The sequence below is a fragment of the Sphaerisporangium corydalis genome (assembly GCF_025506355.1).
In the GTDB taxonomy this organism is placed as follows: Bacteria; Actinomycetota; Actinomycetes; order Streptosporangiales; family Streptosporangiaceae; genus Sphaerisporangium; species Sphaerisporangium corydalis.
Window position 1 is genome coordinate 1 of record NZ_JANZYP010000081.1, and the last position, 41,222, is coordinate 41,222.

Below are 41,222 nucleotides of genomic sequence, written 5' to 3' on the forward strand. Positions count from 1 at the left end.
GGCCCCGGTTGGGTTCGGTGGCGTCGATCTTCATCTCGTTCTCGGGCGTCACCATGTTGAACTCACGGTTCGCGATCGTGGTGTACGCCGAATCACCGAGCTTGCCGGCGGAGATCGCGGTGCCGAAATATCGCCCGCTCTGCGCCGCCGCGGCGCCGAGCGTGCTCTCCGCCGCACTGGCCGGACCCGGCAGCGTCAATGCCGTGATCGTGCCGAGAACGCCGAGAGCGCCGGCGAGCACGACCCGCAGGCCGCGGAGAGGTCGCCGGATTCGTGGCAGGTTTATGGCGTTTGCGCCCATGCCTGAGCCTCCATTGGACATTCGGGAAAGCGGAAAGGGAGAACGCGGAGAACACCCCGCAGCACCGACGCCGCATCCCACCACCGGGGACGCACATTCACACGTCGCGTTTTGACGGCTCCCGCCACACACCACCGAGCGGGCAGGAGAGGACCGTCTCGGGGACTCAGTGTGAGAACGCCCCCGAAATAAGTCAAGACGGGCGCCGAAAGTTTCGGCCGCCAATTGGAGTGCGGAGTGGCCGACGGCTCATTGCCCGCCTGCTCATACGCCGCTGAAGATTGCGACCTTCGCCGGAGGCCGGGGCGGAAGTGCTGAAAGTTTCATCGCCATTCGGTGTCCGATGGAGTACGAGGACGCCGATGAACACCAGATCGGCGCCCCTGGACCTCCGGGCGAACCGAGTCGCGCCGTACGCCCGGCCCTTGACGGCACCTCCCGGCCTCGCATTTGCTCCGGCCACACCACCCCCGAACGCTTGTTATCGCTAACAGCGTCGACCCAGCGGGGTCACCGATACGTGAAAGAGGTCGAGCATGCTCATGTGGAGACGATGGTGCGCCGGGGCGTTCCTGGCGATGGTCGCGGTGGCGATGGGCGCGGTGAGCGGGACGGGGGCCGCGAGCGCGGAGTCCAACGGCGGGGTGCGGGTCATGCCGCTGGGGGACTCCATCACCGAAGGCACGCAGGTGCCGGGCGGGTACCGCATCGGGCTGTGGCAGCGGCTGGCGGCCGGCCGGTACACGAACGACTTCGTCGGATCCCAGTTCAACGGGCCGGGCAACCTCGGTGACCACGACCACGAGGGACATCCCGGCTGGCGCATCGACCAGATCGACGCCAACATCGCGGGCTGGGCGCGGACCTACAACCCGCGTACGGTCCTGCTGCACATCGGCACCAACGACGTGCTGCAGAACTACAACGTGAGCGGCGCGCCCCAGCGGCTGTCCACGCTGGTCGACCACATCACCTCGGCCGTGCCGAGCGCGGACGTGTTCGTCGCGACCATCATCCCGCTGGCGAACTCCGGCCAGGAGAACGCCGCCCGCACGTTCAACGCGACCATCCCCGGCATCGTGCAGAGCAAGGTGAACGCCGGCAAGCACGTCCACCTGGTCGACATGCACGCCAAGCTGACCACCGCCGACCTGATCGACGGCATCCACCCCACGGCCACCGGCTACGACAAGATGGCCGCCGCCTGGTTCGCCGCGCTCCAGGCCGTCTCCGGGAGCATCGGCCAGCCGGGCGGCTCCGACCCCAGCCCGAGCCCGTCCCCCACGGAGGGCACGACCGCGATCCGCGGCGCCGGGTCCGCGCGGTGCCTGGACGTCACCGGCGCGTCGCAGGCCAGTGGTACGTTGGTGCAGATCTGGGACTGCAACGGGCAGGCCAACCAGCAGTGGACGCTGACCTCCGCGGGCGAGTTGCGGGTGTACGGCAGCAAGTGCCTGGACGTCTACCAGCAGAGCACCGCCGACGGCGCCCAGGTGCAGATCTGGGACTGTAACGGCCAGAGCAATCAGAAGTGGCGCTTCGCGAGCGACGGAAGCATCGTCGCGACCGGCGCGAACAAGTGTCTGGACGTGCCGAACCACTCCACCGCCAACGGCGTCAAACTGCAGATCTGGTCGTGTGGCGGCGCCGCCAACCAGCGCTGGACCCGCGTCTGATCATGATGAAACGTTCACGCAAGTACGGGTGTTCGCGGCGGACGGGACACCCGGCCGGCGACGTGCGGAATCCCGGCCCCACGAGGGCACGGGTGCGGACACGGCGCCGGGCGTACATCGAACCGATTCGCGGCCATCGTTGACATGTTTCGTGCGGGTTTCCACACTGAGTCCCCAAGGCGGCTTCCACCGGCCGGGTCGGTCGCGAGCGGCAGGAACCACCGACGCGCACGGGTCGGCCTGCTCACCGTGACCGGCTTCCCTTGCTGAGCGAAGTGCTCTCTCCCGGCCACCGCGGGAGGGAGGAATCCAATGGCGAATAGCAGGAATGGTGTGAAACGCATCGAGTCCCGGGTCGACGGCACCAGGCCGCGGACCCGGGCGCCGAAATGTTAACGCTCACAAAAGTTCGGTGACGATCGGAGTCGTGTGATGTCAAGACGCAGATCCCTTTTCGGAGCGGTCGCGGTCGCGGCACTCCTGGTCCTGGGCACCGGCCGTGCGGCGATGAGCAGCGACCTCGGCGCGCCCACGTCGTCCGCCGCCGCCGCCGCCCTCGCGCCGACCGCCGGATGCGGCAAGTCCCCGACGCTGCGGAGCGGCACGCAGTCGATCCAGACCAGCGGCAAGAACCGCACGTTCATCCTGCGGCTTCCCGACAACTACCAGAACACCACCCCCTACCGGCTGATCTTCGGATTCCACTGGCTGGGGGGCACCGCCACCGAGGTCGACTCGGGCGGGACCAGCGGTTACCCCTGGTCCTTCTACGGGCAGAGGCAGCTGTCGAACAACGGCGCGATCTTCGTCGCGCCCCAGGGTTTCAACAACGGCTGGGCCAACTCCAACGGTGAGGACGTCACCTTCGTCGACGACATGATCCGGCTCATCGAGGCGGATCTCTGTGTCGACACCTCGCGCCTGTTCGCCACCGGCTTCAGCTACGGCGGCGGCATGAGTTTCTCCCTCGCGTGCTCACGGGCGACCGTGTTCCGCGCGGTCGCGGTCTTCTCCGGCGCGCAGCTCAGCGGGTGCAGCGGCGGAACCCAGCCCATCGCGTACATGGGGCTGCACGGCATCGGGGACACCGTTCTGAACATCTCGCAGGGACGGACGCTGCGCGACAGGTTCGTCCGCAACAACGGCTGTACCGCCCAGAACCCGAGCGAACCGGCCTCGGGCAGCCGGACGCATGTCGTCACCGCCTACTCGGGGTGCCGGGCCGGGTACCCGGTGGTCTGGGCCGCGTTCGACAACGGTCACATGCCCGGTCCGGTGGACGGGACCTACGCGGAGAGCGGCGTCACGACCTGGACCAAGGCAGAGGTGTGGAAGTTCTTCTCCCAGTTCGCCGGCACCTCGCCGACCGACCCCACCCCGACGCCGACGCCGACCCCCACCCCGACGCCGGTCCCCGGCGGGTGCTCGGCCACGATGGAGACCGTGAACACCTGGTCCGGCGGATTCCAGTCGACCGTCACCGTCCGCGCCGGCTCCAGCGCCGTCAACGGCTGGACGGTCACGTGGACCTGGCCCGGCGGGCAGACCATCAGCAGCCTGTGGAACGGCGTCCGCTCCGGTTCCGGAGCCGGGGTCAGCGTCCGTAACGAGACCTACAACGGCTCGGTCGCGGCCGGCGCCAGCACCACGTTCGGCTTCACGGCCGGCGGCACGGCGGCCACACCCACCCTTTCCTGCGGCGTCTCATGACGCGATTGTTGACGTGAGACGTCATACGAGTTACGTTTCGCGAGCCGACATCGAGATCATCGTCCCTCGCGGACCGGGCGCGAAGCCGGTACGGGGCCCAGCCGCCCCACCCGATCGGCTACGGCAGGGCCTTCGCTGACCGGACTCCCCCCGCCCTCATCAGGAGGTCCCGTGTTTGAATCGTCGTACTTCGCGGTGCGGAGGCTGGTGACAGCCGGGGTCGCCGCGATGGGATTGGCCGCCGCCGTCGCCCTGGTGGCACCCGCCTCTCCCGCCTCGGCCGCCACCACCACCTTGTACGCCTCCCCGTCCGGCAGCGGCACGAGCTGCTCGGCGGACCAGCCGTGCTCGGTGACGGACGCGCAGACGGCGGTTCGGTCGCGGGTCGGCGGGATGTCCGGTGACATCGTCGTGGAGCTGGCCGACGGGGTGTACCGGTTGTCCTCGCCGCTCCGGCTGACCGCGGCGGACTCCGGCACCAACGGATACCAGGTGATCTGGCGGGCGGCCGCCTCGGCGCATCCCGTGATCAGCGGCGCCAGGGCGGTCACCGGCTGGACGCTCGCCGACTCCGGGAAGAACATCTGGCGGGCCGGCGTCGGTACCGGGATCGACACCCGGCAGCTCTACGTCAACGGCGCCATCGCCACGCGGGCGCGCACCAGCGTGAACCGGTCCGACTTCACCGCGAGCAGCACCGGGATGAGGTTCACCAACAGCGCCCTGAGCTACCTGAACAACCTCGCGGGCCAGAACCGGGTCGAGATGGAGAGCGTCGGCTCCTTCACCGACCGCTACGTGCCGGTGCAGTCCATCAGCGGGAACCTCATCACGATGCAGCAGCCCGCCTGGAACAACAACAACTTCGGGTACGACACCTTCGCCAGCCCGCACCGGGCGGGTCCGCTCTACCTGGAGAACGCCTACGAGTTCCTCGACTCGGCGGGCGAGTGGTACATCAACCCCGGGACCGGCGTCCTGTACTACATCCCGGCCTCCGGGCAGAACATGAGCAACGTGAGCGTGGAGCTGCCGGTACTGCAGTCCCTGGTGGACATCGGGGGCACCTACGACGCGCCCGCGCACCACATCACGTTCAGCGGAGTCACCTTCTCCGGCACGAGCTGGCTCGGGCCGAGCGGCAACCAGGGCTTCGCGGACCAGCAGACCGGCTCCTACATCGCCGGCAACTGGAGCTGGCCCGGGTTCGGCTCCTGCAACGAGGGCTGCCAGCAGTTCGAGGCCGCCCGGCCGAACTGGTTCCAGATGCCCGCCGCGGTCCAGGTCTCGGCCGCGAACACCATCACCTTCACCGACTCCCAGTTCGTCAACCTCGGCCAGACGGCCGTGGGGATCGGCAACGACGCCAACGGCCACGCCAGCGGTGTCGGCCTGGGCGCGAGCAACATCACGGTCACCCGGTCGGAGATCGCCCGCAGCTCGGCCGGCGGCATCGTGATCGGCGGCGTGCGCGCCGACGCGCACCACCCCAGCGACCAGCGGATGGTCAACCGGAACATCACCGTCAGCAACAACCGCATCCACGACCTCGGCGTGGACTACCGGGGCGTGGTCTCGGTCCTGCCCACCTACGTCACCACCGCCACGATCTCCCACAACGAGGTCTACAACATGCCCTACACCGGCATGTCGATCGGGTACGGCTGGGGCGCCAACGAGCCCGGCGGCAACACCTCGTACACCAACCGAGGCCTGTACAACTACCAGCCCCGCTACACCACGGCGACCACCGCGTCCGGCAACCAGCTCATCGGCAACTACGTGCACGACGTCATGCAGCAGATGACCGACGGCGGATGCATCTACACGCTGTCGTGGAACCCCAGCGCGGTGATCAGTGACAACTACTGCCTGCGCACCAACGGCTGGTTCGGGCTCTACTTCGACGAGGGCTCCAAGTACTACACCGCCCGGGGCAACGTCTTCAGCTCCATCGGCACCTGGGCCACCGCCAACTACTGGGGCGGTGAGAACATGGGCAACTTCACCGTGACCGGCAACTGGACGAGCAGCGGCAGCACCAACATCACCAACGGCGACCGAGGCAACGTGGTGAACAACAACGTGACGGTCACCAACGGCGCCTGGCCGTCCGGCGCCCAGGCCGTGATGGCGGCGGCCGGGCCGCAGAGCGGCGGCGGCGGTCAGCAGAACGTGCGGATCGTCGGGGCCGGCTCGGGCCGCTGCGTCGACATCACCGGTTCCAGCACCGCCAACGGCACCCAGGCGCAGATCTGGGACTGCGGGAGCGGTACCAACCAGCGGTTCACCGTCACCTCGGGCAGGCAGTTGCAGGTGTACGGCAACAAGTGCCTGGACGCGAACGCGCAGGGCACCACCAACGGCACCCAGGTGATCATCTGGGACTGCAACGGCCAGGCCAACCAGCAGTGGACCGTCAACTCCAACGGTTCCATCACCGGGGTGCAGTCCGGGCTGTGCCTGGACGTGCCCAGCAACGCCACCGCCAACGGCACCAAACTCAACCTGTGGGCCTGCAACGGCGGCGCCAACCAGCGCTGGAGCCTCAGCTGACCGATCCCCGCACCGCCGCCGTCAGGAGAGCGGGGAGTCGCGGTGACGCGCGGGCGCCGTGGTCCCGCGCAGGGAGATGGGCGGGGTGAGGAGGAGGTCGCGGTGCGGGGTGGCGGGATCGGCGATGCGCTCGATGAGCAGTTCGACGGCCCGCGCGCCGAGCTCGTCGGCGGGCACGTCGGCGACGGTGAGCGGAGGGTGCAGGTTCTCGGCCAGGTGCCGTGTGGCGACTCCGGTGATGGAGATGTCCCGCGGCACCGTCAGGCCCGCCTGCTCGATCCCGCGGTACAGGCCGGGTATGGCGGGCTCGTTGATGGTGACGATGGCGGTCAGCGAGGGGTGCTCCTTCAGGAGGTGCTGGGCGCAGGACACCCCGGACTGGGCGTCGTCGGCGCAGCAGATCTCCACGCCCCGCAGGCCGCGTTCGGCGATCGCGCGCGTGAAGCCGGCCTGCGACCTGTGGCTGGGGCCGTACCCGGTGGCCACCAGTTCGGGGGAGCGGTCGACCAGGGCGACGAGGCGGTGGCCCAGATCGGCCAGGTGGTGGACGCATCTGTAGATCACGATGTCGCTGTCGATGTCGACCCAGGTCATCTCCGCGGAATCGCGGGTGCGGCCGATGGTGACGAACGGCAGATCCGTCCGCTGGAGGCGGGTGACGCGGTCGTCCTCCATCCGGATCTCCATCAGGACGACACCGTCCACCCGCCTGCCACTGATCATCCGCTCGAACGAGCGGTCGTGCTCGCCGCCCGAGGGGGACAGCAGGACGTCCAGGTCGGCGCGGCTGGCGACGTCGACGACGCTGGCCACGAAGCCGAGCTGCACGTCGGTGAGGCGCTGGCTGGCCGGGGGGATCACCAGGGCGATGGTGCGGGTCCTGCCCTCCTTGAGCGCCTTGGCGGTCGCGTTCGGGTGGTAGCCGAGCTCGTGGATGACCGCCTGGATGCGCTGCCGGGTCCCCTCCGACACCGGGCGCTTGCCGCTCAGGGCGTAGGAGACGGTACTGCGGGACACGCCCGACCGTCTGGCGATCTCCCCAATGTTCACCCGGTGCTCCTCACGTGGCCGAACCGACACGCATCATCGTAGGTCGGATCGTCCGCGTGGCAGAGCCGCCCGACTCGTCGAGAACTCGGCTCGCCGGGTGGAGGACCGGGCTCGCCGGTCGCGGGCGGCGGCCGCTTTAACGGCCGCCGCCGCACGGGTCGCTCACCGAGGGTCAGCCGCGCAGGCTCCAGCGCTGGTTGGCGCCGCCGTTGCAGGCCCACAGGTTGAGTTTGGTGCCGTTGGCGGTGGCGTTGCTGGGCACGTCCAGGCACAGCCCGGACTGCACCCCGGTGATGGAACCGTTGGAGTTGACGGTCCACTGCTGGTTGGCCTGGCCGTTGCAGTCCCAGATGATCACCTGGGTGCCGTTGGTGGTGCCCTGCGCGTTCGCGTCCAGGCACTTGTTGCCGTACACCTGCAACTGCCTGCCCGAGGTGACGGTGAACCGCTGGTTGGTACCGCTGCCACAGTCCCAGATCTGGACCTGGGTGCCGTTGGCGGTGCCGCCGTTCGGCACGTCGACGCACCGGCCGGACTGGCCGCCCACGATCTGCTGTCCGCCTCCGCCGCCCGTCGATCCGTACCCGGCGGCGGTGATGCCGGCCTGGACGGCGTTCTCCGTCTCGGCCGTCGGATAGCCGGAGGTCAGCACGCCCTCGAAGAAGGTGCCGCGGCCGGAGACACTGTTGTCGCCGCCGATGCCGAGCAGGATGGCGCCCTCCTTCTTCATCGGGTTGTAGCCGTTGGGGCGCCGTCCGTCGAAGTAGTTCGTCAGGCCGCCCGACTGCGCGTCCCCGCCCCGGATCGCCCAGTGGTTCGGCTCGCCCTTGACCATGGCCGTGACGAAACGGTGGTTGATCGACGCGAGGTCGTTGTACCCCGCGTTCACCCCGGAGAACAGTCCCCACTCCAGGTCGGCCATGATCCAGGGACCGGCCCCGGACCCGTAGCCCCACTGTTTGTCGGCACCGAAGTAGACGGTCTCCATGATGGCGGGGGAGTCGGCCTGGCCGTCGGTCTGCGCGTTGCCGTAGTCGAAGCAGCACCACTGGTTGTAGTGCGTGCCGTCGACGACGGCGTAGATGCCCTCGGGCTGGTCGCCGGTCGCCACACCGTTGGTGTGGTTGTTGCGGTAGCCGGTGCCAGGTTCCACGCGGACCCCGTACGCCTTCTGGCCGCCGATGGTGATCGGGGCCGCGGTCGCGTTGGCGAGGTTGTCCGCACCGTTCGGACCGGGACCGGGCCAGTAGCCGCGCGGCGCCTGGGTGAGATGGTTGCCCCGGCCGGACTGGTCGTAGATGACGGTGATGAGGCAGGCCGTGCCGGAACAGAACGCGTCCTGCGTGGCGGCGTTGACGATCCCGCCGGCGCCCAGCACGCCGACGTCCCGGGTGGTGTTGTCCGAGGAGCGCCTGACCTGGTACAACGGGCCGTTGTAGGCGCCGTACAGCGCCCGGGTGGTGCTGTGCGCCGCCACGCACGGCGTGCCGCCCGCGGCGTAGATGTCACACGACAGTGATGCCGCGGCCTGGGCGGCACCGCCGCCGGCCACGCAGGCGGCGGTGGCGGCCACGGCGCTCGCGCCGACCGCGAGCGCCCTTCTCAGATTCCTCAGATTCGCGAGGGGCATGACTCCTCCTTCTGCCGGACCGTGTCCTTCGAGACCACGAGGTCACCGGTCACCGGTCAGCTCCTGGTCCACTTCTGGCTGGTCGTGCCGGTGCAGGACCAGAGCTGTACCTTGGTCCCGTTCCCGGTCCCGAAGTTGCTCGCCTCCACGCACAGGCCGGACTGCGCACCGGTGACGGTTCCGTCGCCGTTGAGGTTCCACTGCTGGTTGACCTGGCCGTTGCAGTCCCAGATGATCACCTGCGTGCCGTTGGCGGTGCCCTGCCCGCTGGCGTCCAGGCACTTGCCGCCGTACACCTGCAACTGCTTGGAGGAGGTCTGGGTCCACTGCTGGTTGGCACCGGAGCCGCAGTCCCAGAGCTGGAGCTGGGTGCCGTTGGTGGTGGTGGAGTTCGGGACGTCCAGGCACCGGCCGGCGTTCACGTTGCGCAGCACCGACGTCGATCCGTCGCCGGGGCCGGAGGACGGGGGCAGGAGCGTGATGGTGAAGGAGTCGTCGACGGCGGTGTGCGGCAGGTTGACCGTCGTGCCGTTGCCGGACAGGGTCACCACGGAGTTCTGCACGGTGACCGGGCCCCCTGGGACGGCACCGCCGCCACCTGAGGGGATGCGCTCGGTGAGGACTCTCACCTGGTTGTTCTGCACGATGCCGCTGGTGGTGTCCAGGCGTCGCAGGTTGACGGCGATGTTGCCGGTCGTGGTGCCGCCGCCGACCAGGATCTTGGCGTTCCCGCTCGCCTTGGTGGCGAAGGCGTCGTAGTTGGCGCTCGGGGTGACGGAGGCGATCTGGCCGGTCTGCGAGCCGTAGAAGCGGTAGGCCCACCACTCGCCCTTCGGCTGGTAGTTCCCGGCCGAGTCGTGGACGAGCAGGTTGCCGAGGTCGTTGTGCAGGTTGTTCCCGCCGGCCCAGTTGGCGCGCAGGCCGTCGGCGCCGGCCCGCTCCAGGCGGGCGATGTACCAGGATCCGTCGGCGGGGTTCTGCTCGTTGGACGCCCCGTACTCGTTGATCTGGTACGGGCGCGTGTGCGGGATGCCGCGCGAGTTCAGCGTGGTGTTCGCGGTCGCCACGTTCGACACCGGGTCACCGGGCAGGGAGTGCCAGCTGATGATGTCGGGCACCACGTTGCCGGCCTTGACGTAGTCGAGGTACTGGGTCCACCAGCCGCCCGTCGACGGCACGCCGGCCAGGCTCGGTCCCACGATCAGCTGCGCCGGGAAGGCGGCCCTGACGCGCTGGTAGGTGCGCCGCCACAGCTCGAGGTACTGGGACTGCGAGCGGTTCCAGAACGTCGTGATGTTGGGCTCGTTCCACAGGTCCCACTGCACGGGGGCGCCCGTCGCCCGCACGTCGCTGATCAGGCGGGTGAGGAAGTTGTCCCAGTCGGTCCAGTCGCCGTTGTCGCCGGGGAAACGCGAGATCGGGTAGCCGTCGGCGCCCCACAGGTCGTGGACGAGCAGGATGAACTCCCCGCCCAGCGACCGGGTGCGCAGCAACTGGGCGCGGGTGGCGTTCCACCGGCGGTCGTACTTCCCCGACACCCAGCCGCCCGGGCTGTCGAGCTGCGCCCCGCCGGCGCGCATGTACCGGAACTTCACGTCGGTGAAGAAGTGGTCGGGCGGGCCCGAGGCGTTCTCGGTCATCCCGTAGATCCAGCCGGAGGCACGGTAGGCCGGAGTGCCGCCCCCGGCGGAGAAGTCGACGGTGATGGACTGGTCCGCGGCCTGGGCCGGCGCGGCGGCCGTCACGAGGGAGGCGGCGGCCAGCGCGCAGACGGCGACGACGGCGGCGAGCCCGCGACGGCGTCCGCCGGCGGGTGACCCCTCGGCGACGGGGGAGCGGGGAGGGTGGACGGGAGGCGTGGGTGGCGGCGGTGCCGAGCGCCACAGGCGAGCTCGGCGGACGATGGCGCCGACGTTCATCTCGGACTCCTTCACTAGGGTGCCGTGCGCCCATGAGAGCGGCTCTGCTCTCGGGGGCGGGAGGCGTCTCATCCCAGGATGTCCTGCGTCGAATCGATTCGATCGCAGCGTAGGTCTCGGTGAGAAGTGCTGTCAATGGCGGGTCATGGACGTGCCGGGGCGGTGCCCGGCGCCCGTCCGCGCGCATGCCCGAAGGCCGGCCGATCGGTCCGTGACGAACCGGTCGGCCGGCGTTCGGGCCGGTGGGAGCGCTGTCGGTGACGTGGGGGAGTGGACCGGGGTCAGCGGTAGCCGGCGGCCACGATGTCGGCCTGCACCGCGTTCTCGGTGGCGTCGGACGGGTACCCCGAGACCATCGCCCCCTCGTAGAAGGTCCCCGCGCTGAGGTTGGCGCCGCCGTCGGGCTTGCAGCAGTCACCGCCGCTTCCCAGGATGATGGCCCCCTGCTTCTTCATGGGGTTGTATCCCGAGGGGAGCGAGCCATCGTAAAGGGTGTACAGGCTGCCCGACTGGGCGTTGCTCCCCTTCATCGCGAATCGCGACGTGCCGTTGTTCTTGAGCGTCGCGGTGACGAACTTGCTGGTGAACGCCCGCTGGTTGGAGTTCCAGGACTGGCTGCCGCCGGGGAACAGCCCCCACTCCAGGTCCGCCTGGACCCACGGACCGGTCCCCGAGCAGCCGCCGAACCAGCACTGCCTGCTGAAGTTGATCGCGTCCATCGCCCCCGCGGCGTCGGCCTTGCGCGTCGTCTCGCTGTTGCCGTAGTCGAAGCAGCAGCCGCTGTTGACGTGCGTGCCGCTGGTCACCATGTACATGCCCTCAGGCGCGCTGCCGGTGGGCACGCCCGTCAGGTGACCGTCCCTCCAGTAGCTGTTGCCGGGGTTGATGTACAGCGAGTACGCCTTGGTGCCGCCGGCCGTCAGCGACTCCGTCGTCGCGGTCGCGGGCCTGCTCTGGGGTGAGCCGGGGACCACGCTCGACCCCTGGTACCACAGGTCGTTCCCCCGCCCGGACTGGTCGTAGACGACGGTGACCACACAGGAGGCGCCGGAACAGAACGAGTCCTGGGCCGCGGCGTTGGCGTAGCCGCCCGAGGACAGCACGCCGATGTTCCTGGTCGTGTTGTCGGAGGAGCGTCTGACCTGGTACAGGTTGCCGTTGTAGGAGCCGAAGAGCGCCCGCACCATGCTGTGCGCGGCCACACACGGCGTCCCGCCCGAGGCGTAGATATCGCACGGGCGCGAACCCGGGGGCGGGGGCGTGGGCGTCGTGCTCGGGCCCGCGGTGGTGGTCCACCTCTGGTTGGCCTGCCCGTTGCAGGTCCACAGGATGACGGCGGTGCCGTTGGCGGTGCCGGCCTGGTTGACGTCCAGGCACAGGCCCGACTGGGTGCCGGTGACCGAGCCGTCGGAGTTCTGCCGCCACTTCTGGTTGGCCTGGCCGTTGCACGACCAGATGATCACCTGCGTGCCGGGCGCGGTCTGGTTGCCGTACGCGTCCACGCACCGCGTGCCGTTCATCGTCCGCAGCTCTCCTGAGGAGGTGAACTCGAACGCCTGCCCGGCCTGCCCGCCGCAGTCCCAGATGTCCAGCGCGGTGCCGGTCGTGTCGACATTGCCCTTCACGTCCAGACAGCGCCCGGACGCGGCGCTCACCAGCGGCGCCGCCGCGGCCGACGCCGGCAGGGTCCAGGTCAGCGTGGCCGCCAGCACCGTGGCCAGCACGGCGACCACGGACGCGGCGACGACCGCCGGTGGGCGCCGCCGGCGGGCGGCGGGGTCCGGCGGGGGAACGGATGAATGCTGCATCGTTTTACCTCTTCGGGGGGTGAACCGGCGTGACCTGCCCGCCGGGCCGGGGGCGGTGGCCCGCCCCCGGCGAAGACGACCTGTGCGTCAGGTTCGGGTCCAGCGTTGGTTGGCGCCGCCGTTGCAGGACCAGATGGCGAGTTTGGTGCCGTTGGCGGTGGCGTTGCCGGGCACGTCCAGGCACTTGTTCGCGCCGACGGCGGTGATGGTGCCGTCGGAGTTCAGCCGCCACTGCTGGTTGGCCTGCCCGTTGCAGTCCCAGATGATCACGCTGCTGCCGTCGGCGGTGGCCCCGTTGTTCACGTCCAGGCACTTGCCGCCATAGACGCGCAGCTCACCGCTCGTGGTCGGGGTCCATTGCTGGTTGGCCTGGCCGTTGCAGTCCCAGATCTGCGCCTGCGCGCCGTTGGCCTGCGAGGCGCCCGAGACGTCCAGGCACCGGCCCGACCCTGCACCCCTGATCGCACCCGACCCCGAGGGAGTGGACGTTGGGGTCACGGTGGGTGTGGGAGTCGCTGTCGGGCCGGGGCCGGCGGCGTTGAGGGCGTCGAGTACGGAGGTGTAGGCGGCCTTCTTGTTGAAGTTGCCGTCGAAGAGCAGGGGGGTGTCGCCGGACCGCCAGGAGTATTTGTCGGTGATGCCCCAGACGGTGATGCCGGCGCAGCGGGGGACGGCGGTGCAGGCCTGGGTGACGCGGCGGTAGGCGTCGGCCTGGGTGGAGCCCGAGCCGCCCACGTCGAGTTCGGTGATCTGCACGTCGACGCCCAGGGCGGCGAACTGGGCGATGTTGGCCTGGTAGTTGGAGGGCGGGTTGCCGAAGTGGGACTGCAGGCCGACGCAGTCGATGGGCACCCCGCGGGCCTTGAAGTCCTTGACCATGTTGTAGACGCCACGGGTCTTGTTGGCGTTGGCGTCGTCGATGTTGTAGTCGTTGTAGCAGAGCTTGGCGGCGGGATCGGCGGCGCGCGCGGCGCGGAAGGCCTCTTCGATGAAGCCGTTGCCGAGTTTCTGGGTCCAGACCGAGCTGCGCAGGGTGCCGACGGCGCCGCCGTCGTTGAAGGCCTCGTTGACCACGTCCCAGGCGTAGATCTTGCCCTTGTAGTGGCCCATGACGCCGTTGATGTGGTTGTTCATCGCGGTGCGCAGGTCACTGGCGGACAGGCCGGAGACCCAGCCGGGCAGCTGGCCGTGCCAGACCAGCGTGTGCCCGCGGATGCGCATGCCCTTGCTCTGGGCGTGGCTGACGATCTGGTCGGCGGCGCCGAATTGGAAGGAGCCGCGGGAGGGTTCGGTGGCGTCCCACTTCATCTCGTTCTCCGGGGTGACCGCGTTGTATTCGCGGTCCCAGGTCGCCACGTAGGTGGAGTCGTTCATGTGGCCGGCCGCGATCGCCGCACCGAAGTAACGGCCGCTCTGCGCCGCCGCCGCGCCCAGCGTGCTCGCCGCGGCCCCCGCGGTGGACGGCAGCGCCAGCGCCGCGGCCACACCGAGCACGCCCAACGCGCCGGCGACCAAGCCCCGGCGCAGGCCGCCGGGCATCCGCCCGGCGCCGGATGAGGGTATGGCGTTTTCGCCCATGCCCAAGCCTCCACAAGTGAGATCGATGACATTCGAGGGGAAGGGGACGCGCAGGGACGACCGGACCATCGGAGGCGCGGGGCCGTAGCCGCGCCCGGCGGTGCCACTGGCGTCACGGACAGGCGGCGCCTGCCCTCCACCACCGGACCGGACAGGAGAAAGCCGCCTTGTGACTCAGTGTGGAAACCTTCTCGTAACCTGTCAAGACCGTTAGCGAATCGATTCGACCCCGGGGTCGCGTGCCCGTACCCGCTCCTCGGCCGAAGGTGGCGGTTGAGCAGTCACGCGGCCGACGCGCGCCGGTTCCTGCCGGTCCGGCGACGCGATGAAAGTTGCATCGGCACCCGGTCCCGCTCACCGTCACCGTGTACCCGTGTTGTGTGGATCGCGTGAAAGGTTCACCGCCCGGCGTCGGTGTGCAGGGCACGCGCGCACAGGGTCAGCCCCTCCACCAGCGTCTTGCCGGTCGTGTCGTCGACGTCGGCGAGCATGGTCGCCTCGATGGCGTCGAGCGAGCGATCACAGCGCCTCAGCAGGGAGAGGCCCTCGCGGGTGAGGCGCGCGCACAGCACCCGGCCGCCGTCCGGGTGCGGGTCGCGACGGATCAGCTCACGCTGCTCCAGGTCGCGTATGACGAGGTTCATCGCCTGTGGCGTGACGAAGGCGATGCGGGCGAGCTCCGCCGAGGACAGCCCGTCGCGCATGCGCAGCTCGCTGAGCGCCATGTAGGCGGGTGTGGTGACGCCGTGCCGTGAGAGCGCCTCGTCCAGCCGGGCCCGGATGCGGCGTTCCAGCCGGAACACCAGGTAGCTGAGACGTGCCGCGGGTGGCTGGGAGGCCCGGGAGGGCCGGCGGACGGTCACCGCAAGACCATACCGTGCGGCCGCCGCGTGTAAGTTTCGCGACCGATATAAAGCGGCTTGATAACAAGTAGCTTGATAAGCAGCCCAAAGGCGCCGCCCCTCCGCCCGGCCCGCGCGCCGCCTCGGGCGGCACCTTGACCGCCGATCCCGGCCACGCCTACCTTGCGTCCGCCGAGCCCGGCCGCCCGCGGTCTCCGGCGTCGCGGCCCGGGGCCATCGAGCAGGAAGAGACCGCATACCCAGCTGAGGAGAGCGGATGAAACGGTTCACCGTCTTGCTGGCCGGCGCGAGCGCAGCACTGCTGTATCTCGCCGTCGCGCTGGTGTTCCCGCACTACGCCACCGCGGCCACCCTCACCGAGGTGACCGGCTTCGGCGCCAACCCCGGCAACCTGCGCATGTACGTGTACGTGCCGGGCAACGCGCAGCCGGCCCCCGCCATCGTGCTGGCCATGCACCCGTGCGGCGGCTCGGGGCCGGGTTTCCACTCCTCCAGCGAGTTCGCGTCGCTGGCCGACCGGTACGGCTTCATCGTGATCTACCCGTCGGCGTCGAAGAAGGGCAACTGCTTCGACAACTGGTCCGAGGCGTCCAAGGTGCGCGGCGGCCAGACCGACCCGGTGTCGCTCATGTCCATGGTGACCTACGCCGAGCAGGCCTACCACGGCGATCCGAACCGGGTGTTCGCCACCGGCAGTTCCTCAGGCGCCATGATGACCAACGCCATGCTCGCCCTGTACCCGGAGGTGTTCAAGGCGGGCGCGGCGTTCATGGGCGTGCCGTTCACCTGCTTCCCCAACGAGGCCGCCTACCAGCCGGGCGGCAACCCCGCTCCGTGCGTCAACAAGACGGCGCGGCAGTGGGGCGACCTGGCGCGTAGCGCGAACCCCTCCTACCGGGGGCCCTGGCCGCGGATGCAGCTGTGGCACGGCACCAGCGACACGGTCGTCTCCTACGCCGAGCTGGAGGAGGAGATCAAGCAGTGGACCGACGTGAACGGCCTGGGCCAGACGCCGACCGGCACCACCACCCCGCGCACCGGCTGGACCCTCCGCCGTTACGCCGACACGTCCGGCTCGGTGAAGGTCGAGGCCTACAGTATCCAGGGAGCCGGCCACAGCCTGCCGATGAGCGGCATGGCCGCCGTCGCCCTGGACTTCTTCGGCCTCACCGGCGCCTCCCCGTCGCCCACCCCCACTCCCACCCCCACCGTCTCGCCGTCTCCCACTCCGACCGTCTCGCCTTCTCCGTGCGGGGTCGTCTACACCGCTAACAGCTGGAACAACGGCTTCACCGCCGAGATCACGATCACCAACCGCGGCACGACCCCCGTCAACGGCTGGACCGTGACGTGGACCTGGCCGGGGAACCAGAAGGTGGCCAACGCCTGGAACGCCACCGTGACCCAGTCGGGCACGCAGGTGACGGCGCGCGACGCCGGTTACAACGCCACCATCGCCCCCGGAGCCGGCACCGGCTTCGGTTTCCAGGCGTCCTACAGCGGCACCAACACCGCGCCCGGCCAGTTCACCCTGAACGGCGCCGTCTGCGCCCTGGCCTGAAACCGGATCGCCCGCCGTCCGAACGGCTGTGGCACCTCCGCCGGGAGCGGTCGTCCGCTCCCGGCGGAGGTGTGTCCGGTGGTGTTCCTCAGGTGCGGGTCCAGCGTTGGTTGGTGCCGCCGTTGCAGGACCAGATGACGAGCTTGGTGCCGTTGGCGCCGGCATTGTTGGGCACGTCCAGGCACTTGTTCGCGCCTACGGCGGTGATCGTGCCGTCGGAGTTCAGCCGCCACTGCTGGTTGGTCTGCCCGTTACAGTCCCAGATGATCACGTTCGTGTTGTCGGCCGTGCCGTTGTTGTACACGTCCAGGCACTTGCCGCCGTACACCCGCAGCTCACCGCTCGCGGTCGGCGTCCATTGCTGGTTGGTCTGACCGTTGCAGTCCCAGATCTGGGCCTGCGCGCCGTTGGTGGTGGAAGCGCCGGTGACGTCCAGGCACTTGTTCGAGCCCACGCCCCTGATCGCGCTCGTGCCCGTCGGAGTGGGGGTCGGGGTCGGGGTGACGATGCCTCCTCCGGTCACGATGTACATGGCCGCGCCGTGCCCGGGCACCGACGCGCTGATCGTCCCGGTGGAGGAGGAGGTGGTGTGCGCCCACAGGTCGCGCACCGAGTAGGAGGACGCCGACCCCAGGCCCACGGCGGAGGCGCTGGTGGAGACGGTCGAGGTCGAGGTGCCCCGGTTGAGCAGCACGACCGCGACCGAGCCGTTGGACATCGGCTTGCGCCAGACCTCCAGGTTCCCGTTGTCGCTGATCTTGTTACCCTGCCTGCCGCCCCAGTCCTGGTTCACCGCGATGACCTCGGTGTTGGTGAGGATGGTGCGGGTGTCGGCGCTCATCGTGCGGATGTCGTTGCCGGCGATCAGCGGGGCGTTCAGCAGCGACCACAGGCTGAAGTGCGCCCTGCCCTCGGTCCCGGTCAGCGAGCCGACGCCGACCTCCAGCATGTCGGGGTCGTTCCAGCCGCCAGGACCGGAGTACGCCTCGAGCCCGACCTGCTGGTCCAGGATGCCGGTGATGGAGTTCCAGTTCGACGCGATGTCGCCGGTGGTGCGCCAGGAGTTGCCCACCGGCATGCCCCAGGTCCAGACGCTTTCCTGTCCCCAGTTGCACAGGCTGTAGACGATCGGGCGCCCGGTGGCGGCGAGCGCGTCGCGCATGGCGGTGTAGCGTTGCTGCCCGTTCTGGCCCAGATGGTCGCCGCAGTTGTCGTACTTGAGGTAGTCGATTCCCCAGGACGCCCACAGCGCCGCGTCCCGCCGTTCGTTGCCCAGGCTCGCCGGGTAGCCCGCGCAGGTGGTGGTCCCTGCCGAGGAGTAGATGCCGAGCTTGAGCCCCTTGCCGTGCACGTAGTCGGCCAGGGCCTTGATGCCGCTCGGGAACTTCTGCGGGTCGGCCACCAGGTCCCCGCTGGAGCTGCGGCTCTTGGTGGACCAGCAGTCGTCGATGTTGACATAACGGTAACCGGCCGCCGCCATGCCGCTGGAGACCATGGCATCGGCGCTCTGCCGGATGAGCGACTCGTTGACGTTGCAGAAGAAGCTGTTCCAGTCGTTCCACCCCATCTGGGGCGTACGGGCCAGCCCGTTCTCCAGGGCGGAGACCGGCGACGTCACGCCGGCGATCGCGACCAGGGAGCCGGCGGCCAGGACCGACGCCAGCGCCAAGCCAAGAATTCTGCGCATCTGTTTCCTCTACCTACGGGTGTCGTGATCGGGGGGTATCCGGATGAAAATGACTGCCTTTCCGGGATGCACGGCCACTCGGCGCCAGTTGTTAGCGCTAACATCGTCGGACGGTCGGGGGTGCTCCTCTCCACGCGGCGGAGCGAGGTGGTGGTGTGGCGGAGCAAACACGACGCCGGAAGATCCGTCAAGGGCCCGGCCGCTCCGCGTGAGCGACCCGCCGCGCGTCGAAGCCCCTTGATCCGCCCTGACGAGCACGTTCGCATCGTCGCGACGGGGCGGGGTGATGAAACGTTCATCCGGCGGTGACGTGGCGTGGCCGGGACGTCCCCGCCTAGCGCGGGATCGCACCAGCGCACCGGCCCGCTCGGGGGACCCGCCGGTCCGTCGAATCGGTTCGCCAAAGTCTTGACATGTTTCGTAATGGTTTCCACACTGAGTCCCCAAGGCGGCTACCTCCTGCCGGAGTCGGTGGTGAGCGGCAGGAGTCCCCGGCGGCGACGCGTCCGGCGACGGTCCGGTCGTGGATCGCGGGGGTCTCCCTCCCTGTCCTCTCATCGATCCAGCATTGGAGGCGCGAGCATGGGCGAAAACATCACGTCCCCGGCCGCCGCCCGGCGAACATTCGGCCGGACGGCCGTCATCGTGCGGCTGATCACGCTGGCCGTGGTGTGGGCGGCATGGGCCATCTCGGACGGCACCGCCGCCACGGCCACCGCCACCACCGCGACCACCGCCACCGCCGTCGCGGCGGTCACGACCCCTCCGATGGGCTGGGCGTCATGGAACACCTTCGCGGCCCAGATCGACCACAACGTGATCAAGGCCCAGACGGACGCGATGGTGTCCTCGGGGATGAAGGACGCCGGCTACCAGTACGTCAACATCGACGAGGGCTGGTGGCAGGGCACCCGGGACTCCGCCGGCGACATCACGGTGGACACGGCCGAGTGGCCGGGCGGGATGAAGGCGATCGCCGACTACATCCACAGCAAGGGGCTGAAAGCCGGCATCTACACCGACGCCGGCCGTAACGGATGCGGCTACTACTACCCGACCGGCCGTCCGGCCGCCCCGGGAAGCGGCAGCGAGGGCCACTACGACCAGGACTTCCTGCGGTTCTCCCAATGGGGCTTCGACTTCGTCAAGGTCGACTGGTGCGGCGGCAACGCCGAGGGGCTGAACTCCCGTGACACCTACCAGGCGATCAGCGACTCGATCGCCCGCGCGACCGCGCGGACCGGGCGGCCGATGGTCCTGTCGGTCTGCAACTGGGGGAACCAGAGCCCCTGGGACTGGGCGCCGGGCATGTCCACCATGTGGCGTACCAGCGGCGACATCATCTACTGGGGGCAGAGCGCGTCGATGGACCGCGTGCTGGCCAACTTCGACTCCGCCCAGCACCCCGCCGCGCAGACCCCCGGACACTACAACGACCCGGACATGCTCGTCGTCGGCATGACGGGCTTCTCGGCCGCGCAGAACCGCACCCACATGAGCCTGTGGGCCGTCTCCGGCGCGCCGTTGCTCGCCGGCAACAGGCTCACCGGCATGAGCGCCGAGACCACGGCGATCCTCACCAACCGCGAGGTGCTCGCCATCGACCAGGACTCCCTGGGACGGCAGGGCGTGAAGGTCGCCGAGGACCAGGCGGGACGCCAGGTGTACGGCAAGGTCCTGTCGGGCACCGGACGCCGGGCGGTGCTGCTGCTCAACCGGACCACCTCCGCCGCGTCCGTCACCGCCCGCTGGCCGGACCTCGGGCTCACCGGCCCGGCGACCGTACGCGACCCGTGGACGGGCACCGACGCCGGCACCTTCAGCGGCGGGTACACCACGACCGTGCCCGCCCGCGAAGCGGTCCTCCTCACCGTCACCTCCGGCGGGGACACCACCCCGAGCCCGTCGCCCTCGGCAGGCACGACCACGATCCGCGGGGTGGGCTCGGGCCGGTGCCTGGACGTCTCGGGCGCCTCGCAGGCCAACGGCGCGCAGGCGCAGATCTGGGACTGCAACGGCCAGGCCAACCAGCAATGGACCCCGACCGCGAGCGGTGAGCTGCGGGTGTACGGCGGCAAGTGCCTGGACGTGAACAACGCGGGCACCGCCGACAACACCAGCGTGATCATCTGGGACTGCAACGGCCAGACCAACCAGCGGTGGCGGCTGAACTCTGACGGCACCATCACCGCCGTCGGCGCGAACAAGTGCCTGGACGTGCCGAACAACGGCACCGCCAACGGCACCAAGCTCGCCATCTGGTCCTGCAACGGCGGCACCAACCAACGCTGGACCCGCACCTGACGCACGAAGAGACCCCCACGCACCCCGCACCATCGGCACCTGCCGACGCCCTTACCCCTCCCAGGGCACCCCTCGTCGAAAGGAACACTCCCATGAACCGGCGAAGAAGGGCCAGGACGCGCCTGGTCTCGGCTCTCGTGGCCGCACTCGTGACGGCCGCGATGACGCTGATCGGCATGGCGCCCGCGCAGGCGGCCGTCGGGATCACGATCAACGGTGGCTCGGCCGGCCGGACCTTCGACGGGGTCGGGGCCATCAGTGGCGGAGGCGGGAACAGCCGTCTGCTGATCGACTACCCCGAGCCGCAGCGCGGCCAGATCCTGGACTATCTGTTCAAGCCCGGTTACGGCGCGGCCATGCAGATCCTGAAGGTCGAGATCGGCGGCGACACCAACTCCACCGATGGCGCGGAGCCGAGCCACCGGCACACCTCCGGCGACCTGAACTGCGACCGAGGCTATGAGTGGTGGCTCATGGAGCAGGCCAAGGCCCGCAACCCCAACATCAAGCTGGTCGGCCTCTCCTGGGGCGCGCCCGGCTGGCTCGGCAACGGCAACTTCTGGTCCCAGGACACCATCAACTACCTGGTGGACTGGCTCGGCTGCGCCAAGAACAGCCACGGGCTGACCATCGACTACCTCGGCGGCTGGAACGAGAAGGGCCGCGATCTCAACTGGTACGTCAACCTCAACAGCGCGCTGGACTCCCGGGGGTTCGGCAACGTGAAGATCATCGCGTCCGACGACTGGGGCTTCGACGTGGCCGGCGACGCCGCGAACAACACCGCCTTCCGCAACGCCGTGGACGTGTTCGGCGGTCACTACGTCTGCGGCTACCGAGGCGCCCAGTCGAACTGCCCGAGCTCCACCACCGCGATCAACTCCGGCAAGGTGCTGTGGGCCAGCGAGAACGGCTCCGACGACTACAACGACGGCGCCAAGGCGCTGGCCCGGGGCATCAACCGGGACTACATCGACGGGAAGATGACCGCCTACATCAACTGGCCGGTCATCGCCGCGATCACACCGAACCTGCCCTTCTCCACGATGGGCGTGGCGGTGGCGCCCCAGCCGTGGTCCGGGTACTACGCCATCGGCAAGAACGCCTGGGTGATGGCGCAGACCACGCAGTTCACCGCGCCGGGATGGAAGTACCTGGACTCCTCCACCGGCTACATCGGCGGCAACCGCAACAACGGCAGCTACGTCTCGCTGAAGTCGGCGAGCACCTCCGACTACAGCACGATCGTCGAGACCATGGACGCCACCGCCGCCCAGACGCTGAACTTCAGCGTGACCGGAGGTCTGTCCACCGGCCAGGTGCACGTGTGGGCGACCAACCTCAACTCCGGCAACGCCTCCGACCACTTCGTCCACACCGCCGACATCACGCCCTCCGGCGGCGCGTTCTCGCTGACCGTCCAGCCCGGGTACGTGTACTCGATCACCACCACGACCGGCCAGGGCAAGGGCACCGCCACCAGCCCCGCCCGCGGCTCGCTTTCCCTTCCCCACTCCGACACCTTCGACTCCTACGCCACCGGCCGCGAGGCCAAGTACCTGGCGGACATGCAGGGCTCCTTCGAGATCGTCGGCTGCGGCGGCGGGCGCACCGGGCAGTGCGTGCGCCAGATGGCCCCCCGCCAGCCGATCCTGTGGACCGGCGGTTCCCACCCCTACGCCCTTCTGGGCGACCTCGGCTGGTCCAACTACACCGTCTCCACCGACGTGATGCTGGAGCAGAGCGGTTACGCCGAGGTGATCGGCAGGGCCGGCTCCCAGCACGCCTTCGGTCCCGAAGGGCTGAACGCCTACTACCTGCGCGTCAGCGACAACGGCGCCTGGCAGATCCTGCGCAACAACATCGACAACGCGATGACCACGCTGCGCAGCGGGACCGTCGCCTCCCTCGGCACCGGCCGCTGGCACACCCTCACCCTCGGCTTCTCGGGCGGTACCATCACCGCCGGCATCGACGGCGCCCAGGTGGGCTCGGTCACCGACGGCACCTGGGGCGCGGGCCAGATCGGCATCGGCACCGGCACGACCGAGACCGCCCAGTTCGACAACCTCACGATCACCCCGGGCTCGGGCGGCGGCACCGGAAACGGCAACGTGCTGCGCGGGCAGGCGTCCGGCCGTTGCGTCGACGTGCCGAACCAGTCGCAGGCCAACGGCACCCAGGTGGCGCTGTGGGACTGCAACGGCGGCGCCAACCAGCAGTGGACTCTCACCTCCGCCAAGCAGCTCCAGGTGTACGGCGGCAAGTGCCTGAGCGCCGAGAACGGTGGCACGAGCCCCGGCACCCGGGCCGTCATCTCGGACTGCGCCTCCGGAGCGAACCAGCAGTGGAACCTCAACGCCGACGGCTCGGTGACCTCCGCCCAGTCCGGCCTGTGCCTCGACGCCAACAGCGGCGGCACGGCCAACGGCACCACGGTGATCCTGTGGACCTGCAACGGCCAGCCCAACCAGAAGTGGTCCCGTAGCTGAGAAAAGCGACGGCGGACGACGGCCGATCCGGCTGATCATCGATCGGAAAACGTGAAAGGGGCACAATGTGAGACGAACCTTCCGGGCCCTGCTGGCGGCCGTCGCCCTGTCCGTGGCCGCCGCGAGCGTGCTGCTGGTGATGCGGCCGGCCGCGGCGGCGTCGCTGACGCGGGTGACCGGCTTCGGCGACAACCCGACCAACCTCAACATGTACGTCTACGTGCCGGACAACCTCCCCGCCCGGCCGGCCCTGCTGGTCATGGTGCACTACTGCCAGGGCTCGGCCTCGGGGGTGTTCAACGGCGTCGGGCACGACTACGTCACCGCGGCCGACCGGTACGGGTACCTCATCGTGGTCCCGGAGGCCACCCGCAGCGGTCAGTGCTTCGACGTGTCCACCCCGGCGGCGCTCAGGCGCGACGGCGGCGGCGACTCCACCGGCATCATGTCGATGGTCTCCTACGCCCGCCAGCGCTACGGCGTCGACCCGGCCCGCGTCGTGGTCAGCGGTTTCTCCTCCGGCGCGATGATGACCAACGTGCTGGCCGCGCAGTACCCCGACGTGTTCTCGGCCGCCGCGGCGTTCTCCGGTGTCCCGGCGGGGTGCTTCGCCACCACCGACGGATCGCTGTGGAACAGCCAGTGCTCCGGCGGCCGGCTCGTCAAGACCGCCCGGCAGTGGGGCGACCAGGCCCGCGCGATGTACCCCGGCTACACCGGCCGCTACCCGCGCATGCAGCTGTGGCACGGCACCACCGACACCACCCTCGCCTACGCCGACTTCGGCGAGGAGATCAAACAGTGGACCGACCTCACCGGTGTCGGCCAGACCCCCGCCCTCACCGACACCCCCAAATCGGGCGTCACCCGCACCCGCTACGGCGGCACCACGAATCAGCCCCCTGTCGAGGGGCTCAGCTTCGCCGGGTACGGCCACTCCCTGCCGCTGACCGGGATGTTCCCCTACGCGCTCACCTTCCTCGGCCTCGACGGCACCGGCGGGACGACCTCCCCGACGCCGACGCCGACGCCCACCGGAGGGGGTGCGATCAAGGGCGTGGGGTCGGGCCGGTGCCTGGACGTCTCCGGTTCCTCGCAGGCCAACGGCGCGCAGGCGCAGATCTGGGACTGCAACGGCCAGGCCAACCAGCAGTGGACGTCGACCACGAACGGTGAGCTGCGCGTCTATGGCGGCAAGTGCCTGGACGTGAACGCCCGGGGTACCGCCGACGGCAGCGGCGTGATCATCTGGGACTGCAACGGGCAGGCCAACCAGCAGTGGCGGTTCAACTCCGACGGCACCATCAGCGCCGTCGGGGCGAACAAGTGCCTGGACGTGCCGAACAACGGCACCGCCAACGGCACCAAGCTCGCCATCTGGTCCTGCAACGGCGGCGCCAACCAGCGCTGGAGCCGCACCTGACGGACGAAGGCCCGCCGGTACCGCTCACTGGGTCGGCGTGCGCCGCTGCGCGGCGGCCCCGTGGCGGGCCGCCGCCAGCAGTCTTCGGCCGGCGTGTTCGGGGCGCACGTGGGGGCCGTCGGCCGGCGCGGGGTCCGGCCGGCGGGTGTACGCCGCGATCGCGTGCTCGTCGATCGTGACGCCCAGGCCCGGGGAGTGCCCGAGGACGAACGCGCCGTCCTCGACGTGCAGGTCGAGGGACACCCCGAGCGGCGGCCGCAGGTCCTGCAGCTCGCTGACCAGGTGGTTGGGCACCGACGTCGCGGCGTGCAACAGGCCCGCGGGAGTGGTGCCGATCGGGCTGACCGGCAGGTCGTGGGCGTGGGCCAGGGCGGACACCCGCAGGAAGTGGGTGATCCCCCAGACGGCGGCCGTCTGGACGATGTCCAGGGCGCCCGCGGCCATGAGCGGGCGGAACTGTTCGAGCCCCGTGAGGTTCTCCCCGCCGGCGACCGAGGCGCGGACGCCGGCGCCGACCATGGCCAGGCCCTCGGCGTCCCACCGCCGGACGGGTTCCTCGATCCAGGTGAGATCCAGGGTGCGCTCGATCTCGCAGACGTGCCGGACCGCCTGCTTGCGCGTCCAGGCCTCGTTCACGTCGAGCATCAGGCTCGGCCGCGATCCGTGCCCCGCCTCGGTCAGCACGTCCCTGACCAGCGTCAGGCGGTGCCGGTCGCGCTCGACGTCCAGGCCGCCCTTGAGCTTGGCCGCCCGCAGGCCGTGGCGGGCGTACACCTCGTACGCCGAGACGAGTTCGTCGTCGCTCAGGCCGATGTCCAGGCCTGAGGCGTAGGCGGGGACCCGCCGGTCGCGGCCGCCGAGCAGACGCCAGAGCGGCTCGCCGGCGGCCTGCGCCTTGATGTCCCACAATGCGGTGTCGAGCGCGCCGATGGTGCCGAACACCGCGCCCGCGTGACCCGCCTTGAAGGTGTGCCGCAGCATGCGGTCGTAGAGCGCCGTCACCCCGCGCGGGTCCTCGCCGTCGATGGCGGCGAAGATGGCGTCGAGTTCCACGTGCGGCCCGAGCCCGACGCCGGTGATGCCCTCGTCGGTGTCCACCAAGATGATCGGCACCGAGACGGTCCCGTCGGCGTACACGCCGTTGGCGTCACCGACGGGACGGCCCCATTCGTGCACCGTCGTCAGAATGCGATACCCCGAAATCCGCATGTCAGCCCTTCGTGGAGCCGGCGGTGACACCGTCGGCGATCTGACGCTGAAGGAAGAGATAGATCAACAGGACGGGTATCGCGGCGATCAGGACTCCCGAGGCGAAGGTGGGGATGTCGTCGGAGTACTGGCCGCGCAACGAGGTGACCCCGACCATGAGGGTGCGATGCTCGGCCGACGGCATCATCACCAGGGAGATGAGCACGTCGTTCCAGCAGAACAGGGTGTCCAGGATGCCGACCGACAGCAGGGCCGGGACGCCCAGCGGGATCATGATCCGCCGGTAGACCCCGTAGGTCGTGTTCCCGTCGATCCTGGCCGCGTGGACGATCTCCGCGGGGATCGTCCGGTAGTGGCTGGTCATCAGGAAGATGGTGAAGGGGAGGAACTGGGCGACGTAGGCCAGGATCAGCCCCGGATAGGTGTCGATGAGGCCGGTGTCCGCCATGACGCGGGCGAGCGGCACCATGATCACCTGGAAGGGGACGAACAGCGCCGCCAGGCAGCCGAGGAAGACCACCCTGGACCCGCGGAACCGAAGCTGGCTCAGCGCGAAGCCGGCCATCGACCCGATGAGCAGCATCAGGAACACCGAGCACGTCACCACGACGACCGAGTTGGCGAAGTACCGCGCCATGCCGACGCTGTTCCACGCGCCGGAGACGTTCTCCAGGTGCGGGGAATCCGCGGGGGAGAACCGGTCGAGGATGTACTCCCGCCGGGTCTTCATGGCGACGTTGGTGGTGAACACCAGGGGGTAGATCGTCGCCAGGGCGAGGACCGCCATCGGCACGGAGGCCGCCCACCTGCCCAGGCGCCTGCCGGCCATCAGTCCTCACCCCCCGAGCGGCGCAGCACGCTGATCTGCGCGAGGCCCACCACCAGCATGATCAGGAACAGGACCGTGGAGGCGGCCGAGGCGAGCGCCGGGCGGTTCATCTGCCCCTGCTGGGTCCAGATGTAGAACTCCGGCAGGTAGGTCGATCCCTCCGGGCCGCCGGCGGTCATGACGTAGAGCAGGCCGAACATGGACGTCAGCATCCCGATCATGGTGGTCACGAAGACGAACTGGATGGTGCGGGACAGGCCGGGGATGATCACATGCCAGACGGTCTGGGGGAGCGACGCGCCGTCCACCCGTGCCGCGTCCAGGAGCGCGGGGTCCAGGGTGGAGAATCCGGCGAGGAACACCACCAGGGCCATGCCGAAGGTCGCCCAGATCTGCACGCCGACGACGGTGAAGATGGCCACGCCGGGATCGCCGAGCCAGTCGACCGGGCCGAGGCCGATCGTCCCGAGCACGGCGTTGAACGGGCCGTCGAAGGCGAGGATCAGGTTGAAGATGGCGCCGACGATCACCGGTGAGAGCACGGCCGGGAAGAAGTAGACGCTGCGGTAGAACCGGTGTCCCGGCACGCGCAGGTAGATGAAGGTCGCGAGCAGGCCCGGGATGGCCACCGCCACGGGCAGCAGCACGACCAGCAGCCCGACGTTCCCGAGCGCGGTGCGGAACAACGGGTCGTCGAGCAGCTCGAGGTAGTTGTCGAAGCCGACCGCCGTCCCGTTGCGTGCTCCGTCGCCGGTGAAGGAGAAGTTGACGCCCAGCAGCAGCGGCCACAACCGCAGGAACACGATGATCAGTACGGCCGGTGCCAGCAGGACCAGGGGGGCGAGGCGTTCGGCCGCCGTCCCCGCGCGGGAGGCGCGTCGTGAGTGCGTCCCGGTGCCACCGTGGCGTGCTCGCTGCTCGAATCCCGCGCCCTCGGCCCGCCCGGTGTCGGCCGGGCGGACCGAGGGTGACGAACGTCCGACCGGCACGCGATCAGCCCGCCCGGTCGGAAGCGGCCAGCTGCTTCACCGCCTCGTCGACGCTCGCCGATCCACTGAGGATCTTCTGGGACAGCCGTCCCATCAGGTCCAGGGTCTTGGAGGACAACGCGACATGCAGGGCGGGCTTGCCGGACTTGAGCTTCGAGACGATGGTGCCGACGGCCGGGGGGGCCTGCGACACGTCGATCGTCGTGTCGGAGGCGATCGCGCCGGCGTTGGAGTAGAAGGCGTTCAACGCCTCCGTCGAGGTCAGCGACCGCACCAGGTCGGCGGCCGACTTCGGGTCCTTGGCCCACTTCGCGACCGCGTAGCCGATGCCTCCGTCGTAGGGAAGGCTCGGCTGGGCTCCAGCGGTGACGAGCGGGGCCTGCATGACGCCGACCTTGTCGCCCAGGAACTCGCCGAAGTCCTTCCAGTGCCCGACGTCCGACATCAGGCCGATGATGTGGGCCGCCTTGCCCGCGTCGAAGACCGAGAAGGCGTCGTTGAACATCGCGGTCGAGTTGGCCCCGTCGTTGTTGTACCCCTTGTCGTTGACCTCCTTCCACAGCTTGAAGACCTGCTTCACGTCGGGGGAGGTCCAGTCGCGCTCGCCGGCGATCCAGTCGTCGTACTCCTTGGGCGTGAGGATGCCCGAGCCGAGACCCGAGAGCCAGAACTGGGGGCCGATGCCCTCCTTGTTACCGAGGGCGAAGCATTTGGCGCCGGCCTTCTTGATGGCGGCGCAGTCGGCCATCAGCTCGTCCCACGTCGCGGGCGGCTTCTCCGGGTCGAGCCCCGCCTTGGTGTAGAGCGTCTTGTTGTAGTAGATGGGGTGGCCCTGCAGGGTCACCGGCGCGGCGTAGGTCTTGCCGTCCTTGGTGAACGCCTCCCAGCCCGCCAGCCGCTGCCTGTCCTCGGCCACGTACTGGTCCAGCGGGAGGAGCGCGTCCACGCGGTCGCGGATCTGGCCGCCTCCGTTGAACATCATGACGTCGGGGCCCTTGCCCGACTGGATGGCCCCGCCGAGCAGGGTGTAGTACTGGTCGAACGGCTGGGCCACGAACTCGACGGTGACGTCAGGGTGCTTCTTGGCGAAGTCGGCCTTGGCCTTCTCGATGTAGGAGGCCGCCTTCTTGTCGCCGGACTTCCAGTCCCAGACCACGAGTTTGGTCTTCGAACCTCCGGAGGAGGGTGCCGTTCCCGTGGGGGCCGCGCTCCCGCAGCCGGCCAGGGTCAACCCCGCGATCAGGGCGACCGACCATAAGGTGTGCTGCTTCATGTCGTTTCACTCTCCAGAGGACGGCCGGCCTTCCCGGCTGCCTGTCGCGAAACGTAACTCGTATGACGTCTGACGTCAACACAGATGACATATACTGACGCGACAGCGCTGTCACCGGAGGGGGATATGACGGCATCGCAGGAATCGCCCGGCGGCGTCCCGGCGCCACCGGCTTGGGTGCGACGACCGGCCAGCCTGGCCAAGGCGGTGACCGCCGAGCTCGTGGAGCGCATCGTGCGGGGGGTGCACCCTTCGGGGACGCCGCTCCCTCCCGAGCCGGCGCTGTGCGAGGCGTTCGCGGTGAGCCGCACCGTCGTCCGCGAGGCCGTGAAGATCCTCCAGGAGAAGGGGCTCGTCCAGATCCGCCAGGGGGCCGGCACCATGGTCACCCCGCCGACGATGTGGGACATGCTCGACGAGCTCGTCCTGGCGGCGACCATCGCCGTGGACGAGAGCCTGGGCATCCTCGACGACCTCGTCGTCACCCGCCGCATCCTGGAGTCCGACATGGCGAACCTCGCCGCGCGGGTGGCGGACGAGCAGACCGTCGAGCGGATGCGCGCGCTGGTCGATCGCATGGACCAGCTCGTGGACGACCCCGCCACCTACGCCGACCACGACCGCGCCTTCCACGACACGATCATGCAGGCGTCCGGGAACCGCATCGCCCGGGGCGTGGTGCGGTCGCTGGAGAGCCAGGTGATCAATACCGCCCGGTACATGGGCAGGACCGAGCGGGCCCTGTGCGTGGCGTCGAACCTCGGCCACCGCCGCGTCTACGAACGCATCGCCGCCCACGACCCCGACGGCGCCGCGGAAGCGATGTTCACGCACATCACCGACGCCTGGCTCGTCCGCCGCAGCGCACCCGGCGCGCCCGTGCGCCTGCAACGCTAGACCCCGGCCGCACCGGATGCCCGCCGGCGCGGCGGGCACGTCAGGGGCGTGGTGGCGCGACGGACTCGCGGGTGCGGACCGGCATCGGGACGCGGTGGACCTCGGCCTCGCCGGCGGCCCCCGCGCGGTGGTGGCCGATCTCGGTGAAGAGCACGTCGACGGCCTTCCGGCCGAGCTCGTAGTGCGGCAGCGCGACCGTGGTGAGCGTGGGGCTCATCCACGAGGCGAGGGGGTGGTCGTCGAACGAGACCACCGACACGTCCACCGGGACCCGCAGGCCGTGCTCGCCGAGCGCCTGGTAGGCGCCGAAGGCGAGGCGGTCGTTGAAACAGATCAGCGCGCGCGGGCGCCCGGACGCGAGGATCGCGCGCGTGGCGTCCAGGCCCTCCTGCGGCTGCCAGTCGGCGCAGAGACACCCGCCCGCGATCGTCACGCCGGCCTCGCCCAGCACCTCGCGGATGCCGGCGAGCCGTTCCATGGCGGCGACGCCGCCCGGCGGGACGTCACGCGCCCTCGGGCCGGCGCCGACCAGGTGGATGCCGTCGCGGTGGCCGGCCTCCAGCAGCACCCGCGCGGCGGTGCGCCCGGCCTCGACCTCGTCGGGCAGGATCGACGGCAGCACCGACGGCTGCTTCGGCAGCGCGTTGAGCAGGACGGCGGGCGAGGCCGTGATCTCCTTGGGCACCTTGATCGTTCTTGTGTACATCGCGGCCAGGACGATGCCGTCGACCTGGCGGTCGTGCATGGCCTGCAAAAGATTGCGCTCCAGCTCGGGATCGCCCTCGGTCTCACCGATGAACAGCATCACGCCTCGGTCGCGCGCGGCCTCCAGCGCGCCCTTGATCATGTCCCCGGCCAGCCGTGAGGTCGCGACCGTGTCGGACACGAACCCGATCGTCCTGGTCGTGCCGGTGCGCAGTCCCACCGACACCGCGTTCGGGCGGTACTGTAGTTCTTCCGCCGCCTTCAGGACACGCTGCTCGACCTCCTGGGAGATGCGCATCTCCCGCCCTCGGCCCGACAGCACCAGGGACGCGGTGGTGGGGGAGACACCGGCGGCCTTGGCGACCTCGGCCAGCGTGACCCGGCGTGGGCTCACCGGCGGACCTCCAGTTATTACAGGGTCTTGACATCGGCGGAGACGTACGGTGAGACTATCGCACTGCTAATACGATTTAGCAAACAAAACCGGGACATCCGCCGCAGGTCGGCGGTCCCATTGCACGGAGGAGACGCAGATGTCGCGTCGAGCTCGCCCCCGCTGGCATACGGCCGCGCTCGTGGTCATCACGGGAGGGACGCTGGCCGCCGGCTGCGCCGCGCCAGGAAGTGACGCCCCCAAGGCCGAACCGGCCACCGGCACCTCCGCATCGACGGCCCCGGCCTGCGGCACGGCGCCGGTCACGCTCAAGGCCTACTTCGAGACCGGGTTCCCCCTTCCCAAGGCGCTCACCACCGAGTTCACCAAGCAGCACCCCAACGTCACCTGGAACATCCGCGAGGACCAGTTCGCGGTGATCACCCAGAACGCCCCGCGTGTGCTCGCGGACGACCCACCGGACCTGATGCGGCTCCCGCAGGTCTCCGAGCTGGTCAAGGACGACCTGCTGAAGAACATGGACGGCTACGCGAAGGCGTTCGGCTGGGACGCCTGGCCCGCCTCACAGCTTCAGCAGATGCGCCTCGCACCCGGAGGCAAGACCCGGGGCGAGGGCTCGCTGTACGCGATGGGCCTCAACTTCAGCATGACCGGCGTCTTCTACAACAAGAAGCTCGCCGCCCGGATCGGGATGTCGGCCCCGCCCACCACGCTGGCCGGGCTGGACGACCTGCTCGCGAAGGCCAAGGCGGCGGGCGTCGATCCGATCGCCCAGTTCAACGGCGGTGCCACCGGCGGCCTCGCGTTCCCGCTGCAGAACCTCATGGCCGCATACGGCCCGGCGGCCCCGATCAACGACTGGATCTTCCAGAAGCCGGGCGCCACGATCGACACGCCGTCCAACCTCCAGGCCGCCCGGCACCTGGAGAAGTGGATCAAGGCGGGGTACTTCTGGAAGGACGTCAACGCCGTCGACTACGCGACGATGATGAGCCGCTTCATCGGCGGCAAGGGCCTGTTCATGTTCGACGGCGACTGGGAGTCGGGCAACCTCGACAAGCAGATGGCGGGCGACGCGGGCTTCTTCCTCATGCCGTCCGCGCAGGACGGCGGCAAGCTGGCCGCGATGTCGGCCCCGCTCGTCTTCGGCGTCGGCGCGCGGGCGAAGAACGCCGACTGCGCGGCGTTCTTCCTCAACTGGGTGGCGACCGACTCCAAGGCGCGTGACATCACCGTGGAGGTCGGCGGCTCGCACCCGATGGGCCCGGCCGGCGCGCACATGCCGGCGGTGAAGCCGGGTACGGTCACCGAGAGCACGCTCGCCGCCGGAGCGAAGATCGTCGAGGACAACGGCGCGATGGACTTCATCGCCAACGCCACCGGTGCGATCTACGCCAAGAGCTGGACGCCGAACCTGCAGAAGATGGTCGCCGGGCAGCAGACCCCGGAGGGCCTGCTGACGGCCGTGCAGGGCGACTACACGAGCCAGGCCGGGGGGAACTGAGCCACCATGACAGGGCCGATTCCCGGGACAGGGGTCGATCTCGCCGAGAGTCGGCCGGCGGCGAGGACGCGGAGCCCTCTGCGGCGCCACGGCCTCCGCCGGGCCGGCCTCGTCGGCTGGCTGTTCATCCTGCCCGCGCTGGCGTTCTACGCGGTCTTCGTGCTGCGGCCGATCCTCGTGACGTTCCAGTACTCGCTGTACACGTGGGACGGCATCGGGCCGTCCACCTGGGCCGGGTTCGGCAACTACGTGAAGGTGTTCACCGATCCCGGCCTGTTCGCCTCCATCCTGAACGCCGTCAAGCTGATCGTGTTCTTCAGCGCGATCCCCGTCGTGCTGGGCCTCGCCATCGCCTCGACGATCCGGCGCATCGCCACCAGCCGGCTCGCGCTCGTGGCGCGGACCGTCATCTTCCTGCCGCAGGTCATCCCGCTCGTCGCGGCGGGCATCGCCTGGAGCTGGCTGCTGTCCTCCACCGGGGTGGTCAACCAGGTGCTCACCTACCTCGGGCTCGGCGGGATCACGCGGGCCTGGCTGGGCGACTTCTCGACCGCCCTGCCCGCGGTCGGCGTGATCGGCGCGTGGGTGCTGCTCGGCCTGTGCACGCTGCTCCTGCTGGCGGGCATGAGCAAGATCGATCCGGCGCTCTTCGAGGCCGCCCGGCTGGACGGCGCGGGGCCGATGCGCGAGTTCCTCTCGATCGTCCTGCCGAGTCTGCGGCAGGAGATCGCCGTCTGCGTCACGGTGACCGTCATCGCGGCTCTCGCGAGCTTCGACATCGTCTACATCTCCACGCAGGGCGGCCCCGGCAACGCGACCATGGTCCCCGGCCTGGAGATCTACTACCTGGCCTTCTCCGAACGGCGGGTGGGCGTCGCGTCGGCACTGGCCGTGGTGCTCATGCTGCTCGTCATCGCGGTCGCGCTTCCCATCCAACGGCTCACCAGGGACAGGTCGTCATGATCATCGCACGCCGGGAGGCGTGGACCGGAAGGCTGCTGCTCGTCCTGTTGATGGCGATCACCCTGCTGCCGTTCCTCAGCCTGTTCGTCACGGCCCTGCACCCGTCGGGCACCTACCCGCCCGGCCTGAGCTGGCCCGGCGAGCCGCACTGGGAGAACTTCGCCCACGCGTTCCAGGTGGCACGCATGGGCGAGCTGCTGAAGTCGAGCACGCTCATCGTGCTCGGCGTGGTGCCGCTCTCGCTGGTGATCGCCACGATGGCCGGTTTCGCGATCGGCCACCTCCGGACGGCCGGGCGGAACGTCGTGTTCATCGCGTTCGTGCTCGGCCTGACGCTGCCGTTCGAGGGCATCATCACGCCGCTGTACTACCAGGTGCGGGACATGGGGCTGCTGAACACCCGGTGGGCCATCATCCTGCCGCTGATCGGGCTGTTCATGCCGTTCTCGGTGTTCTGGATGCGGGCGCACTTCGTGAACATGCCCGAGGAGCTGTCGGAGAGCGCCCGGATCGACGGGGCGAACGTGTGGCAGCTCTTCTGGCGCGTCCATGTGCCACTGGCCATGCCGGCGATCTCCTCGCTGGCCATCCTGCTGTTCCTGTGGACCTGGAACCAGTTCCTCCTGGCGATCGTGCTGGTGGACGACCCGCTGAAACGGACGATGTCCGGTGCCCTCGGCGCCTTCCAGGGGCAGTGGGGCACCGACATCCCGCTGCTGTGCGCGGGATCGCTGCTCATCCTTGCCCCCACCCTCCTGATCTTCCTGATCTTCCAGCGCCGGTTCGTGACGGCCCTGCTGCAGGGCTCCCTGAAGGGCTGACGGACGACACCACCACACCGGCCGTCTCAGTCAGTAGGAGTACGTTGTGGCGCAGACGGTCCCGTTCAGGGTGAACGAGGCCGGCGGCGGATTGGCGCCGGTCTGGTCGCCGACGAAGCCGAAGCTGAGCGTGTTGCCGCCATGGGGGGCGAGGTAGGTGTTCGAGGCGGTCGGGGTGACGACCACGTGCCGGCCGTCCTCGGCGAAGCCGGCGTTCCACGTGCTGTCGGAGAGGGATTCGGTGGCGGCCGGGAAGCTGAAGGCCAGCGTCCATCCCGTGATGGGGGAGGGGCCGGTGTTGGTGAGGCTGATGTTCGCCACGAAACCGCTGCCCCAGCCCGTGGCGACGGTGTAGGTGACGGCGCAGGTGCTGTCCCGCGGCGTCCCCGTCACGAAGGAGACCGGCTTGGAGGGCGTCGAGGGATGACCCTTCTGGCCGACGGCGAGCACGTTGAGCGTGTACGCCGTGCCAGGGACCAGGTTCCGCGCGGTGAACGAGGTCGAGGTCGACTCGCCCAGCAGGACGCTGTTGGTGCCGAACTGCTGGTAGACGGCGTAACGGGTGACATCGCCGCCGGTGGACCGCTGCCATGAGATCGTCGCGGTGCTCGCGGTGACCTCGCCGGCGGCCGGATCGCCGGGCGCGGTCAGCGCGGTGTCGACCGGGTTGGCGGACGACGGCGTGAGCTTGACCGTCACGATCGAGTACGGCGGGATGACCTGCGTGCTCGCGGTGCCCTGCCTCGACGTAGTGATCGAGGTGTCCCCGGAGCCGAAGGTGTGCACGGTCGGCGTGGCGCCGCTCGGCGTCCAGCCGTCGTAGCCGAGACGCACGGTGTAGGCGGTGCCGGGATCCTGGTTGACCAGTTCGACGCTGAGGCCGCCGTCGGTGTTACGGGCCGCGTGCACGGAGACGAGCTCGTTGTCCGAGCCGGCCCTGACCAGCGTGTCGCCGGGCAGCGCCACCCTGCTGAGCATCTTCAGCGCGAAGTAGGGCGCGAACGGCGTGTTCAGCGGCGGTTCGCAGACGTTGTCGCCATTGCAGTTGCCGCTCGACAGCAGGCCCCCGTCGCCGTACGACGTCGTCCCGTCGGGCGCGGTGCTGATCTCGCCCATGCCGTTGCGGGTGTCCCAGTAGTCCACCGTGAAGACGCCGTTCTCCAGCGCGGCGAAGTAGACGTCCGCGGCGAACAGGCCACCGACCTGGGTGTCGGACTGGTAGTTGGACGCGGTCTCGGTCAGCGCGATGCCGATGCCGGGGCCCCTCGGGCCGGCGTACTGGTCGATCTGCCGCCGCACCTGGTCCAGCTCACCGGGAAGCAGCTTCACCTGCTGGAGGACGTCCGCGGCGGTGGTGTGGTTCGGGTAGTAGTGCATGATGACGAAGTCGATGTACGGTCCCGCGATCGACAGCACCGTCTGGTTCCACGCCGCCGAGTCCCCGGTCGCGACGACTCCGTCGGGCCAGTTGCCCGGATCGGTGACCACCGCCCCGATCTTGATCGTGGGGTCGGCCGCCTTCATCGCCCGGGCGTACTGCACCACGTTGTTCGCGTACGTGGCCGGATCCTTGCCGTCGTGGTAGTCGAGCTCCCATTCGGCGCCGTAGTGGCCGTTGCCGAAGACCTCGTTGCCGATCTCCCAGTACTTCACGCCGTAGCCCTTGGTGAGGTTCGCGTACCTCACCCAGTCGGCGGCCTCCTGCGGTGTGCCGGAGCCGTAGTTCGCGATGATCATCGCCTGCGCGCCGATGGCGCCGACCGTGCCCATGAAGGCGTCGAAGCCCGTCCCCGGCGCCACGTACCCGCCGCCCGAGACGGTGCCGGTCTGCCAGTGGAAGCCGTCCCCGTAGGAGCCGCCGGGATAGCGCATCATCCGCACCCCGGCCGCGCCGAGGAGGTCCGCCGACGCCTCGGTGTTCATGTTCCCGTCCCAAACGGCCTGGTTGAGGCCGTACGCGGTGTCCGGCACGGTGCCGAGTCCCGCACGGGCGTTGACGGTGACGTTGACGGCCGGGGCCGCCGCCCCCGCCGCCGTGGCGGGAGCCGTGAGGACGGCACCGGCGAGGGCCACGGCGACGCCTGCGGCGAGCCGGCGCCGCCGTCCGAGACCACGGAGAAACGACAGGTCCACGGGTTCTCGCTTCCTGGGTGGGGGAGTGCCCTGCGACGCCGGGCGGCCGGTCACCGGATCAGGGTCGTGTCCACTTCTGGTTGTTCTGGCCGGTGCACGACCAGATCTGCACCTTGGTGCCGTTGGCGGTGCCCAGTGCGCTGACGTCCAGGCACTTGTTCGCGGCGATGGCGGTGATGGTGCCGTCGGAGTTGAGGCGCCACTTCTGGTTGTTCTGGCCGTTGCAGTCCCAGATGATCACCGGCGTGCCGTCCGCGGTCCCGCCGCCGTTGACGTCCAGGCACTTGCCGCCGTACACCCGCAGCTCGCTCGCGCTGGTCGGCGACCACTGCTGGTTGGCGCCGCTGTTGCAGTCCCAGATGGCCAGCTGGGTGCCGTTGGTCTGGGAGGCATTGGGGACGTCCAGGCATCGGCCCGACGCCACGCCCCGGATCGTGGAGGCCGATGTGCCGCCGGAGGGCCGGCGGTACAGGCCGATCTCGGCGACGGAGGGAACGGCCCGGGATCCGGTGATGCGCAGCCTGACCCGGGTGGTGGTGGCCGGGGACGCCAGGCGGATCAGCTTCTTGTGGCCGATCGTGGTGTCGGTGGCGATCTGGGTCCAGGAGTTGCCGTTCCAGGAGTCGACGGCGAACGACCGGGTGCGCTGACCGATGTTCAGGTCCTCCTGCACCGAGATGACGTCGAAGGTCCGCGAGGAGGGCAGGGTCAGCACCAGCGCGCCGGTGGTGCCGGTCGGCTGCCAGGAGCTGTCGAGGTCGCCGTCCACGGTCAGGTCCGGGGTGTGGCCCGTACCGTTGGAGGTGCCGCTGTCGTTGGCGGCGGTGGCGCCGCTCGCCAGGTTGGTGGCGAACGTCTGTGACACCGTGGTGCCGAACTGGGAAAGGGTGTCGATCGCGGACTGGTCCAGCAGGCCCTGCCGGTTGGGGGAGATGTTCAGCAGGAAGTTGCAGTTGCGTCCCACCGACCCGTAGTAGATCTCCAGCAGTTCGGCCGGGCTCCGCCAGGTCTCACCGGTCTGCCAGAACCAGTTGTGGCGTGCCGACAGCGTCCCGTTGCACTCCGCGGGGGACCACCGCAGCACGTTCCACGCGCTGGTCCCGTCCGACTTGCGCTGGGACAGCACCGAGTCGCTCGCCACGTCGGCGGCGGTGTTGAAACCGGGCACCGGCAGCGCGGTGTCGGCGGCGGTGGCGGGATCGCCGTTGGTCGGCACGACCGACCACTCCGACTGGCGCGCGTAGCCGTTCTCGTTGCCGACCCAGCGCACGTCCGGCCCGCCGTCGCCCTCCATGACCGCGCCCGGCTGCAGCCTGCGGGCCATGGTGGTCCAGTCCTTGAAGTTGTAGGGCTGGTTGCGGCCGGTCGGGTTGGCGCCGTCCAGCCACAGCTCGTCGATGCCGCCGTAGCGGGTGAACAGCTCATACAGCGTGTTCTCGAAGTAGGTGTTGTAGTCATCGGAGGTGAAGGTGAACGTCACCCCGTTGACGATCTCGGAGGAGTCGGACGGGATCGTCACCTGCCTGGAGGCGCTGCCGTTGGCGAACTTCCCGCCGGGCTGGTTCTCGTGCAGGTCGGCGGGCGACACGTACAGGCCGGCCTTCAGCCCGTACTTGTGCATCGAGTCGGTGAAGCTCTTGACCACGTCACCCTGGCGGCTCATCCAGGAGGACGACGCCACGCCGAAGCTGCTGTACTTGGAGGGGAACAGCAGGAAGCCGTCGTGGTGCTTGGCGGTGAGGATCGCCCCCTTGAACCCGGCGTTCTTGATCGAGGCCGCCCACTGGTCGGTGTTCAGACCCGTGGGCTGGAAGGAGTTCGGGTCCTCGGTGCCGGTGCCCCATTCCCTGCCGGTGAAGGTGTTGATGCCGAAGTGGATGAAGTTGTACTGCTCCAGCCGCTGCCAGGCGAGCTGCCGGGGAGCCGGCACGATGTCCGCGGCCTTCGCGATGATCGTCGCGGGGGAGTCCGACGATGACACGGCCGCGACCTGGACCGTGGCGGCGAAGGCGGCGCCGCCCGGAGCAAGGGCGAGCGCGATCATGCCGAGAACCGACAGCGCGCTGAGCGCCCTTCTGAGGCGGGCGCGCGTCCTCGACGCTGAGCTACGCCGGCAAGCGGTCTGCATGTGCGGTCCCTTCTGAGACGGTGCGGCTGTTCGTGGCGGCCGCTCGGTGGACCGCGGAGACGACGGCGTGATCGGGCCAGGGGGCCGGTGCTTCGTGCGACGGACGACAGGGAAGCGAACCGATTCGATAAAGCGATGTCAGAATGACCCGGGGGGCGCACCTTGTCAACGCAGACATAGGTTGTCTGTTCCGGGAGCCGGACCAGGCGCGACGGCGTCCGACACCACCTCGGGCGTTCTCCCGGCGCCCTGGTTCATGTCGGGAGTCCTTCCACCCGCCTGTGAGCTCCGACTTCTTGGATTCCTTGGCCACTTTCCCCCTGCCGGCACCGCGACCGCCGACCAGGAGCCCTGGACAGATCGCCGCGATTGGCTTACAAAGACATCCAATGTCGCCGTGACGGCCCAGTCATGTCCCTGAAACATCCACGGGAGCCCATCCGTCGCTCCCCACCCACGTGGACGTACGCGAGACCCCCTGACACGCGGCCGGCCGGAGCCACCCGCAGAGCGGTGAGCCGGACCAGGTCCGCACGGAAAGGTTCCACCATGCCCTTTTCCTCGTCACGACTCAGCCGGCGTACGCTGATCGCCGGCGCCGGAGGCGCCGCGGCCGCCGGACTGCTGGGAATCCGCCCGGCGTGGGCCACCGACGGCCCGAGCAGCTACACCGCCAGCTGGTCGTCGGTCGACCAGCACCCGCCGGCGGCCGAATGGTTCCAGGACGCCAAGTTCGGCATCTACTACCACTGGGGGGCCTTCAGCGTCCCCGCGTTCGCCAACGAGTGGTACCCGCGCAACATGTACAACAACGGGTCGAACGAGAACAACCACCACAAGAGCGTCTACGGCGACCCTTCGGCATGGCCGTACCACAACTTCATCAACGGCGCCCGGGACAGGGCGGGGAATTTCGTGCAGTTCGCGCCCAAGCTCAAGTCCGCCGGCGGCAACTTCGACCCGGGCGAGTGGGCGCAGCTCTTCGCGGACGCCGGCGCCAGGTTCGCCGGGCCGGTGGCCGAGCACCACGACGGCTACTCGATGTGGAACAGTCAGGTCAACGAGTGGAACTCCGTGGCCACCGGACCCCGGCTGGACCTGCTGCGGCTGCACGCCGACGCCCTGCGCGCCAAGGGCCTGAAGCTCCTGGTGGCCATGCACCACGCGTACAACTTCACGGGCTTCTACCAGTGGGTGCCGACGCAGTCCACGACCTCGCTGAAGAAGCTGTACGGCCAGCTCGGCGCGTCCACCCACCAGCAACTGTGGTACGACAAGCTCCGGGAGGTGGTCGACGGCTACCAGCCCGACATCATCTGGCAGGACTTCAACCTGACCCAGCTGCCCGAGTCACGGCGCCTGGACTTCCTGTCGTACTACTACAACCGGGCGGTCGCCTGGAACAGTGACGTCGTCGCCACCTACAAGGACGGCTTCAACAACAGGGGCGAGGTCTTCGACTTCGAGCGCGGCGGGCCGGCCGGCATCCAGACCCCGTACTGGCTGACCGACGACAGCATCTCCAGTTCGAGCTGGTGCTACACGGTCGGGATCGGCTACTACTCGCTGGACGCGATGCTGCACTCCCTGATCGACCGGGTCAGCAAGAACGGCAACATGCTGCTGAACATCGCCCCGATGGCCGACGGCACCATTCCCTCAGGGCAGCGATCGGTCCTGCTGGGCATGGGCGACTATCTGAAGCGCTTCGGCGAATCCATCTACGCCACCCGCGCCTGGACCGTCTACGGCGAGGGGCCCACTCAGATGGGCGGAGGTTCCTTCACCACACCACGTCCCGGGACCAACCGCGACATCCGGTTCACCCGCAGCAAGGACAACCGCGTCCTGTACGCGACCGTGCTGGGCTGGCCGGGCGGCACGCTGGACATCACGACCCTGGGCTCCGGCCGGATCAACCTCAGTACCCTGACCTCGGTGCGATTGCTCGACTCCACCGCCGGTGCCTCCATCGACCTGCCGAACCGCACCCAGGACGGCACGGCCCTGCACATCTCGATGCCGTCGTCCACCCCGCCCTTCACGGCCCTGGCCTACGTGGTGAAACTGACCTTCTCCGGCCAGATCCCCACCCTGGGCGCGCCTTCCGTCCCGACCGGCTGGGTGCGGATCGCCAACGCGGCCACCGGCCTGGTGCTGGACAGCGGCGGGAACGTCGCCTCCGGGTCGGCGCTGAAGCAGTGGAACTACGATGGCAGCACCAACCTGCAATGGCAGCTCGCCGACCTGGGCAGCGGCTGGTACCGCATCGTCAACCGCACCAACGGCATGGTCGCCGACAGCTGGGGCAACGCCACCAACGGCGCGTCCTGCCTGCAGGGCCCCTGGAACGGCGGCAACAACCAGCAGTGGCGCCTGAACAACCTCGGCAACGGCCGCTACCAGATCATCAACCGCGGCACCGGCACCGCACTGGACGGCATGGGCAGCACCACTGCCGGCGCCACCGCCGCCATGTGGACCCCCAACACCAACGCCAACAACCTGTGGACCATCACCGCCATCTGACCTCCGATCCGGGTGCTCGCCAGGAGGCGGACCGGCAGGTCCGAGCGGAATCCCCCCGCACCCCCGTCCACCCGCGGCGTGGCAGCGCGACGACGCCATTGCATCGCCGACCCGGCGTCGTCGCCGAGGTGCCGCTCACCCGCCGCGGGTGGACGGGTCCGTTGGTCAGTGTTGCTGGGTGAGGAGTCCTGGGCGGTAGGGCAGGAGGCCGTAGTCGCCGCCGGAGCTGGGGTTGCGTCCTTGGTAGAGGAGTTGGAGGTTGCAGGGGTCGATGGTCATGGTCTGGTCGG

At 69.4% G+C, this 41,222-nt stretch carries 27 protein-coding genes; 12 read left to right on the plus strand and 15 right to left on the minus strand.

The genetic code is table 11. From position 1 onward, the window contains the following. The coding region (locus tag NYZ98_RS36615) for an endo-1,4-beta-xylanase (protein WP_262849077.1) at positions 1 to 301 on the minus strand (301 nt) is incomplete at its 3' end. Positions 302 to 837: 536 nt separating this feature from the next. On the opposite strand from NYZ98_RS36615, the gene NYZ98_RS36620 reads away from it, so the two are divergent. The 3 genes from NYZ98_RS36620 (at position 838) to NYZ98_RS36630 (ending at position 6,243) form a co-directional block, all read left to right on the plus strand. Continuing rightward, the gene (locus NYZ98_RS36620; protein WP_262849079.1) at positions 838 to 1,977 is read left to right on the plus strand and encodes a lectin; all 1,140 of its coding nucleotides are present in this window, start codon (positions 838 to 840) and stop codon (positions 1,975 to 1,977) included. Positions 1,978 to 2,409: 432 nt separating this feature from the next. Continuing rightward, on the plus strand, positions 2,410 to 3,687 hold the full coding sequence (locus NYZ98_RS36625; protein WP_262849081.1) for a cellulose binding domain-containing protein: 1,278 nt from the start codon (positions 2,410 to 2,412) through the stop codon (positions 3,685 to 3,687). A gap of 171 nt (positions 3,688 to 3,858) precedes the next feature. Continuing rightward, positions 3,859 to 6,243 carry an RICIN domain-containing protein gene (locus tag NYZ98_RS36630; RefSeq protein WP_262849083.1) on the plus strand — a complete coding sequence of 795 codons (2,385 nt, stop codon included), beginning with the start codon at positions 3,859 to 3,861 and terminating at the stop codon, positions 6,241 to 6,243. Between the two features lie 21 nt (positions 6,244 to 6,264). On the opposite strand, the gene NYZ98_RS36635 is transcribed toward NYZ98_RS36630, so the two are convergent. From NYZ98_RS36635 to NYZ98_RS36660, 6 genes are all read right to left on the minus strand, one after another. Next, on the minus strand, positions 6,265 to 7,293 hold the full coding sequence (locus tag NYZ98_RS36635; protein ID WP_262849085.1) for a LacI family DNA-binding transcriptional regulator: 1,029 nt from the start codon (positions 7,291 to 7,293) through the stop codon (positions 6,265 to 6,267). A 172-nt stretch (positions 7,294 to 7,465) separates the two neighbouring features. After that, the gene (locus NYZ98_RS36640; RefSeq protein WP_262849087.1) at positions 7,466 to 8,923 is read right to left on the minus strand and encodes an arabinofuranosidase catalytic domain-containing protein; all 1,458 of its coding nucleotides are present in this window, start codon (positions 8,921 to 8,923) and stop codon (positions 7,466 to 7,468) included. Positions 8,924 to 8,979: 56 nt separating this feature from the next. After that, positions 8,980 to 10,842 carry a ricin-type beta-trefoil lectin domain protein gene (locus NYZ98_RS36645; protein WP_262849089.1) on the minus strand — a complete coding sequence of 621 codons (1,863 nt, stop codon included), beginning with the start codon at positions 10,840 to 10,842 and terminating at the stop codon, positions 8,980 to 8,982. A 281-nt stretch (positions 10,843 to 11,123) separates the two neighbouring features. Then, complete coding sequence (locus NYZ98_RS36650) at positions 11,124 to 12,650, minus strand: arabinofuranosidase catalytic domain-containing protein (RefSeq protein WP_262849091.1); 1,527 nt, start codon at positions 12,648 to 12,650, stop codon at positions 11,124 to 11,126. Between the two features lie 87 nt (positions 12,651 to 12,737). Next, positions 12,738 to 14,228, minus strand: coding sequence for a lectin (locus NYZ98_RS36655; protein ID WP_262849094.1), 1,491 nt, complete (start codon positions 14,226 to 14,228; stop codon positions 12,738 to 12,740). Between the two features lie 398 nt (positions 14,229 to 14,626). Further along, positions 14,627 to 15,091 (minus strand): MarR family winged helix-turn-helix transcriptional regulator, encoded by a 465-nt coding sequence (locus tag NYZ98_RS36660; RefSeq protein WP_262849096.1) that lies wholly within the window; start codon positions 15,089 to 15,091, stop codon positions 14,627 to 14,629. A gap of 256 nt (positions 15,092 to 15,347) precedes the next feature. Between NYZ98_RS36660 and NYZ98_RS36665 the strand changes: the two genes are divergently transcribed. Continuing rightward, positions 15,348 to 16,652: an extracellular catalytic domain type 1 short-chain-length polyhydroxyalkanoate depolymerase gene (locus NYZ98_RS36665; protein ID WP_262849098.1), complete on the plus strand. Its 1,305-nt coding sequence runs from the start codon at positions 15,348 to 15,350 to the stop codon at positions 16,650 to 16,652. Between the two features lie 88 nt (positions 16,653 to 16,740). On the opposite strand, the gene NYZ98_RS36670 is transcribed toward NYZ98_RS36665, so the two are convergent. Next, positions 16,741 to 18,339 carry a lectin gene (locus NYZ98_RS36670; protein WP_262849100.1) on the minus strand — a complete coding sequence of 533 codons (1,599 nt, stop codon included), beginning with the start codon at positions 18,337 to 18,339 and terminating at the stop codon, positions 16,741 to 16,743. Between the two features lie 582 nt (positions 18,340 to 18,921). Between NYZ98_RS36670 and NYZ98_RS36675 the strand changes: the two genes are divergently transcribed. The 3 genes from NYZ98_RS36675 to NYZ98_RS36685 all read left to right on the plus strand — a co-directional run bounded on the left by NYZ98_RS36675 (position 18,922) and on the right by NYZ98_RS36685 (position 24,558). Beyond that, positions 18,922 to 20,643, plus strand: coding sequence for a glycoside hydrolase family 27 protein (locus NYZ98_RS36675; RefSeq protein WP_262849102.1), 1,722 nt, complete (start codon positions 18,922 to 18,924; stop codon positions 20,641 to 20,643). A 92-nt stretch (positions 20,644 to 20,735) separates the two neighbouring features. Continuing rightward, on the plus strand, positions 20,736 to 23,135 hold the full coding sequence (locus NYZ98_RS36680; RefSeq protein ID WP_262849104.1) for a ricin-type beta-trefoil lectin domain protein: 2,400 nt from the start codon (positions 20,736 to 20,738) through the stop codon (positions 23,133 to 23,135). A gap of 67 nt (positions 23,136 to 23,202) precedes the next feature. Continuing rightward, entirely contained in the window at positions 23,203 to 24,558 is a 1,356-nt protein-coding gene (locus NYZ98_RS36685; RefSeq protein ID WP_262849106.1) for an extracellular catalytic domain type 1 short-chain-length polyhydroxyalkanoate depolymerase, read from the plus strand. Positions 24,559 to 24,582: 24 nt separating this feature from the next. Here the strand turns inward: NYZ98_RS36685 and NYZ98_RS36690 are convergent, their stop codons facing one another. Genes NYZ98_RS36690 through NYZ98_RS36705 form a run of 4 tightly spaced genes read right to left on the minus strand, consistent with a single transcriptional unit; the run spans position 24,583 to position 28,858 of the window. Beyond that, positions 24,583 to 25,734 (minus strand): mandelate racemase/muconate lactonizing enzyme family protein, encoded by a 1,152-nt coding sequence (locus tag NYZ98_RS36690; protein ID WP_262849108.1) that lies wholly within the window; start codon positions 25,732 to 25,734, stop codon positions 24,583 to 24,585. Between the two features lie 34 nt (positions 25,735 to 25,768). Further along, positions 25,769 to 26,596: a carbohydrate ABC transporter permease gene (locus NYZ98_RS36695; RefSeq protein WP_262849110.1), complete on the minus strand. Its 828-nt coding sequence runs from the start codon at positions 26,594 to 26,596 to the stop codon at positions 25,769 to 25,771. Further along, positions 26,596 to 27,585 (minus strand): carbohydrate ABC transporter permease, encoded by a 990-nt coding sequence (locus tag NYZ98_RS36700; RefSeq protein WP_262849112.1) that lies wholly within the window; start codon positions 27,583 to 27,585, stop codon positions 26,596 to 26,598. The genes NYZ98_RS36695 and NYZ98_RS36700 overlap by 1 nt, the downstream gene beginning before the upstream one ends. Positions 27,586 to 27,589: 4 nt before the next feature. Further along, a complete protein-coding gene (locus tag NYZ98_RS36705) occupies positions 27,590 to 28,858 on the minus strand; it encodes an ABC transporter substrate-binding protein (protein ID WP_262849114.1) in 1,269 nt (422 codons plus the stop codon). Between the two features lie 126 nt (positions 28,859 to 28,984). Here NYZ98_RS36705 and NYZ98_RS36710 point away from each other — a divergent pair, with 126 nt between their 5' ends. Then, positions 28,985 to 29,755, plus strand: coding sequence for a FadR/GntR family transcriptional regulator (locus NYZ98_RS36710; RefSeq protein WP_262849116.1), 771 nt, complete (start codon positions 28,985 to 28,987; stop codon positions 29,753 to 29,755). Positions 29,756 to 29,795: 40 nt separating this feature from the next. On the opposite strand, the gene NYZ98_RS36715 is transcribed toward NYZ98_RS36710, so the two are convergent. Beyond that, entirely contained in the window at positions 29,796 to 30,854 is a 1,059-nt protein-coding gene (locus NYZ98_RS36715; RefSeq protein ID WP_262849118.1) for a LacI family DNA-binding transcriptional regulator, read from the minus strand. Positions 30,855 to 30,993: 139 nt separating this feature from the next. Between NYZ98_RS36715 and NYZ98_RS36720 the strand changes: the two genes are divergently transcribed. Genes NYZ98_RS36720 through NYZ98_RS36730 form a run of 3 tightly spaced genes read left to right on the plus strand, consistent with a single transcriptional unit; the run spans position 30,994 to position 34,142 of the window. After that, positions 30,994 to 32,358: an ABC transporter substrate-binding protein gene (locus NYZ98_RS36720; RefSeq protein ID WP_262849120.1), complete on the plus strand. Its 1,365-nt coding sequence runs from the start codon at positions 30,994 to 30,996 to the stop codon at positions 32,356 to 32,358. Positions 32,359 to 32,364: 6 nt separating this feature from the next. Continuing rightward, on the plus strand, positions 32,365 to 33,321 hold the full coding sequence (locus NYZ98_RS36725; RefSeq protein WP_262849122.1) for a carbohydrate ABC transporter permease: 957 nt from the start codon (positions 32,365 to 32,367) through the stop codon (positions 33,319 to 33,321). Next, positions 33,318 to 34,142, plus strand: a complete 825-nt coding sequence (locus NYZ98_RS36730) for a carbohydrate ABC transporter permease (protein WP_262849124.1) — start codon at positions 33,318 to 33,320, stop codon at positions 34,140 to 34,142. Before NYZ98_RS36725 ends, NYZ98_RS36730 begins: the two co-directional genes overlap by 4 nt. Positions 34,143 to 34,172: 30 nt before the next feature. On the opposite strand, the gene NYZ98_RS36735 is transcribed toward NYZ98_RS36730, so the two are convergent. Both NYZ98_RS36735 and NYZ98_RS36740 read right to left on the minus strand, forming a co-directional pair. After that, on the minus strand, positions 34,173 to 36,275 hold the full coding sequence (locus NYZ98_RS36735) for a cellulose binding domain-containing protein (RefSeq protein ID WP_262849126.1): 2,103 nt from the start codon (positions 36,273 to 36,275) through the stop codon (positions 34,173 to 34,175). 58 nt (positions 36,276 to 36,333) lie between these two features. Beyond that, positions 36,334 to 38,319, minus strand: coding sequence for an RICIN domain-containing protein (locus tag NYZ98_RS36740; RefSeq protein WP_262849128.1), 1,986 nt, complete (start codon positions 38,317 to 38,319; stop codon positions 36,334 to 36,336). A gap of 633 nt (positions 38,320 to 38,952) precedes the next feature. On the opposite strand from NYZ98_RS36740, the gene NYZ98_RS36745 reads away from it, so the two are divergent. Further along, complete coding sequence (locus NYZ98_RS36745; RefSeq protein ID WP_262849130.1) at positions 38,953 to 40,932, plus strand: alpha-L-fucosidase; 1,980 nt, start codon at positions 38,953 to 38,955, stop codon at positions 40,930 to 40,932. The last annotated feature ends 290 nt before the right edge of the window (positions 40,933 to 41,222 follow it).

Coding starts and splice junctions, on each gene's coding strand:
- NYZ98_RS36620 (WP_262849079.1), top strand. CDS start 838: ATGCTCATGTGGAGACGATGGTGCGCCGGGGCGTTCCTGGCGATGGTC.
- NYZ98_RS36625 (WP_262849081.1), top strand. CDS start 2,410: ATGTCAAGACGCAGATCCCTTTTCGGAGCGGTCGCGGTCGCGGCACTC.
- NYZ98_RS36640 (WP_262849087.1), bottom strand. CDS start 8,923: ATGCCCCTCGCGAATCTGAGGAATCTGAGAAGGGCGCTCGCGGTCGGC.
- NYZ98_RS36645 (WP_262849089.1), bottom strand. CDS start 10,842: ATGAACGTCGGCGCCATCGTCCGCCGAGCTCGCCTGTGGCGCTCGGCA.
- NYZ98_RS36650 (WP_262849091.1), bottom strand. CDS start 12,650: ATGCAGCATTCATCCGTTCCCCCGCCGGACCCCGCCGCCCGCCGGCGG.
- NYZ98_RS36655 (WP_262849094.1), bottom strand. CDS start 14,228: ATGGGCGAAAACGCCATACCCTCATCCGGCGCCGGGCGGATGCCCGGC.
- NYZ98_RS36665 (WP_262849098.1), top strand. CDS start 15,348: ATGAAACGGTTCACCGTCTTGCTGGCCGGCGCGAGCGCAGCACTGCTG.
- NYZ98_RS36670 (WP_262849100.1), bottom strand. CDS start 18,339: ATGCGCAGAATTCTTGGCTTGGCGCTGGCGTCGGTCCTGGCCGCCGGC.
- NYZ98_RS36675 (WP_262849102.1), top strand. CDS start 18,922: ATGGGCGAAAACATCACGTCCCCGGCCGCCGCCCGGCGAACATTCGGC.
- NYZ98_RS36680 (WP_262849104.1), top strand. CDS start 20,736: ATGAACCGGCGAAGAAGGGCCAGGACGCGCCTGGTCTCGGCTCTCGTG.
- NYZ98_RS36695 (WP_262849110.1), bottom strand. CDS start 26,596: ATGGCCGGCAGGCGCCTGGGCAGGTGGGCGGCCTCCGTGCCGATGGCG.
- NYZ98_RS36705 (WP_262849114.1), bottom strand. CDS start 28,858: ATGAAGCAGCACACCTTATGGTCGGTCGCCCTGATCGCGGGGTTGACC.
- NYZ98_RS36710 (WP_262849116.1), top strand. CDS start 28,985: ATGACGGCATCGCAGGAATCGCCCGGCGGCGTCCCGGCGCCACCGGCT.
- NYZ98_RS36720 (WP_262849120.1), top strand. CDS start 30,994: ATGTCGCGTCGAGCTCGCCCCCGCTGGCATACGGCCGCGCTCGTGGTC.
- NYZ98_RS36725 (WP_262849122.1), top strand. CDS start 32,365: ATGACAGGGCCGATTCCCGGGACAGGGGTCGATCTCGCCGAGAGTCGG.
- NYZ98_RS36730 (WP_262849124.1), top strand. CDS start 33,318: ATGATCATCGCACGCCGGGAGGCGTGGACCGGAAGGCTGCTGCTCGTC.
- NYZ98_RS36740 (WP_262849128.1), bottom strand. CDS start 38,319: ATGATCGCGCTCGCCCTTGCTCCGGGCGGCGCCGCCTTCGCCGCCACG.
- NYZ98_RS36745 (WP_262849130.1), top strand. CDS start 38,953: ATGCCCTTTTCCTCGTCACGACTCAGCCGGCGTACGCTGATCGCCGGC.